49 protein-coding genes and 1 pseudogene (2 of these 50 only partly in view) are annotated in these 57671 nt (G+C 57.1%); 40 read left to right on the top strand and 10 right to left on the bottom strand.

Going from position 1 to position 57671, the window contains the following annotated elements; genetic code table 11:
• On the top strand, positions 1-348 hold the 3' end of the coding sequence (locus tag RIN49_RS07045; RefSeq protein ID WP_309119450.1) for a FecCD family ABC transporter permease. Its footprint begins 708 nt before the window's first position; the window shows 348 of its 1056 coding nt (coding positions 709-1056); its start codon lies beyond the left edge, outside the window; it ends in the stop codon at positions 346-348.
• On the opposite strand, the gene RIN49_RS07040 is transcribed toward RIN49_RS07045, so the two are convergent.
• The 3 genes from RIN49_RS07040 to RIN49_RS07030 all read right to left on the bottom strand — a co-directional run bounded on the left by RIN49_RS07040 (position 339) and on the right by RIN49_RS07030 (position 3338).
• Positions 339-1247, bottom strand: coding sequence for a TIGR03943 family putative permease subunit (locus RIN49_RS07040; RefSeq protein ID WP_309119449.1), 909 nt, complete (start codon positions 1245-1247; stop codon positions 339-341). The two genes, RIN49_RS07045 and RIN49_RS07040, sit on opposite strands and share 10 nt — an antisense overlap.
• A gap of 24 nt (positions 1248-1271) precedes the next feature.
• Positions 1272-2285 (bottom strand): permease, encoded by a 1014-nt coding sequence (locus tag RIN49_RS07035; RefSeq protein ID WP_309119448.1) that lies wholly within the window; start codon positions 2283-2285, stop codon positions 1272-1274.
• Between the two features lie 339 nt (positions 2286-2624).
• Entirely contained in the window at positions 2625-3338 is a 714-nt protein-coding gene (locus RIN49_RS07030) for an aminotransferase-like domain-containing protein (protein ID WP_483874277.1), read from the bottom strand.
• A 167-nt stretch (positions 3339-3505) separates the two neighbouring features.
• Here RIN49_RS07030 and RIN49_RS07025 point away from each other — a divergent pair, with 167 nt between their 5' ends.
• The 3 genes from RIN49_RS07025 to RIN49_RS07015 all read left to right on the top strand — a co-directional run bounded on the left by RIN49_RS07025 (position 3506) and on the right by RIN49_RS07015 (position 5068).
• Entirely contained in the window at positions 3506-3721 is a 216-nt protein-coding gene (locus tag RIN49_RS07025; protein ID WP_309119447.1) for a hypothetical protein, read from the top strand.
• Between the two features lie 119 nt (positions 3722-3840).
• Positions 3841-4404 carry a sigma-70 family RNA polymerase sigma factor gene (locus tag RIN49_RS07020; protein WP_309119446.1) on the top strand — a complete coding sequence of 188 codons (564 nt, stop codon included), beginning with the start codon at positions 3841-3843 and terminating at the stop codon, positions 4402-4404.
• Positions 4385-5068, top strand: coding sequence for a hypothetical protein (locus RIN49_RS07015; protein ID WP_309119445.1), 684 nt, complete (start codon positions 4385-4387; stop codon positions 5066-5068). The genes RIN49_RS07020 and RIN49_RS07015 overlap by 20 nt, the downstream gene beginning before the upstream one ends.
• Before the next feature lie 441 nt (positions 5069-5509).
• Here RIN49_RS07015 and RIN49_RS07010 read toward each other — a convergent pair whose 3' ends face one another.
• Entirely contained in the window at positions 5510-6022 is a 513-nt protein-coding gene (locus RIN49_RS07010; protein ID WP_309119444.1) for a hypothetical protein, read from the bottom strand.
• Positions 6023-6661: 639 nt separating this feature from the next.
• On the opposite strand from RIN49_RS07010, the gene RIN49_RS07005 reads away from it, so the two are divergent.
• The 4 genes from RIN49_RS07005 (at position 6662) to RIN49_RS06990 (ending at position 9236) form a co-directional block, all read left to right on the top strand.
• Complete coding sequence (locus RIN49_RS07005) at positions 6662-7546, top strand: AraC family transcriptional regulator (protein WP_309119443.1); 885 nt, start codon at positions 6662-6664, stop codon at positions 7544-7546.
• 551 nt (positions 7547-8097) lie between these two features.
• Positions 8098-8298, top strand: coding sequence for a helix-turn-helix transcriptional regulator (locus RIN49_RS07000; RefSeq protein WP_309119536.1), 201 nt, complete (start codon positions 8098-8100; stop codon positions 8296-8298).
• Positions 8299-8305: 7 nt separating this feature from the next.
• Positions 8306-8743, top strand: coding sequence for a hypothetical protein (locus RIN49_RS06995; RefSeq protein WP_309119442.1), 438 nt, complete (start codon positions 8306-8308; stop codon positions 8741-8743).
• A gap of 16 nt (positions 8744-8759) precedes the next feature.
• Positions 8760-9236 carry a small multi-drug export protein gene (locus RIN49_RS06990; RefSeq protein WP_309119441.1) on the top strand — a complete coding sequence of 159 codons (477 nt, stop codon included), beginning with the start codon at positions 8760-8762 and terminating at the stop codon, positions 9234-9236.
• Positions 9237-9298: 62 nt separating this feature from the next.
• Here the strand turns inward: RIN49_RS06990 and RIN49_RS06985 are convergent, their stop codons facing one another.
• Positions 9299-10150 carry a helix-turn-helix transcriptional regulator gene (locus RIN49_RS06985; RefSeq protein WP_309119440.1) on the bottom strand — a complete coding sequence of 284 codons (852 nt, stop codon included), beginning with the start codon at positions 10148-10150 and terminating at the stop codon, positions 9299-9301.
• Between the two features lie 251 nt (positions 10151-10401).
• Between RIN49_RS06985 and RIN49_RS06980 the strand changes: the two genes are divergently transcribed.
• From RIN49_RS06980 to RIN49_RS06840, 30 genes and pseudogenes are all read left to right on the top strand, one after another.
• Positions 10402-12282: a beta-L-arabinofuranosidase domain-containing protein gene (locus tag RIN49_RS06980; protein ID WP_309119439.1), complete on the top strand. Its 1881-nt coding sequence runs from the start codon at positions 10402-10404 to the stop codon at positions 12280-12282.
• Between the two features lie 101 nt (positions 12283-12383).
• Positions 12384-13196, top strand: coding sequence for a DUF2935 domain-containing protein (locus RIN49_RS06975; RefSeq protein WP_309119438.1), 813 nt, complete (start codon positions 12384-12386; stop codon positions 13194-13196).
• A gap of 159 nt (positions 13197-13355) precedes the next feature.
• A complete protein-coding gene (locus RIN49_RS06970; RefSeq protein ID WP_309119437.1) occupies positions 13356-13487 on the top strand; it encodes a hypothetical protein in 132 nt (43 codons plus the stop codon).
• 106 nt (positions 13488-13593) lie between these two features.
• Positions 13594-14397, top strand: a complete 804-nt coding sequence (locus RIN49_RS06965; protein WP_309119436.1) for a hypothetical protein — start codon at positions 13594-13596, stop codon at positions 14395-14397.
• A gap of 9 nt (positions 14398-14406) precedes the next feature.
• Positions 14407-16578 (top strand): sensor histidine kinase, encoded by a 2172-nt coding sequence (locus RIN49_RS06960; protein WP_309119435.1) that lies wholly within the window; start codon positions 14407-14409, stop codon positions 16576-16578.
• Positions 16579-16589: 11 nt separating this feature from the next.
• On the top strand, positions 16590-17213 hold the full coding sequence (locus RIN49_RS06955) for a response regulator transcription factor (RefSeq protein WP_309119434.1): 624 nt from the start codon (positions 16590-16592) through the stop codon (positions 17211-17213).
• A 181-nt stretch (positions 17214-17394) separates the two neighbouring features.
• Positions 17395-18789, top strand: a complete 1395-nt coding sequence (locus RIN49_RS06950) for an extracellular solute-binding protein (RefSeq protein ID WP_309119433.1) — start codon at positions 17395-17397, stop codon at positions 18787-18789.
• Positions 18790-19061: 272 nt separating this feature from the next.
• Entirely contained in the window at positions 19062-20720 is a 1659-nt protein-coding gene (locus RIN49_RS06945) for an extracellular solute-binding protein (RefSeq protein WP_309119432.1), read from the top strand.
• A 68-nt stretch (positions 20721-20788) separates the two neighbouring features.
• A complete protein-coding gene (locus RIN49_RS06940; protein ID WP_375295217.1) occupies positions 20789-21754 on the top strand; it encodes an ABC transporter permease in 966 nt (321 codons plus the stop codon).
• Positions 21755-21770: 16 nt separating this feature from the next.
• Complete coding sequence (locus RIN49_RS06935) at positions 21771-22649, top strand: carbohydrate ABC transporter permease (RefSeq protein WP_309119431.1); 879 nt, start codon at positions 21771-21773, stop codon at positions 22647-22649.
• Between the two features lie 39 nt (positions 22650-22688).
• Positions 22689-23690 carry a zinc-dependent alcohol dehydrogenase gene (locus RIN49_RS06930; protein WP_309119430.1) on the top strand — a complete coding sequence of 334 codons (1002 nt, stop codon included), beginning with the start codon at positions 22689-22691 and terminating at the stop codon, positions 23688-23690.
• Complete coding sequence (locus RIN49_RS06925; RefSeq protein ID WP_309119429.1) at positions 23687-25564, top strand: WD40 repeat domain-containing protein; 1878 nt, start codon at positions 23687-23689, stop codon at positions 25562-25564. Before RIN49_RS06930 ends, RIN49_RS06925 begins: the two co-directional genes overlap by 4 nt.
• Before the next feature lie 12 nt (positions 25565-25576).
• Positions 25577-25771, top strand: coding sequence for a twin-arginine translocase TatA/TatE family subunit (locus RIN49_RS06920; RefSeq protein ID WP_309119428.1), 195 nt, complete (start codon positions 25577-25579; stop codon positions 25769-25771).
• Positions 25768-28110 (top strand): hypothetical protein, encoded by a 2343-nt coding sequence (locus RIN49_RS06915; protein ID WP_309119427.1) that lies wholly within the window; start codon positions 25768-25770, stop codon positions 28108-28110. Before RIN49_RS06920 ends, RIN49_RS06915 begins: the two co-directional genes overlap by 4 nt.
• Before the next feature lie 27 nt (positions 28111-28137).
• Complete coding sequence (locus RIN49_RS06910) at positions 28138-28794, top strand: RraA family protein (protein ID WP_309119426.1); 657 nt, start codon at positions 28138-28140, stop codon at positions 28792-28794.
• A 20-nt stretch (positions 28795-28814) separates the two neighbouring features.
• Complete coding sequence (locus tag RIN49_RS06905; RefSeq protein ID WP_309119425.1) at positions 28815-29582, top strand: SDR family NAD(P)-dependent oxidoreductase; 768 nt, start codon at positions 28815-28817, stop codon at positions 29580-29582.
• Positions 29583-29613: 31 nt separating this feature from the next.
• A complete protein-coding gene (locus tag RIN49_RS06900; RefSeq protein WP_309119424.1) occupies positions 29614-30453 on the top strand; it encodes an amidohydrolase family protein in 840 nt (279 codons plus the stop codon).
• The gene (locus RIN49_RS06895) at positions 30450-32216 is read left to right on the top strand and encodes an IlvD/Edd family dehydratase (RefSeq protein WP_309119423.1); all 1767 of its coding nucleotides are present in this window, start codon (positions 30450-30452) and stop codon (positions 32214-32216) included. The genes RIN49_RS06900 and RIN49_RS06895 overlap by 4 nt, the downstream gene beginning before the upstream one ends.
• Positions 32217-32386: 170 nt before the next feature.
• Entirely contained in the window at positions 32387-35455 is a 3069-nt protein-coding gene (locus RIN49_RS06890; RefSeq protein ID WP_309119422.1) for a copper amine oxidase N-terminal domain-containing protein, read from the top strand.
• Between the two features lie 246 nt (positions 35456-35701).
• Entirely contained in the window at positions 35702-37885 is a 2184-nt protein-coding gene (gene katG, locus RIN49_RS06885; RefSeq protein WP_309119421.1) for a catalase/peroxidase HPI, read from the top strand.
• Positions 37886-38036: 151 nt separating this feature from the next.
• Positions 38037-39194 (top strand): GntR family transcriptional regulator, encoded by a 1158-nt coding sequence (locus RIN49_RS06880; protein ID WP_309119420.1) that lies wholly within the window; start codon positions 38037-38039, stop codon positions 39192-39194.
• A 457-nt stretch (positions 39195-39651) separates the two neighbouring features.
• Positions 39652-40098: pseudogene (locus RIN49_RS28925) on the top strand (alpha-mannosidase); the annotation flags it as partial.
• A 255-nt stretch (positions 40099-40353) separates the two neighbouring features.
• Complete coding sequence (locus RIN49_RS06875; RefSeq protein ID WP_309119419.1) at positions 40354-42693, top strand: alpha-mannosidase; 2340 nt, start codon at positions 40354-40356, stop codon at positions 42691-42693.
• A gap of 36 nt (positions 42694-42729) precedes the next feature.
• The gene (locus RIN49_RS06870; RefSeq protein WP_309119418.1) at positions 42730-43680 is read left to right on the top strand and encodes an ABC transporter permease; all 951 of its coding nucleotides are present in this window, start codon (positions 42730-42732) and stop codon (positions 43678-43680) included.
• A gap of 32 nt (positions 43681-43712) precedes the next feature.
• A complete protein-coding gene (locus tag RIN49_RS06865; RefSeq protein ID WP_309119417.1) occupies positions 43713-44633 on the top strand; it encodes a carbohydrate ABC transporter permease in 921 nt (306 codons plus the stop codon).
• Positions 44634-44690: 57 nt separating this feature from the next.
• Positions 44691-46367: an extracellular solute-binding protein gene (locus RIN49_RS06860; RefSeq protein ID WP_309119416.1), complete on the top strand. Its 1677-nt coding sequence runs from the start codon at positions 44691-44693 to the stop codon at positions 46365-46367.
• Between the two features lie 102 nt (positions 46368-46469).
• The gene (locus tag RIN49_RS06855) at positions 46470-48653 is read left to right on the top strand and encodes a DUF4350 domain-containing protein (protein WP_309119415.1); all 2184 of its coding nucleotides are present in this window, start codon (positions 46470-46472) and stop codon (positions 48651-48653) included.
• Between the two features lie 45 nt (positions 48654-48698).
• Positions 48699-49487 (top strand): phytanoyl-CoA dioxygenase family protein, encoded by a 789-nt coding sequence (locus RIN49_RS06850; protein ID WP_309119414.1) that lies wholly within the window; start codon positions 48699-48701, stop codon positions 49485-49487.
• A 40-nt stretch (positions 49488-49527) separates the two neighbouring features.
• The gene (locus RIN49_RS06845) at positions 49528-50511 is read left to right on the top strand and encodes a Gfo/Idh/MocA family protein (protein WP_309119413.1); all 984 of its coding nucleotides are present in this window, start codon (positions 49528-49530) and stop codon (positions 50509-50511) included.
• Positions 50512-50530: 19 nt separating this feature from the next.
• A complete protein-coding gene (locus tag RIN49_RS06840; RefSeq protein ID WP_309119412.1) occupies positions 50531-51613 on the top strand; it encodes a Gfo/Idh/MocA family protein in 1083 nt (360 codons plus the stop codon).
• Positions 51614-51708: 95 nt separating this feature from the next.
• Here RIN49_RS06840 and RIN49_RS06835 read toward each other — a convergent pair whose 3' ends face one another.
• Positions 51709-53181, bottom strand: coding sequence for a stalk domain-containing protein (locus RIN49_RS06835; RefSeq protein ID WP_309119411.1), 1473 nt, complete (start codon positions 53179-53181; stop codon positions 51709-51711).
• A gap of 178 nt (positions 53182-53359) precedes the next feature.
• On the opposite strand from RIN49_RS06835, the gene RIN49_RS06830 reads away from it, so the two are divergent.
• Together RIN49_RS06830 and RIN49_RS06825 are read left to right on the top strand one after the other, a co-directional pair.
• Positions 53360-54337, top strand: a complete 978-nt coding sequence (locus tag RIN49_RS06830; protein ID WP_309119410.1) for a metal-dependent hydrolase — start codon at positions 53360-53362, stop codon at positions 54335-54337.
• Between the two features lie 78 nt (positions 54338-54415).
• On the top strand, positions 54416-55180 hold the full coding sequence (locus RIN49_RS06825) for an SDR family oxidoreductase (RefSeq protein WP_309119409.1): 765 nt from the start codon (positions 54416-54418) through the stop codon (positions 55178-55180).
• A 37-nt stretch (positions 55181-55217) separates the two neighbouring features.
• Here RIN49_RS06825 and RIN49_RS06820 read toward each other — a convergent pair whose 3' ends face one another.
• The 4 genes from RIN49_RS06820 to RIN49_RS06805 all read right to left on the bottom strand — a co-directional run.
• Entirely contained in the window at positions 55218-56063 is an 846-nt protein-coding gene (locus RIN49_RS06820) for an ABC transporter permease (protein ID WP_309119408.1), read from the bottom strand.
• Positions 56060-56305: a hypothetical protein gene (locus RIN49_RS06815; protein WP_309119407.1), complete on the bottom strand. Its 246-nt coding sequence runs from the start codon at positions 56303-56305 to the stop codon at positions 56060-56062. The genes RIN49_RS06820 and RIN49_RS06815 overlap by 4 nt, the downstream gene beginning before the upstream one ends.
• A 70-nt stretch (positions 56306-56375) precedes the next feature.
• Positions 56376-57035, bottom strand: a complete 660-nt coding sequence (locus RIN49_RS06810; RefSeq protein ID WP_309119406.1) for an ABC transporter ATP-binding protein — start codon at positions 57033-57035, stop codon at positions 56376-56378.
• Positions 57032-57671, bottom strand: the 3' portion of a protein-coding gene (locus RIN49_RS06805) for a hypothetical protein (protein ID WP_309119405.1). 503 nt of this gene lie beyond the right edge of the window; the window shows 640 of its 1143 coding nt (coding positions 504-1143); its start codon lies off the right edge, out of view — the gene reads right to left on this strand; the stop codon is at positions 57032-57034. The genes RIN49_RS06810 and RIN49_RS06805 overlap by 4 nt, the downstream gene beginning before the upstream one ends.

Genomic DNA, 57671 nt, shown 5'->3' with positions numbered 1-57671 from the left:
CTCGCCGTGAATCGTACCCGTTTCCTGCTGCTCGCGATCGCTTCCGCGCTGACCGCCGCCTCCGTCTCCGTCGTCGGATCGATCGGCTTCATCGGATTGATCGGTCCCCATGTCGCGGGGTGGTTCGTTGGGAGGCGCCCGACGGCGTTGTTTCCGACGAGCGCGCTCTTCTCGGCCTTGTTGCTCCTCGCATCGGACTGGGTCGGCCAAAGCGCGGCGATCCGATTGCCCCTGCCGGGGATGGAACACCACGTCGCAAGTTTGCCCGTCGGCGCAGTTACTACGCTGTTGGGGGCGCCGTTCTTTTTATATTTGCTCCGCCGTTCGAAGGAAAAACCTTACTCTTGAGTCGGGGGTTCGTCCAGCGCTTCGTAATTCGGATACACGTACGGGGTTTCCGGCGAATCGATGTCGGCGACTTCCGCCGCCTCGATCTTTACGATCTCCACGCCGCCCCAATCGGCGGTCCCGATCGTCCCCGTCACCCGGATCCAAGTATCCTCCGCGAACCGCGACGCTCCTTGGGATTGAACTAGAAATCCATAGGGCGTCGCATCGGCGGAACAACAATCCATGGCCATCCTCGCCACGACGAATTCATCCGCGGCCATCTCTTCCGTTCGATATACGAACCCTTCGATTTGCACGCGCTTCCCGACGAATCGATTCATAAAGAGGTCGATCGCCGTGATCATCTCTAAGTAAGCATCCTCCCGAACGATCATGGGATCTTGTTTTATTAATCGTACCGCCATGCTTGCATATTGGTCTTCGTACAGATCGCCGGTCAGGAACGTCTGCAACAATTGTTCGTCCTGCAGCGGCTCCGGCTCCGAAACGGGCGTTCGCGCGGGCGTCGCTTCCCGAGGAGCGGCAGGCGTCACCGGTTCGCTGCGGCTGAGAACGATGCCCTTCTTGTCGACCAGATCGCTTCCGAGCGCAAGGTCGGGAAGGAAATAGCCGAACGCGAGCGGGGAGAACAATAATACGTACGTTATCGCATTGCGCCACGCCGACGAGGAGGGGGGATGCTCGCAACCGCAATCGACGCGACGTCCTCTCGCGCCCGCGAACATCGCGAACACTTGAACGACGGCGAACATCATCAAGACGATGGCCGATAGTTTTACGTAAATTTCCATTCTCGGCGCGATATAATATTGCAGGGCATCGATCTTTACCAAGTAAATAATGTATGTAGAAAACCCTGCCGACACGAGCGCTCGAAATAATTGGTGGATCGCCATGCGGTTCCTCTCCTTACTAGTTTTTTAGATGAATCTCCCAAGTAAAAATACGCCGGCGGAGACCGCAACGAACGTAAAGAAGGCGACGAACAATACGAACCTGCGTCGGAACACCGCCAACATCATCAACGTACTCTTCACGTCCAACATCGGTCCGAAGACAAGGAAGGCGACCAGAGACGACGCGGAAAAGGTAGACGCGAACGAGGAGGCGACGAACGCATCGGAAGTAGAGCAGATCGATAGAATATAAGCGAATCCCATCATGAACCAGTTGGAAAGCCATTCGGAATTCGCGATGGCGAGCAGACTGCTTCGGTCTAAAAAGGTTTGAACGCCTGCCGTAAGGAGGGCGCCGAACACTAGATATTTGCCCATGTCGATAAATTCGCCGGACGCGTGCTCGAAGGTCGTAAACAGCTTATTTCCGGTACCGGCCGAGGGGTTGTCGCGATGGTGATGATCATGGTGATGCGCGTGACTCGGAACGGGCTTCAACGGATCCTTCTTTACGAAGGCGTAAACCAATAGCCCTACGACCGCGGCGACGGCAAACGCTAACCCCATCCGCGAATAGACGATCTCAGGTCTCGATCGGAACGCCATATAGGTCGAGGCGAATACGACGGGGTTGAGAATCGGTCCCGCGAGCAGGAAAACAACCGCGGAGTAGAGCGGTAGCCCCTTCTTCACGAGCCTTCTGGCGACAGGGATCATTCCGCACTCGCAGATCGGGAAGATGACGCCCAACAAACAGGATACTAGGACGCCAAGCACAGGGTTTTTCGGGATCAATCGCTGGACGACGCGGTCGGGTACGAATACTTGCAGGATCGACGACAGCACGACGCCAAGCAAAATAAAGGGGAAAGCCTCCAGGACGATGCTGACGAACATCGTTTTGAACGTTTGGATACTGGAGGTTTGCAACTCGGGCAGGTTGCGGATAACCTCCGGATTCATAAATAAGACGATAAGGAAACTTGCGAACACGAGCAACGCAAGCGACAAACCAAGCCGAACGGCAGGAGCGATCATTGCATAAACCTCCAGAAATATTCCGTTTGCGAATCAGTCAAGCTATCTCATATTATTCGTAATTATTACGATTATTCGCGGAGACGTCAACCTTTTTTCCGGAAAAAGAGAGACCTTCGTCGGCGGTCTTCTACGGAACGGTTCGCGTCGCGCGCAACGCGGCCGCGAACCTCGCGACGCCGGGTACGATCTGCTCCATAGGAGGCCGTGCGTACGTGAAACGAACATACCCTGCGTCGGAGCCGAAAACGGTCCCTGGAACGAAGAGAACCCCTTGCTTGAACCCGTTTTCCAACAACGCGTTGTCTTGGATCGGTCGATGAATGCGACACCATACATTCAAGCCGCCTCTGGGGATCTCGAAGGAGAGTTCCCCGGGCAGCTCCCGGATTGAAACATCGGCAGCGAATAGCCGTACGAAGGATTCTCGATGGCGATCGCGTGACCGGGACTCAACAAACATTGGGCGATCAAGTACAAGGACTGCTGCGAACCCGACGTAATGAAGACGGACTCGTCCGTCGCTTGAATGCTTCGGTATTCGGATAGGAAGGAGGACAACGCCGCGCGCAGGGGGACATACCCTTGCGGGTCTCCATACCCCAGCGGTTCTTGGAAAGAACGATTCCCCATCGCTTGCCGAATCGCCTCGTTAGGCGACAGTTCCGGAGCCAACTCGCCGCTTGCGAAGTTGATGTACGCTTCTTCCCTTCGGATGCCTTCGCGGATTTTGCGCATGAGCGGAAGGTTCGGCAGGAACGTGCCGCCTCCGACGTAACGGTTCCAATTCGGCGTGCGGGCGAGTGCCATCCCCCACTGATACGAACTGACGCGAGTCCCGCTGCCAGTTACGCTCTCGATGACGCCGGAGGCGCGCAGTTCCTCGTACGCTTGAACGACCGTGCTTCGATTCACGCCGAGCTGCTCGGCGAATTTGCGTTCGGAGGGGAGCGCGCTGGCCGGCGGCAATTCCCCGAAGGCGATCCGCCGCTCGATATGCTCGGCAATTTGCCGGTACAACGGCTTGGGGCTGTTACGATCCGGCTTCCACAATAGACGACACCTCTTCGCGAAGATATACGGAATCAAGCGCAAGACGACCTGTTCTTAGTGTACCAACCACGGGAAGAATGACAAGTGGATGGGTCAAATGCCGTCCGATTGGATGGTTTCAACTCGCCGAGCTCGGCCTATGATAAGAAAAAAGGTGGGGAAACGCAATGCCGCAGTATATTTATATCATATTGGTTTGTTTTTTCTTGCTCGTCGGCATCGTCGGCACGATCGCGGTTGGGGTTTCCAAGGAAAACCGGGAAGGCAATCCCGAATATGAACGAAAGACGAAAGGGAACTGGACGCGTCTAACGCTCTACTACGTCGTTTCCGCGGTCGCGGGGGTTGTCGGGCTGATCGCGTTTATCCAATTCCAATCTTAGGGAAAACGGCTGTATCGATTTCCGAACCGGAGTCGATGCAGCTTTTTTTTCATCCGGGCGTCGCGCGATGAAGCGGATTTCTTCCTCGGGCCGTCTAATAGGTTGGAGGTGGTGATCCAGTGAAGCCGGCCGGCTTGAAGAGGAAAGAGGATTTTTCGAAGGATCCCGCGGGAGCGCTCGAGCAGCTCATGGAGCATTACGGCGCGACCGTCATGCGGACCGCTTATTTTTATACCGGGGATCGGCATCTCGCCGAGGATATCAGTCAGGAAGTATTCCTGCGAGCTTATCGGTCATGGACGTCGTTCCGCGGGGAGAGCGCGGTGAAGACGTGGTTGACGACGATCGCGGTCAACGCGTGCAGAGACAAGATGGGCGTGCGGATGTTCTCGGAGCAGCCGACCGACCCGGGTCGGATGGAGCGGGTTCGAACGATCAGCGTGGAAGAGGAAGCGCTCGAGCGGATGAAGAAGAGCGAACTGCTGCAGCACGTGCTTCGCTTGCCCCTCCCTTACCAAGAAGCGTTGTTTCTATACTATTACTCGGATCTAAGCACGCCGGAGATCGCGGATGCGACGTCGACGCCCGAAGGCACCGTGCGGAACCGATTGCACCGGGCGCGCGAGGCGTTGGCTCGGAGAATAAAAGAAGGAGGAGAGTTTAATGACGGATACGGATCGTAAGCTGCGTCAACAATTTCGAGAGGAGTCGGACGAGATGTTATTTACCAATATAGAGATGAGCGAAGATTTGAAAGCGAAAGTTCGGCGGGCGGCGGCGGCGGAAAAGGCGGTTCGGCGAACGGCTTTCCCGAAGTCTTGGACGATGGGGACGGCGGCGTTGGCAGCCGCGGTCATGCTCCTGATCGGCTATCCGATGGTGCAGCAGCCGGCCGCCCCGGCGCCGGGAGACAATCCGGCCGTTAGCGAGCCGCCGTCGAACGGAGGCGCCGTCGGCTCGGAGCTTTCTCCATTGATTACGACGCCGCTCGGCACCGTTGAAGAGGCGGAGGCGGCGTTCGGACCGGTCCTGCTCGTTCCGAACGCCCTGCCCAAGGGTTTCGCGCTGTCGGAGATCGTTGCGGTGGGGATGGAGGGCGAACCGGCGCGAGACGCGATCTTCACGTACGTTTCGGGCGAGAAGACATTGACGTTCGTCGCCAGCCGTTTACCGGCCGCGTTCCCGGCAGAAATGTTCTCGAAGACGACGGTCGGCGATGCGGGCGGATTCGTGTTCGAACAACCCGGGCTCACCGAGTTGTTCTGGACCGCGAACGGGATCCACTATTCCGTCACCGGCCAAATTTCAGGGGAAGAAGCGTTACAGGTCGCCGAGTCCGCGCAATAACCGTTATGGACAACCCAGAATGTTCCAGAAAACGTAAGGGAATCGACGATTGATGCGGGTTCGTTTCGCTTGTCAAAGCCACAGCGCGACCCGCGAGCGAAATCGGCGCTTGAGATTGATTTCCATCCCGTGATACGCTTACATCGGTAATTACACGCAAGGATAGTCTGTCTCCTCGTTCATGATACGACCAGGGAGGGATGCGGATTGAAGTGTAAACCATGCGAAGGTACGGGGAAGGTGAAATGCGCCGCGTGCTCGGGAGAAGGGGTCCAATACGGCCGAAGCAAATGTACCTCTTGCAGCGGAGTAGGATTGACCGGATGCGACAAGTGCGGCGGGCAAGGCAAGATCGGATTTTTTCGTTGGTTGAAGTCGTGATCACTTCCCGCGTTTTCGAAATTTATTCGGGCCGTCCTGCGATCGCAGAGCGGCCTTTCCTTATGAGGGGGATCCGAGCGGGCGATCCGTAATATAATGATAAAACATCATCGTGACGCTTTGCACGATCAGATATATCATAAACGAGTCATGCAGCCCGTATCCATCTTTGTAATGGAATACGCCGACGACGGAGCATAATAACTCGAAAGCAGTCGAAAAGACGGCCCAAAGCACGATGTAGCCGATTTTCAGGAGTCCGCGTACGCGGAAAAGATCGTAAAAGTAGACGAAGAAATAGCCGAACGGCGCGTAAAGAAAGTAAAGCGTAAAATCCATGAAGGTATAGGCCGGCCCGTCCATAATGTCGTAGAGATCGAATATATGTCCGCCGATGGAGTTGTCCAATATACTTGCGAACGTTGCGCTGAAAAGGAAGATTAATAGCATGGTAGATTGGGATAACCGCTTCGGCATAAAATAAATCGAACTATACGAAAGGACGATGCAGCCAAGCACAAACCAATCGTTCAGATCGAAGGCCTTCTCGAAAAGCCAATTAGGTCCTTGCATGAATGCACATCCTTCGAAAGAATCGCAAGGCTATGAGCGGCAGGATATACAAGAGAGTACGATAGCCGGCCAACCAATAAAATACGTAAACCTCGTTGTAAATTACAATGCGAAGATAGCGGCTAAGACCCTCCAAGCCTATAAGAAACGCGATCGAAGCGACGTGTACGGCGACCTTGCGGGGGACGGTTCGAACGAGTGCCGAACCGTTCGCCGTCACCGCGACGAATAGCGGAACGATCGCGCTTTGCAGCAGCGAGAAGGAAACGAAGCTCGCCGGATTCTTCGAGATTTCGAAGATATGAAGCGTTTGGCTGGACCAATAATAAACATTGGTATTGATGAAATTCGACAATAGAAAAACAAAGGCGAATTCCTGACGCGACGACTTTCGAACGACAACCGCCGTCGCGATAAGCATCCAGCTTGCGGCGATAGAGAAGGATAGTAACATGGTGACCTCGCGGATAGGGTATAAACCGTATTATTTCCGTTTCAATGCATTACATACCTTACCCTAGCAACGCTGATAGAAATATATTGAACGACGAATGAAAGAATACCCTTGCGATCTCGTGCATGAAATGCAAGGTTCCATCGTTCGTCATGCGCTATAGTGAAGTCGGAAGGATGATCGCGATGGATTGGGTCGACCGGATGAATCGAGCAATCGGTTATATCGAGGAGCATATGTTAGAAGAAATCGATTACGAAGACGTTGCGAAAGTCGCATGCTGCTCGGTGTATCACTTCCAACGGATGTTCTCCTTTATTACGAACGTTCCGTTATCGGAATATGTGAGACGCAGAAGGTTAACCTTAGCGGCGTTCGAGCTTCAGCGCGGGAAGGCGAAAGTGATCGATATCGCGTTGAAGTACGGCTATGAGTCGCCGGAAGCGTTCGCCCGCGCTTTTCTAAACCTGCACGGGACGACGCCGACCGCCGCGCGGAATAGCGGCACCCCTCTTCGGGCCTATCCGCGAATCTCCTTCCAAATATCGATTCAAGGGGTCGTGGGAATGAAATATCGGATCGAAGAAGCAGAGGCATTCGCCGTCGTAGGCGTGCAAGAGAGGATCAAGACGGAGGATGCTTCCGATGCCGTACCGCGCGCGTGGACAAGCGCGATGAAGGAAGGACTGTTCGATAGGCTGTGGGAAGTGCGGGCATCCCATCCGAACATGAGAGGCATCTTGGGCGTATGCGCGGACGGCGATCACGGGAAGAACGAATCGTTCCATTACATCATGTCCGTCGCGTCCGTCCAAGCCCCGCCGGAAGGCATGGTCAAGCGCGAGTTCCCGGCTGCGACTTGGGTTGTTTTCGAAGCGGATGGAGGACCGGAAGGGATCGGGGAGATGTGGAAGAGGTTATATACCGAATGGCTCCCGACCTCCGCATACGACTTGGCGTATTTGCCGGCGATTGAATGCTATTTGCCGCCGGAAGAAAACAAAAACGAGCTATGGGTGCCTGTCGTGAAAAAACAGCCGATGGAAGTCCAGCGCCATACCCAGTCTTAAGTTCAGGCTGGAATAACGGAGGCATCGTTCATGTACGCGTACAATCGAGGATCGCCCGCTCGATCAATCCTCGATTTTCGCGGCGTAGGCGTATTGTTCCTACATTCGATCCTGCTTCTTAGTAGGCAAACCGGGCTAGGACGAACGGTCTTCGAGTGGTCCGCGCTTCCGCTTGCGGCAGCCGTTTCGCTCTTCGCCGCCGTCTTGCTGCTCCTGCCGATGATCCGCTCGACCCGGTCTGATTTGTCCGGATCTCGCGGAAGATCGGCGCGATCGACCGTCTAGTCGCTCGAACGACCGGGACCTACCTTGCATCCGTAAGGTAAGGTCCCTTTTTTATGTCGAACCTGCGCTCATGGCTGCGTCTGAACGAAAAGCCTTGACCCTCGATATCCTCCGCGTAAAACAGCTTCGAAGCTTAACGAAACTCGAATGAATTCACGGAATCCCCTGAACTATGAGGCAATGATTATTGTCATAATGACAAGGATCATTTACATTTCGCCAAAGATCATTTACAATTGGGTGTATCACATGGTGGAAGGAACGCGATCATGCTTGAAAACCGGGTACGCGAGCTTCGCGCGCGTTACAAGTGGACGCAGCAGGACTTAGCCGACGCCGTCGGGGCGACTCGGCAGACGATCGGCCTGATCGAGAAGGGGGATTACGCCCCGTCCGTGACATTGGCATTAAAGATTTCGAAGGCGTTCCGCGTACCGGTCGAAGACATATTTTTTATAAAGGAGTAGCGGCTACATGCTTCAACGAATCGTGCGATCCCCGTTTGTCCCGGCGTTCTTTCTTTTGATCGTTATCGGATTTCTCGTCTTATCTTTATTGGCTCCGAAGGTCGATCCTTCGCTGCTCCGTCTTGGCCTCTTGATTCTAACGGCGGTTACGGCGATATGGACCGCGCTCATTTTTTTGTATAACCGGAGACATCCGAAGCATCGCGTGAAAGCGTTAGGGTTCGTTCCCGCAGAGTTTCGCGAGACGGATGAAGGCCACCAATGGGTTACTTTCAAGGCATGTCGGAACGTATATATCTACTATACGTTAGCGTTGCCCGCGGCGGCCGGCGCGTGTTTCGTATTTGCGGATTACCGGCTGACGGCGCTAGTCGGCATAGGCGCTTTAGGATTGGGTCAATACCTTGTGTATTGGCTGACGATCCGCAAGCTCAATCAATATTGAAGCGGGGGATGGACAGGTGTTGGAGTGGGCTGAAGAAGCGAGTGCGATGTGGCAATATATTGTTTTATTCCTGCTAGCGGCGGCGCCTTGGATGGACGTATCCCTCGTCGTGCCCCTTGGGGTACTGTGGGGATTGTCGCCGATATGGGTTAGCGTGGTGGCTTTCGTCGGGAATTTCTTGCTCATCCTGATTCTAGGATTGTTCTTCAAGCAAATCTCGGAATGGAGGCAAGCGAGAAGAGCGAAGAGAGGGATCACCGGTCCGACGAAGAAGGAAACGCGATCGAGAGCGATATGGGAAAAGTACGGCATCCCCGGGTTAGCGCTCATCGCGCCGATCTTCGTCGGAACCGATATCGCCGCGGTGTTGGCTTTGACGTTCGGCGCTTCCAAAATTCGCGTCGTCGGTTGGATGACCGTCAGCTTAGCGTTGTGGACGATCGTGTTCGCCGTCGGTTCCGTGTACGGGTTTAGCTTCTTGAATGTAATCTAGCGTCGTCGGCGCCCTTGCTCCGGGAGAATCCTGAGGCAAGGGCGTTCTTTTCGTTCGGAGCCTTATCGATGCAGGGCACGGTACGACTTCGGGGTCATACCTTCCGCTTGAACGAAACAGCGGATGAAGTACGTGGAGCTGTTAAAGCCGACGTCCGTCGCGATGCGGTGTACGGGTATGTCGGTGCGCATCAAGAGCGACTTCGCTTGACGCAGCCGCAGCCCGTTCACGTATGCCAACGGCGTGCACCCGTATACTTGTTTCATGCAGCGCGCCAAATACGCCGGGTGGAAATGAAGGCGTTCTTTCAACGCCGCGTTCGTGATCGGCGCGAGGTAGTGCTGTCGCAAATATAAAGCCGTCTGCTCGGCCACGCGATATACCGGCGAATTCCACAGCTCCCTCTGCCTGGAATTCAACTCTCGAACGATTTCCTGAAATAAAATTTGCTGTTCCCAGGGCGCGCCGGCCGCCGTCTGCATCTCGAGCAAACGGGCGAAGTTCGCCTGCATGCGAGCGGGGTTCGCCAAGCTGCAAAAGCGGGGCAAGTCGATCATGAACGAGGCGATCGGCAAATAAGGGTCGTCCGGCGGCCGATAATCGCTCGGCGTCTCGTCGGAAAGCTCCCGCCAGCCGCCTGTCGTTTGGAAGTGAAGCCAGTAGAAATGAGTGTCTGCGGTACAAGGCTTGTACGCATGGTGTTGGAGGTCTGGCCTGAGGATCAGCGCCTTCCCTGACGTAACGTCGTACTCTCGGTCCTCCTCGGCCATGTAGAGGCCGCCTTGCGTCACGAACAGCAAGTCGAATACCCCGATCTTGCTGCGGCTAAGGTGCTTGCGCCCGGACGGATATCGATCTTCTCCGCCGATCGTGAAATGCGGCAGCGGAGGCGCAAGGAATTGCAGCACGGTCATGGGGGGGCCTCCTATGTTCATTAGGTTGCAAAAGTTTGACGAATGTATGACGGCAAGTCGGAGATATAGACGATCATACACGTAAAATAACATATGTAAGCCATTGCATAAAGAGGGGGCGGATGCAGACGAAGTTCATTCCGTACGATTGTTTGGTTCACATCCGATCTGTCGAAGGCTCGTTTCGTTTTATATACTGAGACTGATCATAAGGCCGTGCCCGACGCACGGCGCAAAGGAGAGAGAGTACCTTGACCATCGCGCATCGACTACAACCTGCTTATCGGCTTCCGGCGGAGCCTGCATTCGAGGAGCTGCCGCTCGGATCGATCCTGCCTTCGGGTTGGTTGAAGGATCAGCTTGTCATTCAATCCAAAGGATTCACGGGAAGGCTGCCCCGCCATTGGGACCACCTCGGTCCGGACAGCGGCTGGCTCGGCGGTCCGGGGGAAAGGTGGGAGCGAGGTCCGTATTATATCGACGGCTTGCTGCCGCTCGCTTATTTACTGCAGGACGAAGCCTTGATGGCCGAAGCGCATCCGTGGATCGAGTGGACGTTGCGCAGTCAGCAGCCGGACGGGCAATTCGGTCCGGCGGACGAAGAAGACTGGTGGCCGCGCATGGTAATGGTCAAGGCGTTGATTCAGTACGCGGAAGCGACGGAGGACGAACGCGTCGTTCCGTTCCTGTTGAACTACTTCCGATATCAGTCGGCGCATATCGAAGAAAGACCGCTAAGGGACTGGGGCAAAGCGCGGGGCGGCGAAGCGATCCTGTCGCTTCAATGGTTGTATCGGCGCACCGGCGAGCGATTTCTGTTGGAACTGGCGGCGACGATTCACGCGCAGACGGAGGATTGGACCGGTCTGTTTACCGATTTTCCGTATTGGCGGTATCAGACGAAGTTCGATCATCGCATCCATGTCGTCAATGTGGCGATGGGACTGAAGGAGCCTGCGCTGTATTTTTTAATGTCGAACCGGGAGGAGCACCGCGCAGCTTCCCGTAAGGGGATCGAAGCGCTGATGCGCTACCATGGGCAGCTGCACGGCATGTTTTCGGGCGACGAATGGCTCGCCGGCACGCATCCCAGTCAAGGCGTAGAGCTGTGCGCGGTCGTGGAGTACATGTACACGCTGGAGCATCTCGTGCGGATCTTCGGCGACGGCTGGTACGGGGACATTCTGGAGCGGGTCGCCTACAACGCGCTGCCGGCGACGATCTCCGCCGATTGGACCAGCCATCAATACGTGCAGCAAGTCAATCAGATCAAATGCACGAAGGAGCACCGCAATTGGACGGAAAACCGAGATGACGCGAATATGTTCGGACTGGAGCCGAACTTCGGCTGCTGCACGGCGAACATGCATCAAGGGTGGCCGAAGTTCGCCGCCCGACTCTGGATGGGGGCGCCCGACGGTGGCGTCGCGTTGATCGCTTACGCCCCTTGCGCGGTGAACACCGAGGTGGCCGGCGGCGTCGACGCGACGTTCGAAGTGCGGACCGAATATCCGTTCCGCGACGCGGTCGAGATCGAAGTCCGCCCGAGCCGCGCTTGCCGCTTCCCGTTGAAGCTTCGCATGCCGGCTTGGTGCGGCCGGCCGCAGGTTCGCGTCAACGGAGCGGACGTCGCGCTCGACATCGTCTCGGGGTTCGCGACGGTCGAGCGCGAGTGGGCGCCGGGCGACCGCGTAACCGTCTCGCTGCCGATGGAGGTCGCGTTGGAGAAGCGAGCCAACGACGCGGTCGGCGTCACGCGGGGTCCGCTTGTATATGCGCTGCCGCTGCCGGAGCGCTGGTCGCGTCGATCGGGCAACCTTCCGTTCGCGGACTGGGAAATCGTTCCCGCTCCCGGGGCCGCTTGGAACTACGGACTGACGGCGGGCGGGAAGAGCGGCGCCTTCGCCGTCGAGGAAGCGGAGGTCCGGGAACAGCCTTATTTGGCCGAACAGGCGCCGGTACGGTTGAAAGCGAGAGCGAAGCGCGTCGCGCAATGGCGGGAGGAGTTGAATTCCGCCGGGGAGCTGCCGCCCAGTCCGGTCGCCTCGACGGAAGCCGAAGAAGAGATCGTCTTAGTGCCGTACGCGTCCGCGAAGCTGCGGATCGCCGAATTTCCCGTAACGAAGGAATGACGTGATAGGGCTTGCCTATCCTTTCGGACAATTCATTCCCATGGGCGGATGCGCATACCTTATTTGCATGACGCAAGTAAGGAGTGGAGGCGCGTATGGAGATGAAATCGATGACTTACGAAGAAGCATCCTTGTTCGAACTCCGGTTTTGGCTGCAAGTATTGGGGGATCATGCCCGTTTCATCCTTAACGCGTTGTCCCCGGAAGAGCGAGAAGAGGGAAGCAGGGCGGAGTCGTTCATTCGTTCCTTCGACGCGATGCTGGAGACGGCCAGAGCCGAGCCGCCGGCGCAGACGATCCTTGAACTCAATCGGAGCGCGTACCGAAACGGGCAAGACATTCGCTTTTTCAAGCTGCATCTTCTTCAACGTCATCTTGCGGGCAATATTAAAATCAACCTGCCGCCCACGTTCCTTAATCATATGGTGAACGAGGTCGAAGAAGCGTTATCCGTCTTTCATTATCTGCAGGAGAGTCAAATTCCTCCGCGACAGGAAGCGCTCCATCATCATCTGGTATGGCTGCAGGACGCATTCGGTCATTCCGCGGCGATCAGCGCGGAGCTCGATCCGGTCGAGAAGAAATTAAAGCACGCCAGCGAAGCTTTCACGAAACAATTCGAAGCGTTTTACCTGAAAGCCGTGGAATTGGCCGGCTATACCCGGACAGGGCTTCGACAATTCCCGGCGCTGCAGCGTTTCAACAAACAAGTCGAGCTCGAGATGCTCTTGTTTACGAAGTTCTTGGAAGAGCTGGAAGAGATGAGACTGACGAAAGAGGTACTAGGCGCTCTCATGCCGCTTATGGCCGATCATATGGCAAGGGAAGAATGCTATTACTTAACGAAACTATCATGGGTATCGGAGGTGCAGCCTCCGGACTGCGACCCTGGAAAACCGAGAGTGGAAACGTAATGCCATTCGAGTTTCGAACGTGTCCACGCGAAAAAACGAGAAACGAATGGAAATATTAACAATTCTATGGTAGCTTTTATTGTAACTTACTAGGTATCGAGTAGAACGGTATGATGGAAAGCCGAGGGGCAGTCCGCGAGGTAACGGCGGGCTGTCTTTTTGCGCAAGCAACGATCAATAGGCGGGAAACAGGATGCAGACCGGTTGAACGACATCCTCGCGTACATCGACCTATCGAAAGCGAAGGCGATCGCCGTCATCGAGGAGTTATTCGCCCGATCGCGCACGTAACGTTCCCGACCGATATTCCCGAATTTCCGGGAATGGACCTCTATTCGTCGTGTCGCGGTATTCGATATGCTGAATACCAGTAACCGACGAGAGGGGATTAAGGAATATGCTAGCATCGACAACAGTAACAAACCAGCCGAAGCGCTGGAAGCGAATCGGATTCGGCGTCGTCGCCGTTCTGTTCGCGTTATTCGGATTTTTCTTCCTGCAAGGGGCCACGGAGGCGTTGGAGCCTTGGGTGCCGTCCGATTGCGGAGGCTGCAACGACGAGACGTTCGTTCCGGATTCGTATCGTTGGCTCGCGGCTTCGCACGGAGCGCTGCTCGCGTTCCTATTCGGAGGCTGTCTCATCGCCTTGCTGCGCAAGCCTTACGAGAAGCCGGTGTTGCTTCATGTATACGCCGTCGGTCATCTCGCGTTCCTGGCCGTCCTCGCGATCACATCGCCGCAGATGGCGCTCCAGAAGGCGTTCGTCTTCGTAATGTTCCTTCTCGTGCTGCTCGTGCTGTTCGCCTTCTACCATCGCCGTTCGGCGGCGATCAAGCTTGAACCGGCCGGCGGTTACGCCCGACCGCTTCTAGCGATGTCCGCCGCCGCCGCGCTGATCCTCGTTCCGGTGGCGATTCACGCCGGCATGCAGCAGATGGGAGAAACCGCGGACCAATTCCGCTGGGGCGAAGAGGCGGCGATGCTCCTCGTGCTGCTGTACGCCGGGTTCCTCGCTTCCGCGAAACGGGCCGGTTCGTTCGCGCTCGGCGTCATCGTCAGCCTCACGTACGTCTATCTGGGGGCTGCGGCGCTCGCGGTGCCGACCCATCCGGGAAGCTGGGGTCTCGCGGGGGGCGCCGCATCGATCGTCTTCGGTCTCGCCTTCGCCGGTACGTTATATTACACTCAACGCTCGAGGTGATTTTCGTTCATGACCGCAGAGGGGAAAGCGTCCTTCGCTACGTCGACCGAACCAAGCCGCCGCCGGAAAATCCGGCGGCTGTCCGCGTTATACGTCGCTGCGACGGCGGGAGCGCTCGGGCTGACCGCCTGCTTCCTCGCGGCGCTGCCGTTCTATTACGACTATCTGATATCGACGTGCTACGGTCCGACCTCGGGCTGCGAATGGGCGACCATGAGTCCGATCGCGGCCGCACCGGGCGGCGCGCCGTTATTCGGCATCGCCGGAACGGCCTGGCTTCACTTGGGACTGGACGCCGTCTTCTACGCGGTGTACGCCGCCGTCGCCGGGCTGATCTTGCTCTTGAAGCCGAAGGATTCGCTCGGCTCGATCGCGGCTTTCTCTTTAGTTTGCTTCGCGTTCGGCAACCAAACCTATCTAGGCTGGGAAGGGGCCGCGTGGCTCGTTCCCGCGGCGCAAACCGCCGCTATCGCCGGCTTCATGGCATTCGCCCTTCTGTTCCCGAGCGGGCGCGCGACGAGGTCGTGGCTTCCCTGGGTCGCGATCGCAGCGTTCCTGGTTCGGAATGTTCCGGATGTACTGCCCTACCCGGCGATCCATGTCGAGCGTTGGCCGCTCGCGCTGTCGCTGCTCTGGATGGTGGTCTTCTACGGTTCGTTATCCTATAGTCAATTCACGCAGTACCGGGAAGCCTCGGCGGAACAAGGCCGAGAGGCGATTCGGAAGGTGGCCGTCGGGTTCATCGGCGCCTTCGCGACGCTCATCGCCGTCAGCCTGCCTCTGGTCGCGTGGCCCGAATTCTATGGCGGGCACTTGTTCTGGCTGGATTTGGCGGCGCGATCGGCGATGCTGTGGATTCCCCTGTCGCTGGGCGCGGCGCTGCTGAAGCACAGACTTTGGGGCGTGCCCCCCGTCGTCAGGAGCGGTATCGTCTACGCCGCGTTGCTCGTAATTTCGTTCGCGATCTATCTTGCCGTCGTTGCGTATCTGGCATTGGTCTTCCAGACGGAGAGCGGCGTGTTCCGGCTGATCGCGACGGGCGTCGTCGCCGTGCTGTTTTCGCCGATCAAGAACGCGTTGGATAAGCTGTCGAATCGGATCGTCTACGGACGAAGGGAGGATCCCGTGACGTTCCTCGTCCGTCTCGGCGATCGGCTGCGCGAGCCGTTCGCCCCCGAACGGGTATTGGATTCGGTGACGGCGACGATCCGGGAGGCGATGCGGCTGCCGCATGCGTCGATTACGATCAAGATTCGCGGCGTCGAGACGGAAGCGGCCGCATCGGGCGGCGGGAGGGATGCTTCCGCCGTTCGGCTGCCGCTCGTCGTCGGCGGAGAGGAACTGGGCGGGCTGTACGCCATGCCGCGCGCGCCGGGCGAGCCGCTCTCCTCCGCCGACGGCAAGCTGCTGCAGTTATTCGCGCGGGAAGCGGCCAGAATCTTGTACGACCTCAAGCAGTCGCTCGATATCGGGAGACTTATGCAAGAGCTGCAAGCATCCAGGGAGAAGTTGGTGTACGCCAGGGAAGAGGAGCGTCGCACGATCCGCAACAATCTGCACGACGATCTCGCGCCGCGCCTAGCCTCGCTGGCGCTGCTCGCTTCCGCCGCACGCGACTTGATGGAACGGGATCCGTCCCGCGCCAAGAAGATCGTATCGGAGCTCGAGACGGATATCCGGGAGGCGGCCGGGGATATCCGCGCCTTCGTGAACAATCTGCGTCCCCCGGCGCTGGACCAATACGGCTTGTCGGAAGCCGTTCGCCAACGGGCCGAGCGCTGGACGCAGCTCGAAGGGGCCAATGTGCGCATCGTCGTTACATCGGACGGGGAGCTGCCGCCGCTGCCGGCGGCCGTCGAGGCGGCGGCGTACCGCATCGTATCCGAGGCGCTCGCCAACGTCGTGAAGCATGCGTCCGCGACGGAATGCCGCGTATCGATCGCGCCTAAGGAAGGCGAGCTGCATATCGAAGTAAGGGACGACGGGATCGGACTCTCGGAAGAGAAGAAACCGCTCAGGGACGACGGCGCCGGCGGCGTCGGACTGACATCGCTTCGAGAGCGGGCGGAGGAGCTGGGCGGAACGCTGCGGATCGAGTCTCCGCAGGACGGCTTCGGAGGAACCCGGATCTCCGCCCGGCTGCCGATGACGCCGCGCGAGGAAAGGAGAGGGACGGACTGAACATTCGAATCATGATCGCTGACGATCATCCGATGTACCGCAAGGGCGTTCGGACGATTCTGGAGACGGCGGGCGACATGGACGTAGTCGCCGAGGCGACGAACGGCGCCGAGGCCGTCCAACGCTGCGAGGAGCTGAAGCCGGACGTCGCCCTCGTCGACATTCGTATGCCGGAGATGAACGGCGTCGAGGCGGCTCGGCGCATGAAGGAGCGGCACCCGGGCGTACAGATCTTGTTTTTGACGATGCATCAGGACGATGCGTCCGTCATGGCGGCGATGCGGACGGGCGCGCGAGGATACATCTTGAAGGACGCCGACCGGGACGAGATTCTCCGGGCGATCCGCGCCGTCGCGGCGGGAGAGGCGATCTTCAGCGGCGAAGTGGCGACGCGGATGATCGATTACGCGACGCGTCCTTTCACGCATCTGGACGCGTTCCCGCAGCTGACCGCACGGGAGAAGGAAGTGCTGCATTGGATCGCCGAGGGAGCCTCGAACGCGCAGATCGGCGAAAGAATGGGGCTATCCTCCAAGACGGTATCCAACTACGTGACGATCGTCCTGAATAAGCTGCCCGCCGCCGACCGATCGGAAGCCATTCGGTTGGTGGAGAAGTCGAAGGGCGGGTGGTAATCGGCGAGGTTCGGTTTCGCCCTGAACGAACCTTGTCCCGGCGGAGCGGTTCGAACGTACGGCAAGGGGATGATCGACGAGATCCGGGACTTGCTAACGATACACACATTGACATTCGCGGAGGTTTTCCGCAAAATGTAACATGTGATGTATATCGAATTGAAAAATTGAGGTAATGTACATGAGTGGTCAATCAGATCGACTGTCGTTTCAAGAGAAATTGGATTATATGGTCTCCACACTCCGCTCAGAAATCATCAACGGGACTCGCAAGCCTGGATCGTATTTGCCGGCTGAGAGCGCGCTGGCGAAACAATTCCACCTCAGCAACAAGTCCGTCCGCAAAGGATTGGACGAGCTGGTAGCCGAAGGGCTGATCGTGAAGATCGATCGCGTCGGCAGCATGGTCTCGAAGGATCGGCAGGTCGTCACCGTCAATTTCGGGTGCAACCCGTCGCTGACGGACGACATTCAGATGACCGAGCTGTTGGAGGAATTTCATCGCAGGCATCCCGGCATTCGCGTTCGCGCCATTCCCCTAGATTTCTTCGAACACGTGAGTTCGGCGGGCGAGATGTTATCGAGCGGCTTGCTGGACGTCGTCTCCTTCAGTAATTCTCAATTCCAGGAGCTGGTCGAAAACGACGAACGACTCTCGCTGCTTGAGCCGCTCGAGCCGGACGAAGGCATCTACCCGATCGCCAGCGAAGCGTTCCGTTGCGACGGTCGACTGTACGCAAGAGCCGTATCTTTCTCGCCGGTCGTGCTTTGTTACAACAAGGGGCACTTCCGGGAAGCGGGTCTGCCGGAACCGGACAGCTATTGGACGTGGGACGATCTCGTGGACACCGCGCAGAAGCTGACGGCGCACAGCGGAAGACATTCGGTCTATTTCGTTCCGGCATCGCTGAATCGATATTCCTTGTTTTTATTGCAAAGCGGGATGGAGACGAGCCGAGACGAGGCGGGCCGCGTCCGCATCGGTCCCAAGCTGGCCTACAGCTTGCGTAAATTCAGCGATATCGTGAACGATCATGACATCTTCCCCAAGTATTTCTCGGGAACGAACGAGGACGATTCGGTTTCGTTGTTCATGCAGGAGAAGGTGTCTATGATTTTGACGACGTATTTCAGCCTGAACGCCTTCAAGTCGCTTCCGCTCGAATACGATATTTCGCCGGTTCCGCTGCTGCGCCGCGGGGGGGAGCAGAAGACGCTGCTGCTATCGATCGGCGTGGGCGTCAACCGGCGCGCGAAGGAGAAGGAGGCGGCGCTGGCGTTCGCCGACTTCTTGGCATCGCCGGAAGCCCAGCTCGTCGTTCGCGAGAGGACGACGAGCATTCCCGCAAGAAAGCTGGTGGCGGAGCAGGGGACGACGGATCAGTTGAACCGTCCCGGAAGATATTTGATGTACCGAGAACTGTTCCCGTCGTTTATGTATCATAAGGATTTGGGGCTTTCCATTCCGTCCTTGAAATCGATCAGCAACCGGCTGAAAGAATATTGGTCCGGCATATCCGATGAGAGAGATCTTCACATGAGATTAGAAGAACTTATCATTGAATCGAATCCGTAGCGAATGAATCCGCTGTCACTGCCATTTACCGTCAGGTAAATGGCTTTTTTTGTGTTGACAACATTTTCTCGGGAGCATTATAATCAAAATACATCAGTGATACATCAGAAAGCTCAATGAAAGCATTTATTCATGTTTTTTCCCGGGGGAATGAAATCAATTGGGAATTAGGTGGTGGTGGTGGGAACCGCGGAAGGGATTTCGGAAGCGCTTTCGAAATGGGTGTTCAAGGGTCGCAAGGTTATATTCCTACATATTCGGGAGGTTATACGGTGAATAAGACGAAACGGTACGCTTTGCTTGGTTTATCGCTGACGATGGCGGGTTCGGTCGTATTATCCGCATGTTCCGCAAATACCGAAGAACCCCCCGCTCCGTCCGCTTCCCCGGAGCCGGGGGCGACGACCGACGCCGGCGCGGCTCGGCGCGACGTCGGAGGGCTGACGCTTCCCATCGCGGCCGACAAGCTGGAATTGTCGCTGTGGGCGCCGAGCGGCGGCAACTTCAAAGGCAAGGACTTCAACGACAAGTTTTCCTTCCGGAAGATGGAGGAGAATACGAACATCCATATCGCGTTCCAGCACGCCGCGGAAGCGGCGAGCGCGGAGGCGTTCACGCTCATGATGTCCTCCGGCCAGCTTCCGGACATGGTCTACACATCGAATTGGGATAAGGAAGCAAGCAAGTACGGCACCCAAGGCGCGCTGCTGCCGCTCGAGGAGCTGCTGAAGGAGCATGCGCCGAACTTCTCGAGAATTCTCGAAGATAATCCCGCGATCCGCGGCCAAATCACCTCGCCGGACGGGCATATTTACTACATGCCGAACATCGTGCTCGACAACACGAACTTGACGCAGATGTTTCCGCAAATTCGCCAGGATTGGCTCGACAAGCTCGGCCTCGAAGCGCCGAAGACGACCGACGATTGGTATAACGTCCTGAAGAGCTTCCGCGACGGCGATCCGAACGGCAACGGGAAGCAAGACGAAATTCCGTTCGTCACGGTCCATCTCAATAACGTCATGTTTCAGTTCGCGCCGGCGTTCGGCGTGCAATACGACTTCTTCGTCGAAGACGGCAAGGTCGACTACGGTCCGTACGACCCGCGCTTTAAGGACGTCGTCGCCTTCCTGAACAAGCTGTACCAAGAGAAACTCCTCGATCCGAACTATCTGGTCGACAACACCTTCGATACGCTCACCGAGAAGGTGACCTCGGACGTTGCGGGCGCCTGGTTCGGCTGGTCGGGATCTTATATGGGCAACTTCACGACATTGATGGCGGGCAAGCATCCGACCTTCAAGATCGCGCCCATGCTGCCGCCGATCGGACCGAACGGCGACCAATCGCACGTGTCGTTCCGTTATCCCGCCGCCGGTATCGGCATCGCGGTGTCCGCGCGGACGGAGCATCCGGAGGAAGTCGTGAAGTGGCTCGACTACCAGTATTCGGAAGAGGGCATCATCCTCAACAACTTCGGGGTCGACGGCGTCTCCTACGACCTGGCGGACGGCAAGCCGGTGTACAAGCGCGAGGTGACCCATCCCGAAGACGGTACCACGAACACCGAAAAGCTGCTCAGCCACACGATCGGCGGCGGCAGCTGGGCGACGGTCGTCGACCCAAGCTACCCGCAGCAAATTCGAGAGGCGAACGGGCAGATGGAAAATCCGCTTGAACTGTACGGCGATTTCATCGATTTCGACAAGAAGATGCCGCCGGTCCAATTCCTTCCGGAGGAGAACGACGTCATCGTGCCGATCATGGCCGACGTCGCGACGTACGTCGACGAGTCGATCAACGCGTTCGTCATGGGCCGTAAAGCGATCGAGGAATACGACGCCTTCCTCGCCGAGCTGAAGCGAATGGGGATCGAAGACGTTCTCGCGCAATATCAAATCGCTTACGAACGCTTTACCTCCGCGAATTGATTCTCTTACTTAAAGCGTAGAAGCGGATCCCCGCTCACGGGGATCCGCTCGAGAGAGGGGGACACGGGATGGCACCGCCCATGGGGGCGACCGGCGCGGCTCGTCGGCTCGACCATCGTAGAAGATACGGCATCCTGCTCCGGCGGATCGCCGCCAACAAATATTTGTATCTCATGCTGCTTCCGGTCGTCGTCTACTTTTTGCTCTTCGAATATAAGCCGATGTACGGCGCGCTGATCGCGTTTAAAAATTTCAACCCGTACCAAGGCGTATGGGACAGCCCGTGGGTCGGATTCAAGCATTTCCTGCACTTTTTCGAAAGCCACTATTTCGTTCGATTGCTTCGAAACACGCTGCTGCTCAGCGTATACTCGCTCGTCTTCATTTTCCCGGCTTCGATCGCCTTCGCCTTGCTGCTCAACGAGCTGCGCTTGAAGCGATTGAAATCCGTCGTTCAGACGCTATCCTACTTGCCTCATTTCATCTCGTTGATCGTCATCGCCGGCATGATCGTCGACTTCACGCAGCCCGACGGCATCATGAACCGCGTCCTAATGGCTGTGGGCTTCATTTCGGAGCCGATCTCGTTCCTCATCCTGCCGGAATGGTTCCGTACCCTCTATATCGGCTCCGGATTGTGGCAGAGCGTCGGTTGGAACTCGATCATCTTCCTCGCCGCGTTGGCGGGGATCAATCCAAGTCTGTACGAGGCGGCCGTCATCGACGGCGCCGACCGCTGGAAGCAGCTCGTGCATGTTACGCTGCCCGGCATTCTCCCGACGATTTTGATCCTGCTCATCCTAAACATCGGGTCCCTCATGAACGTGGGATGGGACAAAATTATCCTGCTGTACAATGCGGCGACGTACGAGACGGCCGACGTGATCTCGACCTTCGTCTACCGCAGGGGCATCATTAACGCGGATTACAGCTTCTCCGCGGCCGTCGGCCTATTCAATTCCGCGATCAACTTCGCGCTGCTGCTTCTCGCGAACCGCATCAGCCGCAAGACGACCGAAAACAGTCTGTGGTAAAGGAGGAGAGCGCCTAATGTACAAGCAAGCAAGCTGGGCGGGAAGGTTGTTCGACGGCGCCAACGTCATCTTTTTGACCGTCTGTTCGTTCCTCTTCCTATACCCGGTCTGGTTCGTCGTCGTCTCCTCGTTCAGCGACGCGCACGCGATCGCGGCGGGCGAAGTTTCCTTATGGCCGGTGGGCCTCAATCTGGAGGCGTACCGATTCGTGTTCGCCGATTCGATGATTTGGGACGCTTACCTCAACACGTTCTTCTATGTCGGCGTCGGCACGGCGATCAATCTGGTGATGACGACGTTAGGCGCTTACCCGCTATCGCGGAGCCAGTTGTACGGCCGCGGCGCCGTCATGGCGTTCATCGTCTTCACGATGTTTTTCAGCGGAGGGCTCATTCCGAGTTATTTGAACATACGGGAATTAGGGCTGTTCGATACGCGATGGGCGCTGCTGTTGCCCGGCGCGATCAGCGCCTTCAACCTGATCGTTATGCGCACCTTCTTCCAGTCGATTCCGGAAGGACTCGTCGAATCGGCGAAGATCGACGGGGCGAACGACTTCCGCGTCTTGTGGTCGATCGTGCTGCCGCTCTCGAAGCCGGTGCTCGCCGTGATGACGCTGTTCTATGCGGTCGGCCATTGGAACAGCTGGTTTTCCGCGATGATCTTCCTGCAGGACCGCGCGCTGTTCCCGCTTCAGCTCATCCTGCGGGAAATCTTGATCCAATCGTCGGCGCAAAACCTGGCGTCCGGCATCGCGCAGGACGAATTGTCCAAGGTAAGCGAGGCGATCAAGTACGCGACGATCGTCGTCGCGACCGTTCCGATTCTCGTCATTTATCCGTTCCTGCAGAAATATTTCGTCAACGGCGTCATGATCGGCGCTTTGAAAGAGTAGATCCGCTCGCGATTCCGCATGCAGACAAGGAGAGAGGCCATGAAGGCAGTAGTGACGCAAGAAGGAAAAATCCGCGTGGCCGACGTGCCGATGCCGACGGTCGAGGCGAACGGCGTATTGGTGAAGAGCGCATACTCCGCCATCAGCCCCGGTACGGAACAGATGATGAGCCGCGCGGCGCATAAGCATCCGGTCTCGCTTGGGTACAGCTCGGCGGGCGTCGTCCAAGAGGTCGGTCCGCTCGCGACGCATCTGAAGGTCGGGGACCGCGTCGCCTGCTACGGCGCGCCCTACGTTAGACATGCCGAATGGTTGAGCGTTCCGCGGCATCTGGCCGTTCCGATTCCCGACAACGTGACGACCGCGGACGCGTCGACCGTCGGTCTCGGCGCCATCGCGATTCACGGGCTGCGGCAGGCAGGACTGCAATTCGGCGAAACCGCGGTCGTCGTGGGGCTCGGCATCCTCGGTCAGCTGCTCGCGCAAATCGCGCTCGCCGCGGGATACCGCGTCGTCGCTTGCGACGTGTCGGAAGCGCGGTGCGCGCTCGCCGAATCGCTCGGCATTCCGAACGTCTGCCGGAGCTCTGACGACGTAGAGGCTTGCATCGCCGAGGCTGCGGTCGGCCTCGGTGCCGACGCCGTCGTGCTGTGCGTCAGCGCGAAAACCGGGGATTTGATCGATCGAAGCCTCGGTTGGATCCGGGACCGCGGGAAGGTCGTCGTGGTCGGCGACCTGAAGATGGATTTCTCGAGGGAGCTGATGTTCGCCAAGGAAGCGACGGTGCTTATCTCGCGCGCCGGCGGTCCGGGTCGGTACGACGATACGTACGAACGGCAGGGCGTCGACTACCCGATCGGCTTCGCGCGGTGGACGGAAGGCCGCAATATGGAGGCGTACTTGCGCTTGGCGGCGGAAGGCAAGGTGCGGATCGGACCGCTGCTCTCCCGCGTCGTGCCGGTTCGCCAAGCGGACGACGCGTTCCGGATGCTTACGGAGGATCCTCAAGGCACGACGGGCGTCGTGTTGGAATACCGATGAGCGCGGTTCGAATCGGGACGCCGATCCGCGGCATCTGCGTCTGGGCGGCCGCCTACGGACGGGCGAACGGGCGCGACTCCATCTATGCCGTGTCTTCGGGCGAGCGGTGCTTGTTTTTCGTCATCGACTCGGATTCGGGAGAATGTCTCCATCGGTTCGAGATGGCGGAAGCGAAGCATTGCTGGGGCGTCGTCGCGACGGGGGATGCGGCTTACGCGGTCGCCGACGGCCATCTGTACCGCTATCGTACGACGCCGCCCGGGAACGGCTTGGAGCATCTTGGGACGGCGATCGAGGGGGAGCATTATTCGTGGCGGCTGGCGGCGGACGACGACGGCGCGATCTACGGCGGTTGTTACCCCGGCGGCAAAGCGTTCCGCTACGATCCTCGAACCGGCGCGTTCCGCGATTACGGCGTCATCGTCGAGGGCGAGCAGTACGTGCGCTGCATGAAGGCGTACGGCGGCGCGCTGTATATGGGGATCGGCACCGTCGCCCCGCGGCTCGTCGCGATGCGGGTCGACAGCGGGGAACGGAAGGAAATCCCGCTGCCAGTCGCCGCCGCGAACGACAGCATGGTGTACGACCTGGACATCGCTTGGCCGTACCTCTATATCCGGCTGACGCCGTCGAATACGATGCGCGTGTACGACCTTACCGAAGAAGTTTGGATCGACGAAATCCCCGGCGCGATGGGGCTGGCCGTATCGCCGCCGGACGCATATGGAAGCGTCTACTTCGCGAAAGACGAACGGCTTCATCGGTACGATGCCGCGACGAGGCGATCCGAGGACGTCGGCGTGCCTCTTGAGGGTCCCTGCGTCGATTTCGGCTGGATCGCGCCCGAGGGCGCTTCGGCCGCAACCGCGGCGAGCCGATTGATTTGCATCCGGCGCGACGGCAGCTATTGGACGTACGATCCGACGACCGGACGCCGCGAGGAACGGGATCCGGGGTTGCCCGGCGGACCCGTGACGATTCATTCGTTGGCGCCGGGGCCCGATGGCCGCATCTATTGCGGCGGCTATTTCGCCGGCGGCTTCGCGAGCTTCGACCCGGCGACCGACGCGCTGTCGGACGCCCGCGCCTTCGGACAGATCGAAGGGATGGCGGCGTTCGGCGATAAGCTTTATCTCGGCGTGTATCCGAAGGCGGTTCTGTACGAATACGACCCGGAACGGCCGTGGGTCCCCGGGGTCAATCCGACGAAGCTCGCCTCGCTTCAAGATGAAGGCCAAGATCGGCCCTTTGCCTTCTGCGCCGCGGGCGATGCGCTCGCCGTCGGCACGGTGCCGGACTACGGGCGGCTCGGAGGGGCGCTGGCGCTCGTTCGGCCCGCGGAGCGCCGCATCGATCGATACCCGGGCATCGCCGGAACGCAAAGCGTCACCTCGCTGGCGTACCGGTCCGGGACGCTGTATCTCGGCGGCTGCGTCTGGGGCGGGTTGGGCGTGAAGCCGATCGATGCGGAGGCGTTGCTGCTCGCCTGGGATCCGGCGACGCGACGGGAGCTTCGGAGGACGATCCCGGTCCCGGGGGAGAAGGCGATCTCCGCGCTTGCGTTCGCTCCGAACGGACGATTATGGGGCGTAACGGCGGGGAAGCTGTTCGAGTTCGACGTCGACGACTGGCGGCTCGTCCGCGCCGTAGAGATCGTACCGTTCGATTGGAGCTCGCGCGGCCACTTCTGGCGGGGCGGGTCGCTGCGGTTCGAGGGGAACGTCGGCATCGTGGGCACGTCCGTCGGAACGTTATTTCATTACGATCCTGCGCTCGACCGGGTGACGGCGGAGGCGAAGGACGTATGGTTGTCGACGGGGGAACGGGAAGGGCGGACGTACTTCTCGATCGGTACGTCGTTATACAAGCGATAAGGAGGAGAGCGCATGCCGAGTATCGGAGTGCCGGGACTCGTTCTCGTCGTCGCGATCGCGCTGCTGTTGTTCGGGCCGAAGAAGCTTCCCGAACTGGGGCGGGCGGTCGGGACGACGATCCGAGAGTTCAAGTCGGGGGCGAGGAAGCTTGTCGAAGACGCGGAGTCGCAGGAATCGAAATCGACGCGCAAGGAGGACATGGAATGAACGAGAAAAAGCGGGATGCGAAGCCGGAGTCGATCTTAAGCCGACGCGAGGCGCTTAAGGTGCTGGGAGCCGCAGGCGCGGTCGTCGTCGGCAGTATGTTGGGAGGCGGGGCGGTGCTGGCCGAGTCGACGCAGGGCGATGCGCCGAATCCGGAGGGGAATGCGGAACAGACGCCTCAAGGGACGGATCCGTTCCCGGCCGTCCATGGCGCGACGCCCCCGGCGAGGATGGAAGCCGTCCCGGACGTACAGACGCTGTTATCGCTGAATACGAGCCGCCTGTCTCCGAACGCCCTGACGTACGTCGCAGGGTATTATATGCCCGGGGACGGCGGAGGCAAGCTCGTCCGGTGGGTGCCGGACAGCATGAAGCCGGACGACGGCGGCACCGTGCACCGTCCTTCGGCGGACGCGCCGGGAGCCTGGGAGACGCTGCACGACGGCGTCGCGGACTTCCGCTGGTTCGGCCTCTTCGGACCGGCGACGAACGCGGACGACGCGCTCGACGCGATGGCGAACGATCCTTCGATCCGCCGCATCGAAGCGCATACCGACCTCAACTTCGTCCGCCGCCACGTGTTCCGCCGAAGCTTCCTCGAGGTCGACTTCGGCGGGCGCCGCGTGACGACGGACGGCATCGAGCTGAATGCGCTCGACAATCCGTTCGGCGCGGTGCTGTTTTTCCAAGGCACGCCCGCAGGGCCGACGACCGCCGTCACGCTGTCCGCGGCGATTCCCGAGGGGAGCGACATCCTCGAAGTGCCGAGCGCTTCGATGTTCGCCGTCGACGACTGGTGGATCGCCCAAATTTCGGCGCTTCCCGGCGGCCGGGCGCAGCGCGAGCTCGACTATCTGGTGAAGGTCACGGAGATCGTCGACGCTACGCATATTCGGGTCAACTACAAGTGCGGGTGGACGCTGGATGCCGGTCGGACGATTACTTATAAGAAAATGAACCCGGTCTTCCGGTGCCACGTCCGCAATATGAACTTCGTCGGCGTGCCGGTGCCGCCGACGCAGTCGACGAGCCAGCGTCCGTTCGAGACGTGGGACCAGATCGGCTCGAACCCGGTCGCTTACGAATTCGCGGTGGAGTGCGACGTCTCCGGCATCCGGGCGACGAAGGTGTTCTGGCCGGTCGTGCAGCGGCGGTATAACTCCCGCTACGTGACGGAGAGCTGCGAGTTGATCAATCCGGAGGAGCGCGATTGGGGCGGGACCGGGTATTTAACTCAACAGCTGAACGTGTTGTACGGCAACGTCCGCAATTGCAACACGAGCAACGCCCGTCACTTGAACGACTTCACGTGCGCCGCGTATTGCCTCGTCGAAAATTGCCACGGCGACGGAGACGACTACGGCCCGTTCGTCACGCACGGCCAGTTCGAGCACGACCTCGTCTACATCGGCAATTCCGGACTGCTGTCGTTCGCGAACAGCGGCACGCATTGGGGAGACAGCGCGAAGCGAATTACGGTCAAGAAGCATATCGCGACGCGCATCGTCGCGAACAAGAAGCTTACCGATCTGACGTTGGAAGATTGCTATGCGATCTCGAAGGCGTCGCTCGCCAACTCCGGCTCGATCTGGGCGAACGTCGACGGGCTTCAGATGCGAGGGTGCACGGCCGACAATATGATCACGCTGTCCCAGAGTTCTTCGCGCACGCGCCGACCGAACGTGATCGACGGCTGCTCCTTCGGCATGCTGAACGGGTACGAGATCGCAAGGCCGATCCGCAGCGCCAACGTCGGCCTCACGCCGGTCGAGGCGGACGTGACGTTCGCGAATTGCGAATTCCGCAACGTAGAGAACGTCAATATCGGAAGCATTCGCCGATTGACGCTGCATCATTGCTGGTTCCGGGGCGCCGCCCCGGCGGGCGGGATCGTTCGCGTCGGCAGCAAGGAGGTCGCGGTCATCGGCGGCGGACTCGAGAACTGCGGGTTCGTCTTCACCGGGGCGTGGGACCGGACGCTCGTCGGCGAAGACCGGCAGCGGCTGTCGCTGGACGGGGGCGCCGCGCTTCGCGGATCGAACGTCGAGAAGGCATTCGTTAAGTACGCTTCGTCCGGCGCGTTCGAGCTGCACTACGGAAGCTGCGAAAGCGCGGCGGGCGATGCGGCGACGTCGCACTTCCAGGTCGAAGGCGGCCGTCTGTCGCTGAGGGCGGTCGGCGCGCGCTTCGAGGGCGGTCGGTTCGCCGTCGCCGCAAGCGGCGTCGGGTCGGGCGGCTACTTCTTTATCAATGGCTGCATCGAGGAACGGGTAGACCGATCCGCGCTACCGCCGGAAGGGGCCGGCATCTCGCATAGTGCAGGCAATCTCATCGTTCATTGATGATTCGATATTATGGAGGACTGAGTCGTGGAAGAAAAACAACTGTTCGATCAGATGTGCGAGTCGCTGTACGCCGCGGTCATCTCGGATACGCTCGACGAGCTTGGCTACCGGGATCAGGCGATGCGGGAGAACTTGAATCCGATCGACCCGAATTGGGTCGTGGCGGGCCGGGCGAAGACGATCTTGTCCGTCGACGTGCATCACCTGCCGGCGGATCCGTACGCCAAGGAGATCGAAGCGGTCGACAGCGTGAAGCCGAACGAGGTCGTCATCGGCTGTACGAACGAGTCGAGGCAGAACGGTCTATGGGGCGAGCTGCTGTCGACGGCGTCGAAGATGCGCGGCGCGCGCGGGGCGGTCGTGGACGGGTTGATCCGCGACACGAAGAAAATTCTCGAACTCGACTTTCCCGTGTTCGCGACGGGCACGAAGCCGGTCGACTCGCAGGGCCGCGGTCTCGTCATCGACTATGACGTGCCGGTTCGCTGCGGCGGCGTGCTCGTGCACCCGGGCGACGTCGTCTTCGGCGATCGGGACGGGATCGTCGTCATTCCGGCCGGCATCGTCGACGAAGTCGTCCGCCGGGCGCTCGACAAGGTTCAACGGGAAAACCATACGAGAACGGAGCTGCTCGAGGGCCGCACGCTTCGTCAGGTGTACGACAAGTACGGAGTGCTCTAAGCCGACCGGAGGCGATTCCAATGAGACTGAGACTGCAAGGGAAGAGGGCGCTCGTCACCGGCGCGGCTCGCGGCATCGGCCTCGGCATCGCCGAGAAGTTTCTGTCGGAAGGCGCCAGCGTCGTGCTGCTCGACCGGAGCGAAGCCGAGCTGGAACGCGCCTGCGATTCGCTTGCCGACTACGGCGCGCGCGTCGCGGCGGAGGCGTGCGACCTGCGGAAGCTCGACCAGCTTGATGCTGCTGCGGGCCGCGCCTTCGACCGGTTCGGCGGGATCGATATCGTCGTCAATAACGCGGGCGTCGCGTTCCGGGAGCCGTTCCTCGACATCGCGCCGGAGAGGTGGGACGCGGTGTTCGACGTCAACGTCCGGGCCGCGTTCCGCCTCGGACAGCTCGCCGCGCGTCGGATGATCGCGCAGGGCGGGAGCGGCGCGATCGTGAACATGAGCTCGAAGAACGGGCTTGCGGGAAGCGGCGCGCTGGCGCACTACAATGCCTCTAAAGCCGCGGTGCTGCTGCTCACGGAATCGATGGCGGCGGAGCTGGCGCCGTACGGCATCCGCGTGAACGCGGTCGCCCCGGGCTTCGTCGATACGCCGCTCGACCGGGAGCTGCGGGAGCGTTCGAAGCTCCCTGCCTTCTCCGCGCATACGCCGATGAAACGGGCCGCGACCGTCGAGGAAGTGGCGAACGCGTTCCTGTTTCTCGCGTCCGGCGAAGCGTCCTATATTACGGGAACGACGCTGCGCGTGGACGGGGGCCACTTGGCGAACGGGAGCGAGCTGTAAGCGTAAGGAAAACACGCGTAGGAGGGGTCCGATGATTTTCGATTGTCATACGCATCTGTTCGGTCCGGGTATGGTGAGCGGGCCGACGGACGCCGCGATCAAGCGGGCGTGGGGGCCGGACATGCATATCGAAGCGACGCCGGACCAGCATCGGGCGAATCTCGAAGGGTTCGACGGCGCGATCGTGCTCGCGATGGCGGCCGGCGCGACGGGGCTCGTCGTGCCGAACGAATACGTAGCCGCGTATTGCGCCGAGGCGCCGAGCCGGTTGTTCGGCTTCGCGAGCGTCGATCCGAACGACCCGAACGCGGTCCCGGATTTCGAGACGGCCGTTCGCGAGCTGGGCTTGAAGGGCCTCAAGCTCGGGCCGATTTATCAGAACTTCTATCCGGACCGGCCGGAGCACTACCCGCTGTACGCCAAGGCGGAGGAGCTGAACGTGCCGATTCTCTGGCATCAGGGCACGTCGTTCGTGCCGGAAGGGTACTTGGACGCGTCCCGTCCGGCGATGCTCGACCCGATCGCCCGGGCGTTCCCGAGGCTGAAGATGATCGTGGCGCATATGGGCCACCCGTGGGTGGACGAATGCATCTCGCTGGTTCGCAAACACCCGAATTTGTATATGGATCTCTCGGCGCTGGCCAGCCGCCCGTGGCAGTATTACAACGCCTTGGTGTCCGCGATGGAGTACGGAGTGACCGACAAAATCTTGTTCGGCTCCGATTACCCGTTCTTCACGACGCAGCAGACGGTCGACGCGCTGCGGCGCGTCAACGACCTCGCGGAAGGCACCCGGCTGCCCCGCGTGCCGGAGCGCGCGCTGGAAGCGATTTTGCATCGAGATACGCCGGGCCTGCTCGGCCTGGCATGAACCGCACGAGAGGGGAGACGGTCGTGTCCGAGGAGCATCAGAAGTCTGGCCCCGGCGGCGGGCTGAGGAGCGAGAAGTATTTTCAAGAAAAGGAATTATGGGGCTTCATTCATCGATCGTTCACGAAGTCGATGGGGTACACGGACGAGGATTTGAAGAAGCCGGTCATCGGCATCTGCAATACGTTCAGCGAGCTGAACAAATGTCATTCGCACTTCAACGAGCTCGTCGAATACGTGAAACGCGGCGTCTGGCAGGCCGGCGGCGTGCCGATGGAATTTCCGACGATCTCGATCGGCGAGCCGTACGTGAAGCCGACGACGATGCTGCTGCGCAATCTGATGGCGATGGATACCGAGGAGATGATGAAGGCGCATCCGATCGACGGCGTCGTGCTGCTCGGCGGGTGCGACAAGACGGTGCCGGCGCAGCTGATGGCGGCCGCGAGCGCAAACCTTCCCTCGATCGTCCTGACGGGAGGACCGATGCTGAACGGGCGGCTGAACGGGCGCAGCCTCGGCGCGTGCACGGATTGTTACGGCTTCACGCTGGAGCATAAGGCGGGCAATCTGACCGACGAAGAGCTTGCCGTCGCCGAGGATGCGATCTGCCGCAGCGACGGGCATTGCATGGTCATGGGGACGGCGAGCACGATGGCGTCGATCGCCGAGGCGATCGGCATGGCGCTGCCCGGCTGCGCCGCGATTCCGGCGCCGGACAGCCGGCGGAAGCATCTGGCGGAGCGGACGGGGAAGAGAATCGTGGAGCTCGTCCGGCGCGATCTTCGCCCGCGCGAGATCATGACGGCGGACGCGATCGACAACGCGATTCGCGTCACGATGGCGAGCGGCGGCTCGACGAACGCGATCATTCATCTCGTCGCTATCGCCGGCCGCCTCGGCCTCAAGCTGCCGCTGCGGCGATTCGACGAGCTGAGCGCGGAGACGCCGCTGCTGCTCAATCTTCGACCGTCGGGGCAATACCAGATGGAGGAGTATTTCGAGGCGGGCGGCGTGCCGGCGCTGATGAAGGAGCTGGAGCCGCTGCTGAACGGGGATTGCTTGACGGTGACGGGGCGAACGATTCGGGAAAATATCGCTTCCGCGCGTACGCTGAACCGCGACGTCATCCGCAGCCTCGAGGCGCCGCTCGATCCGCAGGGCGGCATCGCCGTGCTGCAGGGCAATCTGGCGCCGGACGGCGCCTTGATCAAGCAGTCGGCCGTCTCCCCGGGGCTGAAGCGGCATCGCGGCCGCGCGGTCGTCTTCAATAGCCCCGCGGACTTGGCGGCGCGCATCGACGACCCGGCGCTCGACGTCGACGAGAACAGCGTGCTCGTGCTGAAGAACGCGGGTCCGAAGGGGGCGCCGGCGATGCCGGAAATCGGGCAAATTCCGATTCCGTCGAAGCTGTTGAAGCGCGGCGTGCGCGACATGGTGCGCCTCTCCGACGCGCGCATCAGCGGCACCTCGTACGGCGCGCTCGTCGTGCATGTCGCGCCGGAAGCGGCGATCGGCGGGCCGCTCGCGCTCGTGCAGGACGGTGACGAGATCGAGCTCGACGTCGCCGAGAGGCGCCTCGCGCTGCTCGTGCCGGCGGAGGAACTGGCGGAGCGTCGTCGGGCTTGGCAGCCCCCGCGTCCCCACTATGATCGGGGATACGGGTACCTGTTCCAGGAACGCGTCCTTCAGGCGAATTTGGGATGCGACTTTGACTTTTTGCTGCCGAAAGAGCGAAGGGAAGACCTCCTGCTTGGAAAATGACACGGCGGAACGTTTCGCCGTTCCGAAAGGCATCCCGTTATATTCTGACGGGGTGCTTTTTCTTTTTTCGAATATGGAGCCCAATTCTCGATTGTAGAGGAAACATTTCACCTCCTGGCACCGTCTAATTAGCAAAGTTTGGGGATGCATACGCCAAGGAGATGAGTCATTTGAGAAAAGCGATATCCGCGTTGGTCGCCATCATGACGATGTTCGCTGTGTTCCTTCCGCACCAGACGCAAGCCGCTTCCGTCATTCGGATTTATATTGACGGGACATTGCTTCAGACGGATCAGAACCCCGTAATCGTCAATGGACGTACCCTAGTGCCGTTACGAGGCATCTACGAAGCCTTGAACGCAAGCGTCATGTGGGATCAGAAGACGCAGACGGTGACCGCGTTCAAGCGCGGGACGACTGTCGCGTTGAAGATCGGCGACCGAACGGCGACCATCGATCAACAGACGACGCAGCTGGATACACCGGCCCAAATCGTTAACGGCCGCACGGTTGTGCCGGTGCGATTCGTCAGCGAAGCGCTCGGCGAAGAGGTGACGTGGGACCCGAAAGCGCAAATCGTAATCATCACCACCTCCCCAGAGGAGGTAGAGGCCGTCTTTAACGTCAGCGTCGCGTTAGAGAACTTATACACCGACGGGCGCGACATGAACGTCAAATTTACGCCGCCGTCGGATCAGACCGATGTCCGACATTATCGAATTTTCGTCGTGAAGGCGGAGCAAGCGTCGTCCTTCGATTTGACGAAGGCGAAGAAGGTGAGATCCTCCAACTATACGACCGTGTCGGTCAACAATGCGAATCGAAACACCGCTCTTTCGTCCCAGACGAAAGATGTGGACGGCGAGTTGATCCGGGCGAACCAGGCCTACCGCGTGTTCGTCATGACGGTTGGCAGCGAGTCCTATGCGCTATCCCATTCTTCCTCGCCTATCGTCATTACAGGAAGTCCGGCGGCGGGTGCCGTTACGCAGGTGACGATGAGCGACGTCAGCGACTATGGGGACGGACGGGATGTGTTGGTCAGCTTCGCGAAGGCCCAGGTCGACGCGAATATTTCCGGTTACCGCGTGATGCTCGTCAAGAGCAAAGACGCTTCGAAGTTCAACCTCGCGGCGGCGAACGCGGTGACCAGCGATTATTACATCGCGGTTTCGAAGGGCAATAGCAGCACACTGAGCGCCATGTTCGGTTCCGCCGCAAGAGACGTTTCCGGGGAATTGATAACAAACGGAGAAACCTATACCGCCTTCGTTCTGTCTGTAAGCCATAACGCCGTGGCTTCTCTGAACCGACTGTCGGCGCCTTCCAATGCCGTGACGCTCGCGGCCGTCGTTTCGGTTCCGGCGATTACGAGCGTGGCCGACGTCGGGAATAACGGCGACGGGCGGGATTTAAGGGTCAGCTTTAGGAAGGCGCCTGACGAATCCCGGGTTCGCGGCTATCGGGTGTTCGTCGTGCGTTCGGCGGATGCGGGCAACTTTACGCTGGCGGAGGCGGCGAAGGTGTCCTCCGGAAGATATCACGAAGTTTCCAAAACCGGGAGCGATATGAGCCTGACGCTGCCTTCCGGCATGAGAGACGTCAAGGGGAATGCCGTGACGAACGGAGTATCGTACCGGGTATTCGTCATGGGCGTCGCGAACAGCTCGTTATATTCGAATGCGTTGTCCGCGCCGTCATCCAGCATTACGCTGTCGAACGCGAATACGGTCGAGGCTGTGACTTCGATCAGCGTCGGCGACGCAGGCGACGCCAATAACGGTCAGGATTTGCGCGTCTCGTTCCGGAAAGCGGCCGGAGAAAACAATATTAATCACTACCGTATTTTCGTAGTGAAGGACGCCAATGCCAATAGCTTCCACTTAGCAACGGCCAACGCGATTACGGACCCGGCATTCTATACGATCGCGTATAAGACCGGAGGAGATCTCAGCTTGCAGCTGCCGACCGGCGCTCGGGACGTGAACGGCGCTTTGATCCAGAACGGCGTGAAATACCGCGTGTTCGTCATGTCGGTCGGGGATGGCATCTATTGGGGGACCAATGCGTTGTCCTCGGCTTCCGCAGCGATCACCCTGACGAACAACAGCGTGTCCCCGGCGACGAATGTGACGGTGAACGATGTGAACGATACCGGCACCGGTCAGGACCTGAAAGTGACGTTCGCCAAAGCCGCGGACGAGGGCCGCGTGCAGTATTATCGCATTTTCGTCGTAAGGTCGGGGAATGCCGGCAGCTTTACGCTTTCGACGGCGAATGCGATCGCTCACCCTGAATATTACACTACCGTGTACAAAACCGGCGGGGATCTCAGTCAGGTGCTGTCTTCCCAAGCGCGCGACGTGAACGGGGCGTATATCCAGAACGGGGTGAGCTACCGTGTCTTCGTCCTGTCGGTCGGAGGCGGCAGTTACAACGGAACCAATGCGCTGTCCGCCGCTTCGCCCGAAATTACGCTTTCTAACCAAAGGGCCGTTGCCGCGGTAAAAAACGTAAAGGCCGTCGTAAAAGGAACGAACGGAGACCCGAGCGACATCGAAGTAAGCTTCAATATGTCGGAAACGGAATACGCCGTGAACGATTACCGAGCGATCGTGGTGCCGGCAGGAGCAGCCGATACGTACACGTTGGCGGACGCAAACCGGGCCGTGACGAACGGGAATTACGTATGGATCCAAAAGCTGGGGAGAGATATTAGCCAACGATTGACCGCGACGCTGAAGGATTCCGAAGGCCAAACGATTCGAAGCGGAGACCGATACAGGGTATTCGTGCTGGCGACGGCGAACGGCAATGCGTCCCCTGCGCTATCCAGTCCGTCGGACGATATCGTCTCCATCGGTCAACGGACGATCCCTGCGCCTGAAGTGCAGAACGTCGCGGCGGAACAAGGCGTCGGCCCGATGAATGTAATCGTAAGCTTTACCAATTCGAATGAAGCCGGGATCGCCCATTACGCCATTCTGCTCGTACGAGATTCGGACGGCGGCTTGACCGAGAGCACGGCGAACGGTTACTATTCGGCCGGCAATTACACGAGGGTGGACCGTACCGCGAGATCGGCCGTATTGACCGGCGCGACCGTAGACGTAAACGGGGCGCCGCTGGCCTACAATACGCCGTATAAGGTGTACGTATTGTCCATCGCCGACGGAGCGGCCGCGACCGTGAATAAGTTGGCTGCCTCCGCGGCAAGCGTGACGTTACGAGAAAATTGAAAAACGACGAGGCTGCCGGCACGATGACGGCGGCCTCGCTTCATTTTCGGAAATAATCTGCACTGCCCATTCATACGTTAGGTATAGGAGAAAAACGGGACATGACGGGGGTCTGCGGATCGTTAGGAACAGTGAAAAAAATTTAAAAAAAAGAGATATAGTTGATTTTTGTTCTACATAGCTTTATAACTTAGATTAGAGTTATTATTATCTACTATTTAATTTAATTTGTGAGGGGATGTTCAAATGGACTCTATGGCCGCAACTACCGGAAAGTGCCCGTTCTTGCATGGCAGCGCTACCAGTCACAACCCAAGCGCAACGTCGAATAAACACTGGTGGCCCAACCAGTTGAACTTGAATATCCTGCACCAGCATGACAGAAAATCGAACCCGATGGGCGACGACTTCGACTATGCGGAGCAATTCAAAAAGCTAGACTATCAGGCCCTGAAACAAGATCTGTACGATCTCATGACGAACAGTCAAGAGTGGTGGCCTGCCGACTACGGACATTATGGTCCGTTCTTTATTCGCATGGCATGGCACTCCGCGGGTACATATCGTACAGGCGACGGACGGGGAGGCGCCGGCACCGGTACGCAGCGTTTCGCTCCGCTGAACAGCTGGCCGGACAACGGCAACCTGGATAAGGCTCGCCGACTGTTATGGCCGATCAAGCAAAAGTACGGCAACAAGATTTCTTGGGCCGACCTGTTCATTCTGGCGGGGAACGCCGCAATCGAATCCATGGGCGGCAAGACGATCGGCTTCGGCGGCGGACGCGCGGACGTTTGGCATCCCGAAGAAGACATCTACTGGGGCGCGGAAAAGGAATGGCTCGGGGATCAACGGTACACCGGCGATCGCGAGCTCGAGAATCCGTTGGCCGCTGTCCAGATGGGCCTGATTTACGTAAATCCGGAAGGTCCGAACGGCAATCCGGATCCGCTGGCCAGCGCCCGCGACATTCGCGAAACGTTCAAGCGGATGGGCATGAACGACGAAGAAACCGTGGCGCTCGTAGCCGGCGGCCATACGTTCGGCAAGGCGCACGGCGCAGGAGACGCCGCGCTCGTCGGACCGGAACCGGAAGGCGCTCCCGTCGAAGCGATGGGCTTAGGATGGTTGAGCGCGCACGGCTCCGGCAAAGGCCGAGACGCCATCACCAGCGGGATCGAAGGGGCTTGGACCCCGAACCCGACGCAATGGGATAACGGCTTCTTCGATCTCTTGTTCGGCTATGAATGGCAGCTTACCAAGAGTCCGGCCGGCGCGCACCAGTGGGCTGCGGTCAATCCGGCCGAGGAGCATCTCGCGCCAGACGCCGAAGACGCTTCCGTCCGCGTGCCGACGATCATGACGACCGCGGATATGGCATTGCGCGCGGATCCGGAATACGAGAAGATCGCTCGCCGTTACCATGCGAATCCCGAGGAGTTCGCCGATGCTTTCGCTCGCGCCTGGTTCAAGCTTACGCACCGAGACATGGGGCCGCGCGCTAGATATCTGGGCCCTGAAGTTCCGGAAGAAGTGTTCATCTGGCAAGATCCTATCCCGGCTGCCGGCGATGAACTGACCGATGCCGATATCGCCGAGCTGAAAACAAAGATTTTGGACTCGGGCCTTACCGTCGGCGAGCTCGTTACGACCGCGTGGGCTTCCGCCAGCACCTTCCGGGGCTCCGACATGCGCGGCGGCGCGAACGGCGCCCGCATCCGTCTTGCTCCGCAGAACAATTGGGAAGTGAATCAACCGGCGCAGCTTGCCAAAGTACTTAACATTCTGGAAGCCATTCAACAGGATTTCGGCAAGAACGTCAGCATGGCCGACTTGATCGTACTCGGCGGTACGGCCGCAGTAGAAAAAGCTGCGCGGGACGCCGGCTTCGATGTGACCGTTCCCTTCGCCGGCGGGCGCGGCGATGCAACGCAAGAGCAAACGGATATCGAAAGCTTCGCCGTGTTGGAGCCTGCCGCCGACGGGTTCCGCAACTACCGGAAGAAGCAGTATAGCGTAAGTCCGGCGGAGCTTCTCGTAGACAAGGCGCAGCTGCTGAACCTGACCGCGCCGGAGATGACGGTGCTTGTCGGCGGCATGCGCGTGCTCGGTACGAATTACGGCGGCACGCAGCACGGCGTATTTACGGATCGGGTGGGCGCGCTCACGAACGACTTCTTCGTGAACGTGCTTGACATGGGAGTCCAGTGGAAGCCGGCCGACGGAGGCGTATATGAAGGGCGCGATCGCAAAACGGGCGAAGTCGTGCGTACGGCGACTACCGTCGACCTCGTGTTCGGTTCGAACTCCGTCTTGCGCGCCATCGCCGAAGTGTATGCTCAAGACGACAACAAAGAGAAGTTCGTACGAGATTTCGTGGCTGCCTGGGTCAAAGTCATGAACGCGGATCGGTTCGACCTGAAAGCGTAAGGTGTAAAGCAAAGAGCAGTATTGTTGTTCAATACTGCTCTTTGCTTTTTTACGTTATATTGAACATATTTATTTTTTTGATAAATCTGATTATTATAAAATTGCATGTTATAATACTACAAATCAAACTGCATGAAATGTGGTGACTCGGATGAATTCAACGGAAAGAACGCCTTTGTATCAGATGGTCCAAGAGTACATACGCGATTTGATTACGTCGCAACAATTGAAGGTCGGAGACCGTATTCCTACGGAGAAGGAATTGATGGAGCGGTTTGGAGTCAGCAAGATCACTGTCGTTAATGCTCTATCCGGTTTGGTGAACGAAAGAATTATCAATAGGGTGCCCGGGAAAGGGACTTTCGTAAGCGATCCTGAATATGAGATCCCGACGACTGTTAAAAGCGCTGTCAAGCGTGCCGATACAGCCAGAAGAGAAATGCGGACACGGTTGATAGGCCTCATATTACCCAGCATTTACGACTATTTTACCATCCGACTTGTGCAAGGTATTCAGCAAGCGTTAAACGAGAACGGGTACCGATGCGTGATCTATTTCTCCGAAGGCGACATCGATAAAGAGAAAGAAGCTATCAAAACATGCAGGAACATCGGAGTGGAAGGATTATTGATTTTCCCGGTTGACGAGGAATTGTTTAACGAGGAAATTTTAAGCATGAAATTCGCTGGATTTCCGTTCGTGCTCATCGACCGCTACCTTCCGGGGGTGGAAACTCATTATATAGCTTCAGACGGCAGGTTCGGGGTCGATCTAGCTGTAAATTACCTGTGGGAGCTGGGGCATCGCGAGATCGCCATATGCTCCGATTCGCCCATACAAACCGTTACCGTTCAAGAGCGGATCGATGGTTATATGAATGCCCTAAAGGAAAAAGGATCGCTGATTAACCCTGCCCACATCGTAACCGGTTTTGAATTAGGGAATCTAGACCAGGTTGAAACGCATCCGCTGTACCGCTACATCCATAATCGAATGGCAACGGCTTACATCACACTGAATGGAAGTCTTGGAGTGAAAATCCTCCAGATTGCGCGTCAGGCCGGATTGAAGGTGCCTCAGGACATCTCCATTATCAGTTTTGACGATCCGACTTCGATTATCGAGGGATACAGCACCTTCACTCATGTGAAACAGTTTGAACGGGACATGGGCTACCGTGCGGCCTATACGCTGCATGAGGTCATTAACGGTGTTGACGGTGAACATGGAAAATACATTAAAACGCTAGTGGAGCCGGAATTGGTCATTGGCGAGACGACGGGAAAAAGGGTTTCCTCCGCTTCATGATTTGAACACCCTAATGAATGAGTCCGGCAAGCTTTTATATTCAAACCAGACGTTGGGGCGAAGGCGAGTTGGACTCTTCTGCCAGGTAAACGACAACTTCCTTGATGCAAACCTCCAAATAAGTCCCCGAAATCCTATAGAAATCCACCACAAGCTCTTCAAATCTTTCATATCATTAATAACTTTATATTGAATATGATGTATTATTAACAAAACATAAGTACGTCCAAAATAAAGAAACAAGACTCCTCCATAAGTCAATGGCAGATCTTCTCCATGTACCCCTCCAAAAAAATGCCCATTAGAACCTTGTTTTTCGACCATAAGGGTACATTTTCCCTATATGAGGCAATTATAGAAAATTTCTACCGACATATTGAATATATTTATTAAAAGGAATATATTATAACCAAGGAATTGAAATCGCTTGCATGAGGAAGGGGGAGTCGTTCGCAATATGCCCTACGAAAAAGTAAGACCGGAATCGTTGAAATCAATGTTAAGGCGTCTGGAGAAGTCCATATATGTTCCGCTTTCGGAGTTACACGTTACCGTCTGGGTGACGCCCGAGCCGGTTCCATACGGTGAGAGGCGTTCAGGGCAAAGATCGGAACTTCGTGCTGGAGATCGATGGGGGAACCTATGGGACTGCGGGTGGTTTCATTTCACAGGCCAAGTGCCCAAGGAAGCGACAGGCACGAAAGTCGTGTTGCTCATCGATGTAAACGGCGAATTGTGCATCGTGGATCATGAAGGCAACCCGAAACAGGGGCTGACGAATATTAATTCGGAGTTTGACACCTCCCTCGGACTTCCGGGGAAACGCGTCGTACATATTTGCGAGTCGTCGACGGGGGAGGAAACGATCGACCTATGGGCCGATGCCGGCTGCAACGATCTATTCGGACAGTTCCGGAGCGGAACGTTGAAGGAAGCGGTAATCGCGATTTGCCGGGAGCAAGTTAGACAGTTGTATTATGACGCGGAGGTGCTGATTGAAACCGCCGAGCAGCTGCCATCGGGTTCGGCCCGGAAGGAGAAGATGTACCGCGCGTTATCCGATGTTTCCCTGCTATTAACGGAGCTGACCGATGAACGAGTAGCGGAAGCGCGCCGCATTCTCGGCAAGGAACTAGCGATGCGCGGAGGCGATCCGGCGTTGACGATCAGCGCCATCGGGCATGCGCACATCGACCTTGCATGGCTGTGGCCGATTCGAGAGACGATTCGCAAAGGAGCGAGATCGTTTTCGACGGCGTTGAGAATGATGGAACGTTATCCGGATTATGTGTTCGGCGCGAGCCAACCTCAATTGTACGATTGGATGAAAGCGTATTATCCGAAACTGTACTCGGAGATCAAAGAGAGAATCAAGGAAGGAAGATGGGAACCTCAAGGCGCGATGTGGGTCGAGTCGGATACGAATGTGCCAGGGGGGGAATCGCTTGTTAGGCAAGTTTTATACGGTAAACGGTATTTTCAACAAGAATTCGGGCACGAAATCAATACATTATGGATGCCTGACGTGTTCGGATACTCCGCCAGCTTACCTCAAATCTTAAAGAAATCCGGCGTTACCTACATGATGACCCAGAAGCTTTCTTGGAACATGTACAACCGGCACCCTCATCATACCTTCTTTTGGGAAGGGATCGACGGCTCTAGAGTTCTCACTCATATGCCGCCAGAAGATACCTACAACAGCCCTGCAGCACCTCGATCCATTATGAAAGCGGAGAAGGAATATTTGGATAAGAACGTTTCCGATCGTTGCCTCATGCTGTTCGGCATCGGCGACGGAGGCGGCGGTCCCGGGGAGGAGCATCTTGAGAGACTTAGCCGAGTGAAAAATCTACTTGGATTAGCTCCCGTAGTACAAGAACCTTCGGAACGTTTCTTTGAAAAACTTGCCGAAGACGGCGCACGATATCAATCTTGGCGCGGGGAGCTATATTTGGAAAAACATCAAGGAACCTTAACGAGTCAAGCGCGAAACAAACGTTTCAATCGGAAGATGGAAAAAGCGTTGCGCGAGCTTGAATTCGCCTCCGTGCTCGCATGGATGACAAATGGATATCCATATCCATCCGAGGAATTGGAGAGGATTTGGAAGGAAGTGCTGCTCTACCAATTTCACGACATCCTTCCGGGATCCTCGATTAAACGGGTTTATGACGAGTCATTAGAACGATATGCGATGATGCTCGACCAAGTCGAGCGGATGATCGCAACGAGCTATAAATCCATAGCGAGTTCCATGTGCTTACCCGATCAGAAAGAAAAAAGCATCGTAATGTTCAATTCGCTGCCATGGGAGCGGGAAGAATGGCTGAAGCTGGACGATGAATGGCTGCGGCTGCGCGTCCCGTCGATGGGCTTCGTCTCGGGGGATTCCGGTATCGTTTCTATCGCGAACAAGGATGCGACCTTATCGGAGATGAGGGTATCGCTTACCGAGCGAGCGGCGGAGAACGACCTTCTTAAAGTGACGTTCGGCACGGACGGCGGCATCGTTTCCATCTGGGACAAGGAATCCGAAAGGGAAGTCATCCTTCCGGGGGAAACGGCCAATGCCCTTCGCCTATATCACGATGAAGGGGATGCTTGGGATTTCCCGTCTACCTACCGGCAATCCGGCGGAACGCCGCTAATGATCGAAGGATTTGAACCTTTCATTGACGGTCCGACCACCGGATTCTTGATCCGTTACAGATTCGGTCAATCCAGTCTGTCGCAGAAAGTCGTTCTTACCGCCGGGAGCAGAAGAATCGATTTCGTAACGGAAGTAGATTGGAAGGAATCGAGTAGAATGCTCCGGACATCGTTCCCGGTGAACGTTCGTTCGGATCACGTCAACTGCGAAATCCAATTCGGGTATATGAAGCGGCCGACTCACCGCAATACGATGTGGGATTATGCGAAAGACGAAATTTGCGCCCACCATTGGATCGATCTATCGGAGCCGGACTACGGGGTCGCTCTGCTTAACGATTGCAAATACGGGCACCGCGCAGAGGACAACGTTCTCGACTTGAACCTGCTGCGAAGTCCGAGTTACCCGGATCCCGAGGCGGATCGCGCGAAACATGGTTTCATTTACTCGCTCTTCCCGCATCAAGGGGACCATGTTCAAGCGGAAGTGTATAAGCGCGGTTACGAATTAAATGTTCCGCTTCGTACCGTCGAAACACCGAATCACATCGGCGAAGGCACTGTCGCTAAGCCGGCTGGAACGGATTCGTTCCTGAAGCTTGACCATCCGAACGTCATGGTCGAAACCGTGAAACGGGCGGAAGACGGCGAGGATATCATCATTAGATTGTATGAAACGGCGGGTACCCGGATCCAAACCACTCTGCACACAGCCTTTCGGATGTCCGAAGCATGGCTTGCCGATATGCTGGAAAGGCGTATCCAACCATTGGATATCAAAGGACAAACATTGAACCTTACCTTCGCCCCTTTCGAAATTATGTCCCTTAGATTGACCGCACCATAAAATCGATCCATCGAAGATGTAGGAGGTGTTCAGTGAATGATACCAAGAGGGTTTACAGTCCCTGGATTTGAGCAAGTAAAAAAGAACAAAAAATTGTCCAAGATATGGTATTTCAGGCATATTTACTTGTTTTTGCTTCCTGCCATCGTGTGGTTTCTAGTTTTTGCTTACTATCCGATGTACGGCATTTTGATAGCGTTCAAAGATTTCAAATATAACCTGGGAATATTGGGGAGCCCGTGGGCAGGTTTTAAATTTTTCGAACAGTTTTTACACGACTCCAGTTTCTATGATGTACTCCGGAATACGCTGTCCATTAGCGCCCTTAAACTTATTTTCGGGTTCCCGGCTCCGCTGATCTTGGCATTAATGCTGAATGCAGTCATGCACGAAAAAGTCAAAAAGGTGTTTCAAACGATTTCCTATCTGCCGCACTTCGTTTCATGGGTCGTTGTCGTTACCTTACTTCAAAAAATCCTATCTCCGAACGTAGGGCTTATTAACGACATTCGGTACCAAATGGGTTTGGATCCTATCTTTTTTATGGGAAAGCCGGAATTATTTTATCCGCTTGTAGTCATTTCCGACATCTGGAAAGGCGTAGGCTGGGGATCGATCATTTACTTAGCCGCTTTGACGAACATCGATCCGCACTTGTATGAAGCCGCGGAAATCGACGGGGCAGGCCGATGGAGCAAACTATTTAAGATCACGCTTCCGTGCCTTACGCCGACGATCGGCATATTGCTTATCTTTTCCCTCAGCGGAATACTGAACGCGGGGTTTGACCAAATCTGGCTGATGCAGTCCCCGGCCACATTAAGCGTATCGGAGATCTTGGACACTTATGTACTAAAAACAGGTCTCCAACAGGGGCAATTAGCCTATTCCACGGCAATCGGTTTGTTCAAGTCCGCGATCTCGCTGCTTCTCATCGTTGCTGTAAATCATATATCCAGACGCGTGAGCGACGTATCGCTTTGGTAATAAGCCGGCGATGGACATAAGGAGGTGTGTGCATGGGTGCGAGAAGGCTGACGTTAGCAGATCGAATGTATATGTCGCTTAACTATTCGGTGCTGCTTTTATTCTGCGTCACGGCAGTATATCCGTTCATCTATTTCCTAGCCCTCTCTTTTAATGACGGTTACGATGCGATGAAGGGCGGAATCTATTTTTTTCCTAGAGTGTTTACATTAGAAAACTATGCTAAGGCTTTTAACAACCCTTTGATCTTAAATTCGTTTTATATTTCCATTACTCGAACCCTTGTGGTAACGGTTGCTTCCGTATTTTTGACGGCTTTATTGGCCTACGCGCTTTCGCGGAAAGGGTTGCCCGGGAGAAAGTACATTGTATTCTTCTTTTTCTTTACGACTTTGTTCAGCGGAGGACTGATTCCAACCTTTATCCTGTTCCGGCAATTACACATCCTAAATACGTTTTGGGTGCTGGTCTTGCCGTCGCTTTATAACTTTTTCAATGCGATTATCATGAAAACCTTCTTCGACGGGATTCCTGAAGGTTTATCCGAATCGGCCCGAATCGACGGAGCAAGCGAGTTGTCGGTATTTTATAGAATTATTTTGCCCCTGTCGATGCCGGTGCTTGCTACCATCGCTTTGTTTGTCGGAGTAGGAGTCTGGAATGACTGGTTTACCGGGCAGTTTTTCATACAGAATGAAAATCTGCAGCCTGCAGCCACATTCCTTAACAAGATGATCAGCGAAGCGTCGTTCCAGTCGATGACGTCGTCGTCGGGAAATAGCGGATCCGCGATTCAAAACATGACCGAGTCTCAGATGGAACTGCGAGGAGTAACGCCGGAAGCCTTGAGGATGACTTTCGTCATTATTATTACGACCCCGATTATCTGCGTGTATCCATTTCTTCAGAAATATTTCGTAAAGGGCGTATTGGTAGGTTCGCTTAAGGAGTAGTTGGTATAGAAGGCTATGCCTTTTATATAAAAATGAGCTTTGAAGGGAGATTAGAAAATGAGCAGGAACAAGTACAAAAGGTTTATTTGCACGACGCTTGCCATACCGCTGCTGACCTTAGCCGCCTGTAACGGGTCGGGAGGGAGCGAGACCGGCAACACGGAGCCAACCGATACGGGGTCCGATCAACCTAAGCAGGTCACGTTGACTTTCCTCAGTGCTTGGAACGGCGGCGGAGCCGGTTTCCCGCAGGACCAGGTAAATAATCCCGTAGCTCAAAAAATTAGAGAGAAAACCGGCGTAACGTTAAAACTGGAATCCATCACAACCAGCGAAGTCGAAAAACTGAACACCATATTTGCTTCCGGCACGGTTCCGGATATCGTGAACGCACCCTTCTGGTCTACTACTGGAGGGGAGGGTCAAGTCATCAAGAAGGCGGCTATGGAAGGACAGCTTCTGGATTTAACTCCATATCTCGATAAATACCCGAATATTAAGAGGCTCGTGACTACCGGGATCGCGAAGGATTTCGCCGAGTTCGATCTCAATAGTCCCGAATTCGAGGGCAAAAGTTATCTCATTCCTACGGAGACCCCGGACGGAACCCCTGAAAGCATTCATAATTGGAATTACGGCCTCTTTGCCAGGGGAGATATCCTGAAAGCTTTAAATGTAAAAGCGGAGGATATCGATACGCAAGAAGAACTGTATGACCTGTTGGTAAAAATTAGAGACGGCGGTTTTAAGGATATTGGCGGGAAGCCGGTCATACCGGCCGGAACCATGTGGAATGGTTGGGATTACGGCCAGTTCCTTGCCGGGTGGACGGATTACACGATTTCGGACTTCCGCGAGGTAGACGGAAAGCTGATCCATTGGACGCAATCCAAGGACCATGAAGCCAGGTTGTTATATATGAGGAAATTGTTATCGGAAGGTTTGTTCGATCTTGAAGCCTTCAGCAATACGAGTACGACAGCGAACGAAAAGCTTACTACGGGCAAGCTTGCCGTATTCGGCGCCCAACCGATGTTAGCCGATTTACAAAAGACGCTTTATAAGACGAATCCGGAAATGCAATATGAATTGTTGGGTCCGATGAAGAATAAGAGCGGAGAAATCCGAACGCAAGTGGAAAAACCCGGACGCTCCGGTTTCCCTGTTCTTTTCTTAAGCGCTTCCATTAAAGATCCCGATGCGGCATTGCGATACATTGATTACGTCAACAGCGAAGAAGGCCGATTGCTTGCGCACTTCGGGATCGAAGGAACGCACTACAATTTGGAAAACGGGATACCCCAATGGATTCCTGACGTGAAAACGCAATTCGATGATAACCCGGATTTGAAAAGAGATGCAGGGCTCAATTTCCTTCCAGGCAGATTTATTGGCGCATTCTCCCCCGATGTCGCTTGGCCTAAAACCGAGGATCAGAAAACAGAGTGGGAAAAACTGGAGGAAAGCTTCTCGGAAAGAATGCCTATCAAGATCATTGACAAAATAAGCGCCAGCTACCTAGCAAGAGAGTGGCCTAAATATCAGGAGTTTAGAGATAAAACTAGCAGCTTGAATTTCGACGAGGAATTTAAGAAAGCATTTTTTGCGGCGTCCGACGAAGAGGCTTTAAATATGCTTCATAATGTTCAAGAGAAATTTAGAGCTGCCGGCGTGGAAGAAATGTCGGAGTTCGTGGCTCAAAAAGCTGCGGAAAGAGATGATGTAGGGTTCTAATGAAGGAAGGGTATCCATGGTGGGATGGTGTCGCTGCCATCCCATACCGTATTTACTTTCCAGGATTTCATCGGTAATTCCTATCTGGGAGATGACGAAGTCATGAATCGAGCGCGTACGGAAGAACGGACCGGCTTTCAAATCGGTGCTCCCTACGGACCGACTTACGATCTGCAAACCGATTTCGTTATGGTATACGGCGTCGGTCCGGATATGCCGGATCGGATTCGCCAATGGGCCGATCGCGGGTACGTAGTACACTTGATGACAGGAGTTTCTTGGGGCTCCTATCAGGATTACTTGAACGGTAGGGTGGACGGACGCGAGCATTGGGATGAAGCGCAGATGAACCGGTATGGGGAAACCATTATTCACGGCACTTCGAAAGACATCCCCTATATGGTTCCGACGATCGCCTTTACGGAATTTTTAACGAACCGGATCAAACAGGCGGTCGATGCCGGCGTCGAAGCCATTCATCTGGAAGAACCGGAATTCTGGGTGGAAGGAGGGTACTCGCAAGCTTTCCGTCGGGAATGGCTGTTGTATTACAACGAGCCCTGGATCGCCCCGCATGAGTCCGTCGACGCGCAGTTTCGTTCCGCAAAGTTGAAAGCATATCTCTATACTCGCTGTTTGGATCGGCTCTGTTCAGCCTTGAAGGAATACGCCATGATCACCTATAACCGCCATCTCCGGTTCTATGTACCGACGCATAGTCTAATCAATTATACGCAGTGGCGGATTGTAAGTCCTGAGTCATGGCTGCTCGATCTTCCGACCATAGACGGTTATATTGCGCAAATTTGGACGGGAACGTCGCGGACGCCGAATGTTTACGAAGGAAAGCGGAAGGAACGCACGTTCGAAACGGCTTTCCTCGAATACGGCGTGATGCAGGAGTTAGTCCGCGGTACGAATCGACGGATGTGGTTTTTGCACGACCCGATCGAGGATGATCCGAAGCACACCTGGAGGGACTATCGCGAAAATTATTTGAAGACTGTAGTCGCTTCGCTGCTGCACCCGCAAATCTCTCATTACGAAGTAGCTCCTTGGCCCAGCCGCATATTCGAAGGGAAGTATCCCAAGGAGGACGGAGACGGCCGAGAAGGAATTCCGGATCACTACGCCACATTGCTTTTGAACGTGATGCACACGCTCGGGGACATGCAGCAAGAAAAGATCCAATTCCATGGCGAAGACTGCATGATCGGAGTGCTGCTTTCGGACACTGCGATGTATCAGCGGAATGTTCCCGGTACAAGCGAATCGGAAACTTCATTTAAATATGACGGAACGGTCGTCGAATCCGCTCAAGGCTCCGAATTCAGGGATCTGTTAGATTGGTCTCCGTTTTATGGACTTACGCTGCCCTTGCTCAAACATGGAATGACGGTGCGTCCCGTGCAGTTGGAGAATATCCGGCGATTTCCCGCCTATCTGGACGATTACCGCGTGTTGGTTCTTAGTTACGAGTTCATGAAGCCGGAATCTCCGGATATCCATAATGCCATTGCGGATTGGGTGCGCAACGGCGGCATTCTGATTTACGTCGGAGACGGCCGCGATCCGTTCCACAGCGTGCGGGCATGGTGGAATCAAGGGAAAAGGGTATACGCCACACCCGCCGAGCATTTATTCGGTTGCCTCGGTTTGAACGCGGACGCGGCCGAGGGGATCTATCCGATCGGACAGGGGATCGCCGGACATTTACGACTGGATCCGTCCCTATGCGCGAAGACGATGGAGGGGGCGGACCGCCTTCGTCGAATGGTTGCCGATGCGATCGCCGCACTTGGGGACCACAGCTTGCAATGGAGCCCGAAAAATTATTTCCTGCTTCATCGCGGACCTTATGTCATCGCTGCGGTCCTGGACGAATCCGTCGGCGCCGAACCGCTTGTATTGAATGGAATGTATGTGAATCTGTTTGACCCGAAACTAAGCGTTACGGAGCAAATTGAGATTTCCCCTGGCGAAAATGCATTGCTATACGATCTGAATTCCGTACCCGTTGCGGAAGAGCCTTCCGTTATCGGCGCATCATCAAGGATCGAACAGATTCCTTCGAATCAAGCGGGATTCAGCTTTATCGCCAAAGGTCCGCAGCGCGTTCAAGCGGTTGCCTGCATCCGGAGCAAAACGAAACCTGCGTCCGTGCGATTGGAACAATCCGGCGCAGAGACGGAAATTACATTCGCATGGCACGAGCAAAGTCGCACCCTTCATCTGCAGTATCCTAATCATCCCGACGGAGTCAGGATTACGTTATTGTTTTCATAAACAGTAGGCCGGTCTTCTTTCAAACACGCAAGGGGGGGACAACACATGTTAAACCCGATCGTTGCCGAAGGCGCATTCACGGATCTCGATCGATTTATTTTCGAATCGTGGGGTTACTTTGTCATTCCGAATGTGCTGTCGAAAGAGGAAATTCAAGAATGTCTGCATGCATCCATACGAATTCATGAAGCGGCGGGAACCAACGGATTTGGTCAAGTCGGCAGAGGGTATGAGACGGAGCCGGCGATTGAAAATTTAATGGATCATCCATCGGTTTTACCGAAAATCAGAGGTTTACTCGGAGATCGATTCATTGTGCAGTCCGGATGGAATACGAAGCAGCCGGCGCGCGGCGGTATGGGAGGCTGGCATCAAGACGGATCCGGCGCCTACGATTTTAAGAAGTTAGGGTATCCGATTCCCCTCATACAGCTCCGAGCTTCCTTTCTATTAACCGACCAAGAAGAGCCTGGCATGGGGAATATGGAGTTCATTCCAGGCAGTCACCGCAGTATCGCTCCTCTTCCGGAATCGATCCGTACCGCAAAGTCGAGTACGCCGATCAGCCATGTGTTATGCGCATCCGCAGGGTCGGTCCTGGTGTTTCATAACGCTGTATGGCATCGAACCTACGAACATAACTGGGATTACGATCGCTATACCATGCATTACATCTACAGCCCTCCGTGGGTAAAGCCTTCGGACCGTTTCCATAACGATGTCGATTTTATGCAAAGAACTACGCCTCTTCGGAGAGCTTTAATGGGAGACTTCTCGAGGCCTGACGCGCCATTCGGAGCGAATTATACGCCGCCTCCCTTTGAAGTGGACTGAACCATTCTAAAAAAACGTAACGATGACGGAGGGAATTCGAATGTTGAACGTTGCGATGTTGAGTAAGTGGCATGTGCATGCAGCCGATTACGCAAGAAAGTTACAATCTCACGGAAATGTGAAGCTCACGGCCGTCTGGGACGAACAGCCGGAACGCGGAAGCGAATGGGCTGCCCAATTGGGAGCGGATTTCGAAGCGGATCTGGATACTCTCTTACAACGAGAAGACATCGATGGAGTCGTGGTGGATGCGCCTACAAGTATGCACGCAGACGTCATGGTGGCTGCCGCCGAGGCCGGCAAACACATTTTTACCGAGAAAGCCATGGCTCTTACCGTTGAAGAATGCGATCGGATTTCCGCAGCGGTACGCAAAGCGGGCGTAAAGTTTTGCATTTCATTTCCCGCTCGCACAAGGCCGCACCAATTATTCGCGAAGCAATTGATCGACGACCAAATATTAGGGGACGTTACGCTGTTGCGCATTCGGAACGGCCACGACGGCGCTCTGAATCATTGGCTCCCGGAATACTGGTATGACGAGAAGCAAGCAGGCGGCGGTGCGATGATGGATTTGGGCTGTCATCCGATGTACTTAGCGAGTTGGATGTTGGGGAAGCCCAAGCGAATCACCTCCATGTTTCATTATTTCACGAATCGAGCAGTCGAAGATAATGCGCAGTGTTCAATTGAGTTCGTAAACAACGCGGTCGCATTGGTGGAAACAAGCCTGGTTACCTACAGAACTCCTTCCTCTCTTGAGATTTACGGTACGGAGGGCACTTTGATGATCTCGGATGATTCGGTTCGCGTCATCTCGAAGAAGCTCGATCTCCCTTTCAACGGATGGATTTCACCCACTCAACTCCCTAAAGAGCTACCGCTTCCCATCATGCAATGGGCGGATGCACTGCTCCATGACCAGCCGATGCCCTTCGGTCTTGAAGACGGAACGAAATTGACGGAACTGTTGGAAGCGGCATACATCGCTCATAAGGAAAACCGAACGGTAGAGTTCAAATAAAGCAGGGGAGGGGATTCTTATGAGAACCGTTAAAGTAGGGATCGTCGGTTGCGGCATGATTGCGAACGGCAAACATATGCCATGCCTGTCCAAGTTAGACAATGTGCAGATGGTGGCCTTCTGTGATCTATTGCCGGAAAGGGCCGAGGAAGCTGCACAAAAATACGGAACGCCCGACGCAAAGACGTTTACAGATTATAAGGATCTGCTTGCCATGGAAGAGATTGAGGTCGTACATGTGCTAACGCCGAACAGCTCCCACGCGGTGATCTCCATCGACGCTCTCGAAAGCGGCAAACATGTCATGTGCGAAAAACCGATGGCCGTCACGGGCGCGGAGGCCAAAGCGATGTACGAAGCTCACTTACGTACAGGCAAGAAGCTAACCGTCGGGTACCAGAATCGTTCCAATGCCAGAAGCCAATTGTTAAAAAAGATGATCGCCGACGGGGAACTTGGAGAAATCTATTTTGCGAAGGCCGTCGCTACTCGAAGAAGAGGCGTTCCTACCTGGGGCGTGTTTTTGGATAAAGAGAAACAGGGGGGCGGTCCGATGATCGATATCGGAACCCACTCCCTTGATCTGATCTTATGGTTGATGGACAACTATGAACCGGAGAGCGTCGTCGGCAGTGTTTTCCATAAGCTGAAGCATACCGAAAATGCCGCGAACGAATGGGGTTCCTGGGATCCTAATGAATTCGAGGTAGAAGATTCGGCGTTCGGCTACGTGAAATTTAAAAACGGCGCTACGGTCGTTATCGAAACTAGCTGGGCTCTTAACATCGCGGAAGGCGGCGGCAATCTGCTTTGCGGAACGAAGGGAGGAGCGGATTTCGCCAAAAATGAACTGCGAATCAACGGCGAGAGGGACGGGAGTTTGTTCCTGAATAAAATCGATGTCAATCCGAATGCAAGAGAGCTATTCCGAGGAGAACAACTGACCGATTTCGAGTATGAGGCCAAACAATGGATTCATAGTATCGTGAACGATACCGAACCCTTGGTCAAACCGAGGGAAGCTATGATCGTTTCGCAAATATTAGAAGCGGTATATATTTCCACAGAATCGGGAAAAACCGTTTATTTTCATGAAGATTAAGGACGTGAAGTAAAAAGTGCTGACCGTCCGATAGGCAGCGGCAGTCTAGGACCCCGTTTACCCGGTCTATGACTGCCGCTTTTCATGTTTTATGCCTATTCCTCCGCGGTCGTGATCGCGATATGGTATTGATCCGCGTACCAGTCCACCTTGGCGCCGAGCGATTCGCTGACGAATCGAAGCGGGAGGTACGACGTGCCGGAGGAGATGAACGGCGCTTCCGCCATAAAGACGGCGCTCCCGTTTTTGAGGACGGTGCCCGTCTCGTATTCGACGACGATCGTTAGCGGCGAAGCGTCGCCTTGCTGGATCGTAACCGACTTCGTCGGATGATCCCAGACGATCTGGGCTCCCATCGACTCGAAGACGGAACGCAACGGGACGAACGTTTGCGCCCCGCGCAGCATGACGCCGTTCGCAAGGCGGACCGTCCGGCCGTCCAAGCTGACCGCGATCGGTTTTTGCACCGGCACCGGCGTATCATGGGAGAATTCCTCATCGCCCGCGCCGAGCGTCGCGCCTTTGTTCACGCCCCATCCCCACAGCGAACCGTCCTCTTTTTGGAAAATGACATGTCTGCCGCCTTCCGTCACCGAGACGACGTCTTCGGCCAGTTTGCGAAAGACGGCGTCGGTCGGCATCGATTCGCGGCTGGTCGACGTCTCGTACAAGCTGCCGTCCTTCGTTAAAACGACGATCGAACGTTCGCAATGCACCGCCTGTTTGACGTCCGCGACGGCGGATAACGCAACCGGCGATTCCTGCTTATGGACGATCGTGCCGTCCGAAACGCCCGTTCGCGTCGCCCCCCAAAACCACAGACGCGACGAAGCGTCGATCGCCAATCTCACTTCCCGGTACGCGGATATGGATTGGATGTCCCGCAGACCTTCGATAGGATTCGCCGCAAGACGAAGGGAGCTGTCCCAGCCGACGGTGTCCGTCCGGTTCACTTCCCATACCGTTCCGTCTGCATTCAACACGACGTTGTCGTCCGCGGCGCTGGCCCCGACGACGTCCGAAAGCGGCAGGACGGTGGCTAGGTCGCTATTGGCGACCCATACCGATCCGTCCGATTTCACGAAGAGGTAAACCGATTGCGACGAAGAAAACGCGATATCGACGACGTCGTCGATGCCGTCTACCGGACGGGGCGCGCCGAGGTTGCCGTTCTCGTCCGAAGTACGCACGAACACGTTGCCCGAGCGATCGAGCGCTAGCGTATGCGAATACGCTTGGACGGTTTCCTTCAATTCATTCGCTTCCGGCACGGCTTCCGTCCGAAGCTCCCCCGACGATTCCTCCTCCCAAATCCACACGGTTCCGTCTTCCTTGACGATCCAGCCTCCTTCGAAGACTTCCTCCACGTTCGTTAAGCCGACGATTTGCGTGGGAACCGCCTTCGGACCTCCCCATTCCCAATACGTTCCATCCGTCTTGACTAACGAGACGGCGCCGAACGAACGTACATAGGGCTCGACAGCCTCCGCCGCGCCAGCCGATTGCAGCGACGGCGAGGCGAGCAGGGCCGCAGCGACCGCAGCAAATAGGGTCTTCCGTATTCTCATGATCGCATCCTCCGACATTGGAATGAACAGCTGAATAGTTAGACGCACTACTTTGGGAAAAGTTCCCTTCCTCCAGATAGACGAAGCGACTTCAAGAAAATTTAAAATCATTCGCCATCGGAGTTAACGAAACGCTGTTATGGTTAAGGCGTTACGTACGAAGGAGGCGAACGAAACGATGGATACGGCAAGTCATGTATTGTTCGGCGTGACGCTCGCGGGACTCGCGACGGCGCTCGATCCGGCGATCGCCGCGGAACCCGGCGCGTTCGGCGGGGCGTGGATCGCATCGCTCGTCGTCGCGTCGCACGCGCCCGATTTCGACATCATCGCGAGGCTCAAGGGGCAAGCCGCTTATATTCGTCTGCATCGCGGCATCTCGCATTCGATCCCCGCATGGTTCTTTTGGCCGCTTCCGATCGCGCTTCTTTACGCGGCAGCGTCCGGGTTCGCGGAGGCCGCCTTGCATGTATACGCTTGGGCGTTGGCCGCGGTCGTCCTTCACGTCCTGCTCGATGCGCTTAACGGCTACGGCGTACAATGCTTACGTCCCTTTTCGAAACGTTGGGTCCATCTGGACGCGCTGACGCTATTCGATCCCTATTTATTCGTCCCGCATCTGGGCGCTGCCGCGCTATGGCTGGCGGGAGCGGTCGCCCCCGTGCCGCTCTTTCCGGCGCTTTATGCGGCGACGGCGTTCTACGTCGGATGGCGCATATGGCGGCAACGGCGGCGCCTTCGCTTGCTGCGCGAGGCGCTCGGCGGGCCGGCGAGCTGCTACGTAACGCCCTGCATGCATCTGTGGCGATGGTCGTTCGTCGCTGAGCGGGAAGACGCGTTCGTCTCCGGATTTATCCGATGCGGACGAATCGAGGATTCGGTCGAAATCCCGAAGGGAGAGCCGCTCGCCGATCATCCGCTCGTCGAAGCGTCCAAGCGGACCGAAGCGGTTCGTTCTTTCCTCGCATTCGCGCAGCGAGCGCATGTTTTCATTTCCGAGGACGATTCCGGAACGGTCGTCGCGTGGCGCGACATGCGCTTCCGGTTCGGGCGCCGCCTCCCGTTCGGAGCGGACGTCGCGTTCGATCGACAACGGGCGATCGTGTCGGAACGGATCGGCTGGCGCAAGAAGGCGTGGGAAGGACCTTACGTTTGAAATAGGAGAGCAACCTCTCGAAAGGAAGGGTGTGGTACAACAGAGATGCAGTAAAAATGACGCCAGGAGTTGAAACGCATGGGGAAGTTAGTGAACAAAGTAGCGATCGTGACAGGAGGGAGCCGGGGAATCGGCCGGGCGATCGCACAGCGGCTCGGCCGCGAAGGAGCGACGGTCGTCGTGCATTACGCCGCGAACCGAAGCGCGGCCGAGGAGGTGGTCGGCGAGATTATTGGAGGCGGAGGCTCCGCATTTTCCTTGGGCTCCGATCTCGGAACGCTTGATGGGATCCACACCTTCTATGCGGGCTTGGAACGAGAGTTGGCGACGAGATTCGGTACGGCCGGGTTCGATATTCTCGTGAATAATGCGGGGACAGGCCTTGCGGCGGCCATCGAGGATACGAAGGAGGAGGACTTCGATTCGCTGATGTCGCTGAACGTGAAGGCGCCCTTCTTTATGATCCAACAGGCGCTGCCCCATCTCCGTAACGATGGACGCATCATTCAAATTTCTTCGGCCGTCACCCGCATGTCCCTGCCGGCCATTCCCGCGTACAGTATGTCGAAGGCGGCCGTCAACGGATTGACGCTATCGCTCGCCAAACAGCTCGGCCCGCGCGGGATTACGATCAATGCGATCGCGCCGGGATTCGTCGCTACGGATATGAATGCCGGCATGCTGCAGGATCCGGGAAGCCGTCGTTTCGGCGCCGACTTTTCCATTTTCGGCAGGTGGGGGGAGCCGCAAGATATTGCGGATATCGCGGCGTTCCTCGCGTCCCCCGAGGGCGGGTGGATCACCGGTCAGATCCTGGATGCAAGCGGCGGATCCCACCTATAAAATACAATGGCCCCGAGACTCGGGGCTATTGCTATTGTTATAGATCCTTCCGGCTGAACGCTCGGCACCCGAGCAAGAGCAGAAGCGCCGCATACCCTGCCGTATAGAATAAGAAGGAGTTCGAAGGAACGCTCGATATGGAAAAGGGGCCCATGTCGGAGAGCGCCAGTCCCGCCCAATCCGCTCCCCCGATCACCTCATAGAGGCTTCTTCGGTAAACCGAATCGGTGGGCAGAAGGAGCCCGATCAGCAATACGAATTTATCCAATGCCGGGTGAGAGCCTTCATAGACCGTTATCCCTTCGACGAGACCGGTAAAGAGCGCAAGACCGTACAGCAGGGCGGCGCAGATCCCGTTCCCCAGCATCGGCAAATAGACGGAGCCCAGCATGGTCAGCGACAAGAGAAGAAGCGGCATCCAGATAAATAGTCCAAAGCCTCGCAGCACGTCCCCCGCCAGCACGGGAAGTCCGGCCAAGCTGTGAATGGTCCAAATGACGGAAAGGAACAGGATGGCGCTGTACACGGCGATCCAGACGGCGTGCCCCAGCCATTTGGCCAAATAAAGCTTCCAGCGGGGGAGGGGCCGGGCGGCGACGGCCAGCAACAAACCGTTCTCTTGCTCGCCCGTGACGGTTCCCATGGACGAGAAGAGCACGAAGAAGGCCGACAAAAATTGCGCAAAGAAAAGACCCAGCACCATCAGCACCATGCTGTTCAACAATCGTTCGGCGGGGGAACTTTGACTTTGCCCGGCTACGTCGGCCAGCTCCCTAGCTCCGAAGGCGAACAAGACCAGAAAGACGAAGGTCAGAACGATCGTAACGAGGAACACCCGCTTGCGGGTCAGCTCCTTGAAGGTGGCGGAGATGTACATGGTCATTGCGAGACGCCTCCTTCTCGAGATCGGGCCATCCGGAGGAACCAGGCTTCAAGATTGTTCGGCTCGGGGCCGGATTCGTAAAGCGTCAGGCCGTTCCGGATCAATAAAGAACACAAGTAGCCGGCTTGCTCCCGGTCCATTACGCGGGCGGATAGGAGGGCGTTGCCGCTCGCATCCGCGTCGACCAGGCGCAGCAGCGGGGAGGAGAAGGCGGCGCCGACGGCATTCTTCAGCTCCGCCAACGTCTCCGGAAGCCAGCCGCCAAGCCGGAAGCGCCAATTCGCCCCGCTATCGCCGGCACCGCCGAGCAGCTTATACAGCGGACGCCAGCAGCTCGCCTCCGTACAGGAAGGCGGCTTCGTCGCAAAGCTCCTCCACGTCCTCTAGTAGATGGGTATTAAGGAACACCGTCACGCCCTTGCCCCGAAGCCGCTTCAGCAGGCTGCGGATCTCGTAACGCCCGACGGGATCTAAGGCCGAAGCGGGTTCGTCCAGAATGACCAGCTCGGGCTCCAGGAGAAGGGCGGCCGCCAGGCCGAGGCGCTGCTGCATCCCCTTGGAGAAGCCGCCGACCCGGCGGTCTGCTGCATCCAGCAGACCGACCAGCTCCAACGTGTCCCGTACTCGGGTGCGGAACGAGGGGGCCCGCGTTTCCTGGGGCCGCAAGCCCCCCAGCTGACCATGGAAGCGAAGCGCTTCGACCGGAGTCAGCCAATCTTGAAAACGGAACAGCTCGGGCAAATACCCGAGCTTGCGCCGTGCCTCAGGCCGGCCGAGGGGCTGTCCCAGCACGGCGGCCCGCCCGGAATCGGGGCGGTGGAGGCCGGCCAGCATTTTAACGAAGGTGCTCTTGCCGGCGCCGTTAGGTCCCAGCAGGCCGAAGATGCAGCCCGCCGGCACCTGCAGGGTGATGCCGCGGCAGCCGCCGCGGCCGTTATAGGTCTTGGTCAGATCCTCGGTGTCGATCATCATGGCAGTAGGAGCCCCTCCGCGGCCCGCAGGAAGGCGGCTTCTGTGGAGAACTGTTCCATATCCCCGCTCAGCAATCCCATCCGGTCTCCGTCCAGCCAGAGCAGGTATCGTCTCCCGCCGTCCTCGGTTAGGATCGCATCATGTCCGCCCAACCGGAAATTCGTGGTTACGCCGTCGCGTGACGGAACCGGCAGCGTGCTCTGCCAATCGCCGATAGCGGCCAGTTTGGTCCGCAGGCTGTCCGGCAGCACGGGCAGCCCCAGCACCGCTTCGCGGACTTGGGCCGGATCGATGCCGTCTTCCACGGTGAGCTCCGGCTTGCCGAATTGGAGCAGTCGCACCGGCTTGCCCGACAAGCTGCCCGCCGCAGCGACGCCGTCCGGAATGTGCAGCCGGATCGCTTTCCCATCCGCTTCGGCCGGCAGGGTGGTGGCGCCGCCCAGACGGGTGAGCAGCCGATTGACCGCATCCACATTCAGATTCAAGGTGAGCGCGGTAGCAGGCTGGTATTCGGCCGACGGAGAGTCCTCCAACCGGAGCAGGGGGCCGCCCATCCGTCGTTCCGCTTCGTCCCAAGTCACGGTACGGGCCTCGCCGCCGCCGGATTGGGATAAAGTACCGTACTGGGCCAGGTTG

The sequence above is a fragment of the Paenibacillus sp. genome, assembly GCF_031177825.1.
GTDB lineage: Bacteria > Bacillota > Bacilli > Paenibacillales > YIM-B00363 > Paenibacillus_AE.
Note: the sequence above shows the minus strand (reverse complement) of the source record. Positions and strands in the feature narration are given on the sequence as shown.

Coding starts and splice junctions, on each gene's coding strand:
- RIN49_RS07025 (WP_309119447.1), top strand. CDS start 3,506: ATGCCGCAGTATATTTATATCATATTGGTTTGTTTTTTCTTGCTCGTC.
- RIN49_RS06850 (WP_309119414.1), top strand. CDS start 48,699: ATGTTAAACCCGATCGTTGCCGAAGGCGCATTCACGGATCTCGATCGA.
- RIN49_RS06955 (WP_309119434.1), top strand. CDS start 16,590: ATGATCGCTGACGATCATCCGATGTACCGCAAGGGCGTTCGGACGATT.
- RIN49_RS06995 (WP_309119442.1), top strand. CDS start 8,306: ATGCTTCAACGAATCGTGCGATCCCCGTTTGTCCCGGCGTTCTTTCTT.
- RIN49_RS06960 (WP_309119435.1), top strand. CDS start 14,407: ATGACCGCAGAGGGGAAAGCGTCCTTCGCTACGTCGACCGAACCAAGC.
- RIN49_RS06860 (WP_309119416.1), top strand. CDS start 44,691: ATGAGCAGGAACAAGTACAAAAGGTTTATTTGCACGACGCTTGCCATA.
- RIN49_RS06865 (WP_309119417.1), top strand. CDS start 43,713: ATGGGTGCGAGAAGGCTGACGTTAGCAGATCGAATGTATATGTCGCTT.
- RIN49_RS06905 (WP_309119425.1), top strand. CDS start 28,815: ATGAGACTGAGACTGCAAGGGAAGAGGGCGCTCGTCACCGGCGCGGCT.
- RIN49_RS06895 (WP_309119423.1), top strand. CDS start 30,450: ATGAACCGCACGAGAGGGGAGACGGTCGTGTCCGAGGAGCATCAGAAG.
- katG (WP_309119421.1), top strand. CDS start 35,702: ATGGACTCTATGGCCGCAACTACCGGAAAGTGCCCGTTCTTGCATGGC.
- RIN49_RS06925 (WP_309119429.1), top strand. CDS start 23,687: ATGAGCGCGGTTCGAATCGGGACGCCGATCCGCGGCATCTGCGTCTGG.
- RIN49_RS06985 (WP_309119440.1), bottom strand. CDS start 10,150: ATGACCGTGCTGCAATTCCTTGCGCCTCCGCTGCCGCATTTCACGATC.
- RIN49_RS06915 (WP_309119427.1), top strand. CDS start 25,768: ATGAACGAGAAAAAGCGGGATGCGAAGCCGGAGTCGATCTTAAGCCGA.
- RIN49_RS06825 (WP_309119409.1), top strand. CDS start 54,416: ATGGGGAAGTTAGTGAACAAAGTAGCGATCGTGACAGGAGGGAGCCGG.
- RIN49_RS06935 (WP_309119431.1), top strand. CDS start 21,771: ATGTACAAGCAAGCAAGCTGGGCGGGAAGGTTGTTCGACGGCGCCAAC.
- RIN49_RS06820 (WP_309119408.1), bottom strand. CDS start 56,063: ATGACCATGTACATCTCCGCCACCTTCAAGGAGCTGACCCGCAAGCGG.
- RIN49_RS07010 (WP_309119444.1), bottom strand. CDS start 6,022: ATGCAAGGACCTAATTGGCTTTTCGAGAAGGCCTTCGATCTGAACGAT.
- RIN49_RS06975 (WP_309119438.1), top strand. CDS start 12,384: ATGAAATCGATGACTTACGAAGAAGCATCCTTGTTCGAACTCCGGTTT.
- RIN49_RS06930 (WP_309119430.1), top strand. CDS start 22,689: ATGAAGGCAGTAGTGACGCAAGAAGGAAAAATCCGCGTGGCCGACGTG.
- RIN49_RS06940 (WP_375295217.1), top strand. CDS start 20,789: ATGGCACCGCCCATGGGGGCGACCGGCGCGGCTCGTCGGCTCGACCAT.
- RIN49_RS07040 (WP_309119449.1), bottom strand. CDS start 1,247: ATGGCGATCCACCAATTATTTCGAGCGCTCGTGTCGGCAGGGTTTTCT.
- RIN49_RS06840 (WP_309119412.1), top strand. CDS start 50,531: ATGAGAACCGTTAAAGTAGGGATCGTCGGTTGCGGCATGATTGCGAAC.
- RIN49_RS06845 (WP_309119413.1), top strand. CDS start 49,528: ATGTTGAACGTTGCGATGTTGAGTAAGTGGCATGTGCATGCAGCCGAT.
- RIN49_RS06855 (WP_309119415.1), top strand. CDS start 46,470: ATGAATCGAGCGCGTACGGAAGAACGGACCGGCTTTCAAATCGGTGCT.
- RIN49_RS07035 (WP_309119448.1), bottom strand. CDS start 2,285: ATGATCGCTCCTGCCGTTCGGCTTGGTTTGTCGCTTGCGTTGCTCGTG.
- RIN49_RS06835 (WP_309119411.1), bottom strand. CDS start 53,181: ATGAGAATACGGAAGACCCTATTTGCTGCGGTCGCTGCGGCCCTGCTC.
- RIN49_RS06870 (WP_309119418.1), top strand. CDS start 42,730: ATGATACCAAGAGGGTTTACAGTCCCTGGATTTGAGCAAGTAAAAAAG.
- RIN49_RS07015 (WP_309119445.1), top strand. CDS start 4,385: ATGACGGATACGGATCGTAAGCTGCGTCAACAATTTCGAGAGGAGTCG.
- RIN49_RS06900 (WP_309119424.1), top strand. CDS start 29,614: ATGATTTTCGATTGTCATACGCATCTGTTCGGTCCGGGTATGGTGAGC.
- RIN49_RS07005 (WP_309119443.1), top strand. CDS start 6,662: ATGGATTGGGTCGACCGGATGAATCGAGCAATCGGTTATATCGAGGAG.
- RIN49_RS06950 (WP_309119433.1), top strand. CDS start 17,395: ATGAGTGGTCAATCAGATCGACTGTCGTTTCAAGAGAAATTGGATTAT.
- RIN49_RS06830 (WP_309119410.1), top strand. CDS start 53,360: ATGGATACGGCAAGTCATGTATTGTTCGGCGTGACGCTCGCGGGACTC.
- RIN49_RS06810 (WP_309119406.1), bottom strand. CDS start 57,035: ATGATGATCGACACCGAGGATCTGACCAAGACCTATAACGGCCGCGGC.
- RIN49_RS06880 (WP_309119420.1), top strand. CDS start 38,037: ATGAATTCAACGGAAAGAACGCCTTTGTATCAGATGGTCCAAGAGTAC.
- RIN49_RS06965 (WP_309119436.1), top strand. CDS start 13,594: ATGCTAGCATCGACAACAGTAACAAACCAGCCGAAGCGCTGGAAGCGA.
- RIN49_RS06920 (WP_309119428.1), top strand. CDS start 25,577: ATGCCGAGTATCGGAGTGCCGGGACTCGTTCTCGTCGTCGCGATCGCG.